This is a genomic window from Vibrio sp. 10N.222.52.B12, from assembly GCF_002875385.1.
GTDB lineage: Bacteria > Pseudomonadota > Gammaproteobacteria > Enterobacterales > Vibrionaceae > Vibrio > Vibrio jasicida.
Map to the genome: position 1 here is coordinate 1 of NZ_MDAW01000133.1, position 57,671 is coordinate 57,671.

The 57,671-nt window shown below is 44.9% G+C and carries 44 protein-coding genes (1 of these 44 running past the window's edge); 16 read left to right on the forward strand and 28 right to left on the reverse strand.

The window, feature by feature from the left end:
* The coding region (locus BCT11_RS17940) for an Ig-like domain-containing protein (protein WP_241909032.1) at positions 1-8,061 on the reverse strand (8,061 nt) is incomplete at its 3' end.
* A 291-nt stretch (positions 8,062-8,352) separates the two neighbouring features.
* Here BCT11_RS17940 and BCT11_RS17945 point away from each other — a divergent pair.
* The 3 genes from BCT11_RS17945 (at position 8,353) to cqsA (ending at position 12,184) form a co-directional block, all read left to right on the forward strand.
* Positions 8,353-9,318 (forward strand): peptidoglycan DD-metalloendopeptidase family protein, encoded by a 966-nt coding sequence (locus tag BCT11_RS17945; protein WP_102388888.1) that lies wholly within the window; start codon positions 8,353-8,355, stop codon positions 9,316-9,318.
* A 320-nt stretch (positions 9,319-9,638) separates the two neighbouring features.
* Positions 9,639-10,583, forward strand: a complete 945-nt coding sequence (gene ylqF / locus BCT11_RS17950) for a ribosome biogenesis GTPase YlqF (RefSeq protein ID WP_038867858.1) — start codon at positions 9,639-9,641, stop codon at positions 10,581-10,583.
* Between the two features lie 299 nt (positions 10,584-10,882).
* Entirely contained in the window at positions 10,883-12,184 is a 1,302-nt protein-coding gene (cqsA, locus tag BCT11_RS17955) for an alpha-hydroxyketone-type quorum-sensing autoinducer synthase (RefSeq protein WP_102388889.1), read from the forward strand.
* Between the two features lie 99 nt (positions 12,185-12,283).
* Here cqsA and BCT11_RS17960 read toward each other — a convergent pair whose 3' ends face one another.
* On the reverse strand, positions 12,284-14,329 hold the full coding sequence (locus BCT11_RS17960) for a hybrid sensor histidine kinase/response regulator (RefSeq protein WP_102388890.1): 2,046 nt from the start codon (positions 14,327-14,329) through the stop codon (positions 12,284-12,286).
* 309 nt (positions 14,330-14,638) lie between these two features.
* Between BCT11_RS17960 and BCT11_RS17965 the strand changes: the two genes are divergently transcribed.
* Positions 14,639-15,256: an HAD family phosphatase gene (locus BCT11_RS17965; RefSeq protein ID WP_042606496.1), complete on the forward strand. Its 618-nt coding sequence runs from the start codon at positions 14,639-14,641 to the stop codon at positions 15,254-15,256.
* Positions 15,257-15,331: 75 nt separating this feature from the next.
* Here BCT11_RS17965 and BCT11_RS17970 read toward each other — a convergent pair whose 3' ends face one another.
* A complete protein-coding gene (locus tag BCT11_RS17970; protein ID WP_038867865.1) occupies positions 15,332-15,880 on the reverse strand; it encodes a GNAT family N-acetyltransferase in 549 nt (182 codons plus the stop codon).
* A 297-nt stretch (positions 15,881-16,177) separates the two neighbouring features.
* Between BCT11_RS17970 and BCT11_RS17975 the strand changes: the two genes are divergently transcribed.
* The 4 genes from BCT11_RS17975 (at position 16,178) to BCT11_RS17990 (ending at position 21,730) form a co-directional block, all read left to right on the forward strand.
* Complete coding sequence (locus BCT11_RS17975; protein ID WP_038878823.1) at positions 16,178-17,302, forward strand: fatty acid desaturase; 1,125 nt, start codon at positions 16,178-16,180, stop codon at positions 17,300-17,302.
* A gap of 375 nt (positions 17,303-17,677) precedes the next feature.
* A complete protein-coding gene (dcuC, locus tag BCT11_RS17980) occupies positions 17,678-19,045 on the forward strand; it encodes an anaerobic C4-dicarboxylate transporter DcuC (RefSeq protein ID WP_042602435.1) in 1,368 nt (455 codons plus the stop codon).
* A 226-nt stretch (positions 19,046-19,271) separates the two neighbouring features.
* On the forward strand, positions 19,272-19,862 hold the full coding sequence (locus tag BCT11_RS17985) for a LemA family protein (protein WP_198593965.1): 591 nt from the start codon (positions 19,272-19,274) through the stop codon (positions 19,860-19,862).
* Positions 19,862-21,730 carry a M48 family metallopeptidase gene (locus tag BCT11_RS17990; RefSeq protein ID WP_102388891.1) on the forward strand — a complete coding sequence of 623 codons (1,869 nt, stop codon included), beginning with the start codon at positions 19,862-19,864 and terminating at the stop codon, positions 21,728-21,730. Before BCT11_RS17985 ends, BCT11_RS17990 begins: the two co-directional genes overlap by 1 nt.
* Before the next feature lie 56 nt (positions 21,731-21,786).
* Here the strand turns inward: BCT11_RS17990 and BCT11_RS17995 are convergent, their stop codons facing one another.
* The gene (locus BCT11_RS17995) at positions 21,787-22,149 is read right to left on the reverse strand and encodes an NADH:ubiquinone oxidoreductase (protein ID WP_102388892.1); all 363 of its coding nucleotides are present in this window, start codon (positions 22,147-22,149) and stop codon (positions 21,787-21,789) included.
* 565 nt (positions 22,150-22,714) lie between these two features.
* Here BCT11_RS17995 and BCT11_RS18000 point away from each other — a divergent pair.
* Both BCT11_RS18000 and BCT11_RS18005 read left to right on the forward strand, forming a co-directional pair.
* Positions 22,715-23,947, forward strand: a complete 1,233-nt coding sequence (locus BCT11_RS18000; RefSeq protein ID WP_042602439.1) for an OFA family MFS transporter — start codon at positions 22,715-22,717, stop codon at positions 23,945-23,947.
* A 106-nt stretch (positions 23,948-24,053) separates the two neighbouring features.
* Positions 24,054-25,700: a VRR-NUC domain-containing protein gene (locus BCT11_RS18005; RefSeq protein ID WP_102388893.1), complete on the forward strand. Its 1,647-nt coding sequence runs from the start codon at positions 24,054-24,056 to the stop codon at positions 25,698-25,700.
* Positions 25,701-25,953: 253 nt separating this feature from the next.
* Here the strand turns inward: BCT11_RS18005 and BCT11_RS18010 are convergent, their stop codons facing one another.
* Positions 25,954-27,027: a HEAT repeat domain-containing protein gene (locus BCT11_RS18010; RefSeq protein ID WP_102388894.1), complete on the reverse strand. Its 1,074-nt coding sequence runs from the start codon at positions 27,025-27,027 to the stop codon at positions 25,954-25,956.
* Between the two features lie 10 nt (positions 27,028-27,037).
* Positions 27,038-28,360 carry an anaerobic sulfatase maturase gene (locus tag BCT11_RS18015; protein WP_102388895.1) on the reverse strand — a complete coding sequence of 441 codons (1,323 nt, stop codon included), beginning with the start codon at positions 28,358-28,360 and terminating at the stop codon, positions 27,038-27,040.
* Positions 28,361-28,536: 176 nt separating this feature from the next.
* On the opposite strand from BCT11_RS18015, the gene BCT11_RS18020 reads away from it, so the two are divergent.
* From BCT11_RS18020 to BCT11_RS18035, 4 genes are all read left to right on the forward strand, one after another.
* Entirely contained in the window at positions 28,537-29,325 is a 789-nt protein-coding gene (locus BCT11_RS18020) for an SUMF1/EgtB/PvdO family nonheme iron enzyme (RefSeq protein ID WP_102388896.1), read from the forward strand.
* A gap of 205 nt (positions 29,326-29,530) precedes the next feature.
* Positions 29,531-30,514: an HAD family hydrolase gene (locus tag BCT11_RS18025; protein WP_038878833.1), complete on the forward strand. Its 984-nt coding sequence runs from the start codon at positions 29,531-29,533 to the stop codon at positions 30,512-30,514.
* A gap of 136 nt (positions 30,515-30,650) precedes the next feature.
* Positions 30,651-31,298 (forward strand): AcfA family outer membrane beta-barrel protein, encoded by a 648-nt coding sequence (locus BCT11_RS18030; RefSeq protein ID WP_038867892.1) that lies wholly within the window; start codon positions 30,651-30,653, stop codon positions 31,296-31,298.
* A 17-nt stretch (positions 31,299-31,315) separates the two neighbouring features.
* The gene (locus tag BCT11_RS18035; RefSeq protein WP_102388897.1) at positions 31,316-31,651 is read left to right on the forward strand and encodes a NirD/YgiW/YdeI family stress tolerance protein; all 336 of its coding nucleotides are present in this window, start codon (positions 31,316-31,318) and stop codon (positions 31,649-31,651) included.
* Positions 31,652-31,717: 66 nt separating this feature from the next.
* Here BCT11_RS18035 and yegS read toward each other — a convergent pair whose 3' ends face one another.
* The 20 genes from yegS to BCT11_RS18135 all read right to left on the reverse strand — a co-directional run bounded on the left by yegS (position 31,718) and on the right by BCT11_RS18135 (position 51,403).
* Complete coding sequence (gene yegS / locus BCT11_RS18040; RefSeq protein ID WP_042606045.1) at positions 31,718-32,623, reverse strand: lipid kinase YegS; 906 nt, start codon at positions 32,621-32,623, stop codon at positions 31,718-31,720.
* A 12-nt stretch (positions 32,624-32,635) separates the two neighbouring features.
* The gene (locus tag BCT11_RS18045) at positions 32,636-33,538 is read right to left on the reverse strand and encodes a LysR family transcriptional regulator (protein ID WP_038867898.1); all 903 of its coding nucleotides are present in this window, start codon (positions 33,536-33,538) and stop codon (positions 32,636-32,638) included.
* 140 nt (positions 33,539-33,678) lie between these two features.
* Positions 33,679-34,104: a bifunctional diaminohydroxyphosphoribosylaminopyrimidine deaminase/5-amino-6-(5-phosphoribosylamino)uracil reductase RibD gene (locus tag BCT11_RS18050; RefSeq protein WP_038868111.1), complete on the reverse strand. Its 426-nt coding sequence runs from the start codon at positions 34,102-34,104 to the stop codon at positions 33,679-33,681.
* 249 nt (positions 34,105-34,353) lie between these two features.
* Positions 34,354-34,791: a F0F1 ATP synthase subunit epsilon gene (locus BCT11_RS18055; protein WP_038878839.1), complete on the reverse strand. Its 438-nt coding sequence runs from the start codon at positions 34,789-34,791 to the stop codon at positions 34,354-34,356.
* A gap of 15 nt (positions 34,792-34,806) precedes the next feature.
* The gene (gene atpD, locus BCT11_RS18060) at positions 34,807-36,192 is read right to left on the reverse strand and encodes a F0F1 ATP synthase subunit beta (RefSeq protein ID WP_042602448.1); all 1,386 of its coding nucleotides are present in this window, start codon (positions 36,190-36,192) and stop codon (positions 34,807-34,809) included.
* A 23-nt stretch (positions 36,193-36,215) separates the two neighbouring features.
* Complete coding sequence (gene atpG, locus BCT11_RS18065; RefSeq protein ID WP_102388898.1) at positions 36,216-37,076, reverse strand: F0F1 ATP synthase subunit gamma; 861 nt, start codon at positions 37,074-37,076, stop codon at positions 36,216-36,218.
* A gap of 21 nt (positions 37,077-37,097) precedes the next feature.
* Positions 37,098-38,636: a F0F1 ATP synthase subunit alpha gene (gene atpA, locus BCT11_RS18070; protein ID WP_102388899.1), complete on the reverse strand. Its 1,539-nt coding sequence runs from the start codon at positions 38,634-38,636 to the stop codon at positions 37,098-37,100.
* Positions 38,637-38,648: 12 nt separating this feature from the next.
* Entirely contained in the window at positions 38,649-39,191 is a 543-nt protein-coding gene (locus BCT11_RS18075) for a F0F1 ATP synthase subunit delta (protein ID WP_039976908.1), read from the reverse strand.
* An 8-nt stretch (positions 39,192-39,199) separates the two neighbouring features.
* A complete protein-coding gene (locus BCT11_RS18080) occupies positions 39,200-39,670 on the reverse strand; it encodes a F0F1 ATP synthase subunit B (protein ID WP_102388900.1) in 471 nt (156 codons plus the stop codon).
* Between the two features lie 43 nt (positions 39,671-39,713).
* Positions 39,714-39,950, reverse strand: coding sequence for a F0F1 ATP synthase subunit C (gene atpE / locus BCT11_RS18085; protein WP_004730405.1), 237 nt, complete (start codon positions 39,948-39,950; stop codon positions 39,714-39,716).
* A 48-nt stretch (positions 39,951-39,998) separates the two neighbouring features.
* Positions 39,999-40,766 carry a F0F1 ATP synthase subunit A gene (gene atpB, locus BCT11_RS18090; RefSeq protein ID WP_102388901.1) on the reverse strand — a complete coding sequence of 256 codons (768 nt, stop codon included), beginning with the start codon at positions 40,764-40,766 and terminating at the stop codon, positions 39,999-40,001.
* Positions 40,767-41,165, reverse strand: coding sequence for an ATP synthase subunit I (locus BCT11_RS18095; RefSeq protein WP_005431832.1), 399 nt, complete (start codon positions 41,163-41,165; stop codon positions 40,767-40,769).
* A 606-nt stretch (positions 41,166-41,771) separates the two neighbouring features.
* On the reverse strand, positions 41,772-43,079 hold the full coding sequence (locus tag BCT11_RS18100; RefSeq protein ID WP_102388902.1) for a BatD family protein: 1,308 nt from the start codon (positions 43,077-43,079) through the stop codon (positions 41,772-41,774).
* A complete protein-coding gene (locus BCT11_RS18105) occupies positions 43,076-44,821 on the reverse strand; it encodes a VWA domain-containing protein (protein ID WP_102388903.1) in 1,746 nt (581 codons plus the stop codon). Before BCT11_RS18105 ends, BCT11_RS18100 begins: the two co-directional genes overlap by 4 nt.
* The gene (locus BCT11_RS18110; protein ID WP_102388904.1) at positions 44,814-45,905 is read right to left on the reverse strand and encodes a VWA domain-containing protein; all 1,092 of its coding nucleotides are present in this window, start codon (positions 45,903-45,905) and stop codon (positions 44,814-44,816) included. Before BCT11_RS18110 ends, BCT11_RS18105 begins: the two co-directional genes overlap by 8 nt.
* The gene (locus BCT11_RS18115) at positions 45,898-46,449 is read right to left on the reverse strand and encodes a DUF4381 domain-containing protein (RefSeq protein ID WP_039976351.1); all 552 of its coding nucleotides are present in this window, start codon (positions 46,447-46,449) and stop codon (positions 45,898-45,900) included. The genes BCT11_RS18110 and BCT11_RS18115 overlap by 8 nt, the downstream gene beginning before the upstream one ends.
* Positions 46,450-47,412: a DUF58 domain-containing protein gene (locus BCT11_RS18120; protein WP_102388905.1), complete on the reverse strand. Its 963-nt coding sequence runs from the start codon at positions 47,410-47,412 to the stop codon at positions 46,450-46,452.
* Positions 47,413-47,424: 12 nt separating this feature from the next.
* Positions 47,425-48,408: a MoxR family ATPase gene (locus BCT11_RS18125; protein ID WP_102388906.1), complete on the reverse strand. Its 984-nt coding sequence runs from the start codon at positions 48,406-48,408 to the stop codon at positions 47,425-47,427.
* Positions 48,409-48,473: 65 nt separating this feature from the next.
* Positions 48,474-49,790 carry an anaerobic sulfatase maturase gene (locus BCT11_RS18130; RefSeq protein WP_102388907.1) on the reverse strand — a complete coding sequence of 439 codons (1,317 nt, stop codon included), beginning with the start codon at positions 49,788-49,790 and terminating at the stop codon, positions 48,474-48,476.
* Between the two features lie 95 nt (positions 49,791-49,885).
* Positions 49,886-51,403: an arylsulfatase gene (locus BCT11_RS18135; protein ID WP_102388908.1), complete on the reverse strand. Its 1,518-nt coding sequence runs from the start codon at positions 51,401-51,403 to the stop codon at positions 49,886-49,888.
* 126 nt (positions 51,404-51,529) lie between these two features.
* Here BCT11_RS18135 and BCT11_RS18140 point away from each other — a divergent pair, with 126 nt between their 5' ends.
* The gene (locus BCT11_RS18140; RefSeq protein WP_102388909.1) at positions 51,530-52,399 is read left to right on the forward strand and encodes a LysR family transcriptional regulator; all 870 of its coding nucleotides are present in this window, start codon (positions 51,530-51,532) and stop codon (positions 52,397-52,399) included.
* Here BCT11_RS18140 and BCT11_RS18145 read toward each other — a convergent pair.
* The gene (locus tag BCT11_RS18145; RefSeq protein WP_102388910.1) at positions 52,386-54,737 is read right to left on the reverse strand and encodes a multiheme c-type cytochrome; all 2,352 of its coding nucleotides are present in this window, start codon (positions 54,735-54,737) and stop codon (positions 52,386-52,388) included. The two genes, BCT11_RS18140 and BCT11_RS18145, sit on opposite strands and share 14 nt — an antisense overlap.
* Before the next feature lie 153 nt (positions 54,738-54,890).
* Positions 54,891-56,438, reverse strand: a complete 1,548-nt coding sequence (locus tag BCT11_RS18150) for an arylsulfatase (RefSeq protein ID WP_042603309.1) — start codon at positions 56,436-56,438, stop codon at positions 54,891-54,893.
* Positions 56,439-56,783: 345 nt separating this feature from the next.
* On the opposite strand from BCT11_RS18150, the gene BCT11_RS18155 reads away from it, so the two are divergent.
* Positions 56,784-57,671: the 5' portion of an arylsulfatase gene (locus BCT11_RS18155; protein WP_005437756.1), read on the forward strand. Its footprint extends 678 nt past the window's final position; 888 of the gene's 1,566 nt are visible here — the first part of the coding sequence; it begins with the start codon at positions 56,784-56,786; its stop codon lies beyond the right edge, outside the window.

Here is a 57,671-nt window from a genome sequence, read left to right on the forward strand (position 1 = left end):
TGCGCCCAAGTCGTTAGTACCATTAACCGTCACCGTAATGGTGCCGTCTTTAAGACCAGAGACATCAAGCGTCGCGTTCCATTTACCCAATGCAGCCGCTGTCGTGGTTTTCGTGACTTCTTTATTGTCCGTATCGACCGCTTTGATGGTCAGTTCGTCAGAAGTTTCAAAGCGTGTGCTATCGCCACTGACGACAACGCTTGCAGCGCCCGTTTCGTTAACATCACTGATATTTTCAACGGTTAAGGTTGGCGTGATTGGCAATTCATACGACGTATTGTCCTCACCCACATTACCTACTAGGTCTTTATATTGACTCACCACTAGGCCAACACCGAGTTCTGGTACGTCTGGGACATTAACGGTACCGGTCCAAACTTTCTTATCAGCAGGATCAGACGTTAGCGAAGTAACATTGTTCGCACCTAATGTTGCCGTTGCTTCTTGTAACTCTTTGTCAAACTCAAGCTTAACGTCTACTGCCTTTCCGATTTCTTGATGCAGAGGATCAAACGTTACTTTAGTCAGTGTTGGCAATACACCTTCTACCCCCAGAATCAAACTATCCCCTTTTCCGGGGATATTGTTGATGCTCTTATAGCTCCCATCATCCACCCGTATGGTTATGTCTTTATTTTCTCTTTCTGGTGTTATGTATCTGACTGTCCAAGTTATGTTGTCAGTGGTACTCCAAGATAAAGGTTTTAACTCACCGCCATTATTCTCATCTAACTTTACGTCTGAAATATCAAATTCTGTGACTTCTTCTGTAAACGTAAACGTAAGCGAGACTTCGACGCCACCAGCCAAAGGTGTGCTTGCAGTCGTCGATATTGTTAGCTCTGGAACTGTTGCTGCTTCTACTTTGTATGTTGTCGTTTTTTCCGTTTGATTGCTGACAGCATCAGACGCGATTACTTTTATCGTGTAATCTCCTGGTGATAACAAGTAGTGGAACACATAAGGTTCGCCATCGTTGGTAGGATCCGTGATTGACTGTGGCCCTACTGGTAGACCTGAACCATTGTCAGCTGTTGATGTTACTGAACTTAAGTTTTTGTCTGTTACTTGAGCAGTTATATCCAACTGATATTTGCCATCATCTGTCGCTTTGTCATCCTGCGTCGTATCGACAATCGACACTTCAGGGGCCTCATAATCAACAACTGATGCGATACCTTCGGCATCATAAGTGTTATTAAAAAGCGTAAAGTCTTTAATAGCACGTCCCATTGAGTCAGTTACTGTCACTTTGTATATGTATTCAGCTTGGTCATCAATTGCAAAATCCATGGTACCAGTCGCGCTTGACGACACAATATTGCCGTTGAAGTTAAGCGGGTCTCCGGTAGTTGGAACCATATCAATGGAATAATGAGTTGCCTTGACATGCTCCCCCTCTGTAGTCGTAATCGTGAACGATTGACTTTCTTTAGTGAATGCTAGCTTGCCTCCCAGCAAGCTAGTCATGTCATTAAATGAGAGAGTAATAGTCGGCACTGTCAGATCGATAACCTTGTCTTCACTACTTTGGTTATCCACCGCATCAGTCGCGATTACCTCAACCGTTATCTGATCACGACCTAAGAGCTGATCTTTGGATAGCTCGAAATAAGTCATGTTTTCCGTTTTTTCTTCTTCAAAACCAAGCGCTCGCACAGTGTACTTAACCCTCGCTAAACCACTGACGTCATCTTTCATCTCGACAAAAGTGAACCTAACTTTGTCATCTGGTTGCTCAGTAACCGTGATCGCATCTCCAATGACAGGAGCAGTATTATCAAATCGAATATCTTCAACTAAATCTAACCCACGGTTTTCCCAAACGTCAGTGACCAGAACCTCGATTGATAACGCTCTATTTTCTAGACCCGCATCCAACTCGTCACTATGAAATGTTGAACAGCGAGACGTGTCATCATCACTACAGGTGGTGAAGTTTCTGAAGTTATCAGCGTTATTTTTTAAGTCGTATGACTGGCCACCGAAAGTAACACTGACGTTTTCTATGTCCGAGTATTCGGCAAGCTTAACTCTAAAGTCTACATCGAGGATTTTACCATTTAATACATCACTACCTTCAGGGCTTGTAATTTCAACTACCGGCTCTTCAGTTGGTAATAAGAATTCAAACTCATGTTCTGCTGCTAAGTTGCCTGCATTATCAGTAATGTTGGAAATTTTATAGGCATGAGTAACCGTCGTCTTTTGAATGATATCGGCATACTTTTCTTTGTAACGGCAAACAGCTTCACCATTGGCATTCAAAACACAACTCTCAGCGCTAAACGGAATACCTCCAGCCATTCTAATTAACTTAGGGAAATCCGCGTTGTCGGTAATATTTACTCCTGACAACTCATCTTTGAATATCAGGTCGAACGCTAGATACTTTGTATTGGTTGGGTCATCTTTTAAATAGGTCACCTCATAACCCTGAAATACGTATTGATCTGTTTCTGGTGAAACTGTCTTTGGAGACTCTGCATCCATCATTTTAAAGTCAAACTTCTGAACTGCTACCGCTCCATTCGTGCCCGTAGTTTGGACAATCAAAACAGCAGGTGAATACGAAATATTTTCCGAGTCAACGCTGCAACTAGGCTCTTGCCCCGAAGAAATATTCTTCACGCCAGAAGTAGGCTTTTCTCCACTAGTAGGGGTATCGTTGCCATTGTGTTCCTTACGAACCCAACACTCTATGCTTTTTGCTTTAACTTCACTTAGTGTTTTGAATGTGACGTCCAGCACGCCGTCAGAAACATAGTTCTGAAAATCATGAGTAGGCTCTGCAATTTCAAGTGCGACACCATTACGCTGGACGCTTAACGTGCGGTTAATGTCGGTAACTAGTGGAGCACCGTTATGTTGGACATTATTTTCAACACTAATACTCAGTTCATAGTTCCCATCTGTACTTAGTTGAGACTGGGTTAATGTAGCTTCCCAAGTGTCCTCTGAACCGTCGACTTTATAAAACTGAAAGTCTGTCGCTTTACTTTCACCCGAGTATTTATAAGTAGATTTAATTTCTTTAACACCACTCACATCGGTTACTTTTAAAGTTAGCTTTATGTTACCTTCTTCATATATAACTCGTTCAATTAAGTCGCCACTATCTGCATAAGCAATCGTAAGATCTAATTGGGGACGCTTACTGCTCACGTTAACCAAAAAGTCTTTTGTTGATGAGTTACCACGAGTATCTGAACCTTTAACTCTAATCGTATGCTCACCATCACTTTGCCCACCTAAAGGGATTTTAAGAGCGTCAGCATTAACTATTTTTGTTCCCGGAGTACCCGGTGCTGGTTCAACATCCTCAAATATCCAGTACTCTAAGTTTTCTCGGTCTACCCCCTCAGTAGAAACGTTACCATTCGGGCCTAAATCTGTAGCTCTCAGCTCAAAGACATAATCACTATTGTAGTAACTATTAACATCGTGCCCCATCAAGCTAAATTCTGGGCCTTTGTTGTCAAAAATTACGCTATTTGTATTCGATTGACTTTCAAAACCATGAACATCTTTTGCTTTAACATAGAGACTGATGCGATTTCCTTCCCTCAGGTCAATTTTGTCAGTGTCAGCATCTACAAGAGGCATTTCGAATTTTTGACTTGGGTCGGCAGGCTTAAACGTTTTTAACACTGTAGGGTTATCTACCTGGAACAAGGATATTTCTTCAATACCAGAATCATCTGTCACTGATTCAAAAAGCACATTGAACTTACGTCCTACTACGGTGTTTTCTTTATTCAAAGCGTCTTCAATCCAAGGGGTAGAAAGTAGAACTACTGGTCCCTTATTATCAACTTGAAAGCTGAACGTCCCCTTCCTACTCTCGTTTGCTGGATAGGCTTTATCCGTTGCCGTTACATAAAATTCATTTTTGGAATCATAATTAAAGGCTTCAGCAACCAATTGAACTTTAACATCCGGCTGCTCGCCAATGAGGTATGGTTGATCACAAACGCTTGTTTCAGGATCGCAAGCTTCTAACGTTTGGGACTGACCTGAGCCTTTCCTTAGTTCGACTTTTACATTGCTACCTTGACTAAGATCACCCCAATCGATCACCGGAGTCCAAACATCGTTGCCACCCAATCGCTCTGTAATTTCCGCATCATTAACAACCGGTGGCTCAGAGTCGATATAAATACGAAACCTTGGCGCTCCATTGTCGGCATCTGACACCGCATTCCCCAAGTTATCTTCGGCGCTAACTACCGTTAACCAGTCACCATCACCTGGGTTAATTGTTGTTCCTTGAGTCGAGCAATCTTCCTGACTGCATAGGCGTACGACAAACCGATCGCTTTGGTTGGTATAAAACTGATCATATGAAACTGGGTATCTTTCGCCAGATGTCTTATAGAAAAGTAAGCTACGTTTCTCGAGTTTGTCATCAACCACATCTTTCAACTCAAAAGTTAGATCGTGGATGTTATTTTTAATACTCAGATAAACATCTTCCCCTACAGGGTTTTTATCTGGACCTATAGGAGGGATGTAACTCGCCTCGGGATAGTCATTGTCCACATACAAACGCTCCACAAGAGGCTCGGCCTCAGTATATCCATTACCTTTGGTATCGAATGCCGTTGTCTCCAGCGCAAACTCGATGATATCGGTGAGATCTGCTGACTCTGTATTTAGGGTAAAGAAGTACTCTTTTCTAAATTTATTACTATCGCCAGATTCTTGTGGTTTAAGTTCCAATGGAATTTCAGTATTAGGGTCTCCCACTGCATACCACATGCTTTGGAATTTCGGGGCTTGGTCGCCTTCCTCTACAACCCCAGATGGATCTTCTAACATTACTCTAGATACCACTTCACCCGCGACATATAGCTTGTCGCCAACCATTGTTGTGCGGCCAGTCTCTATTGTTAACGTTTGTTTCGGCGGATAAATATCAATACTGCCGCCCCCACTATCAAAGATATTATCTTCGCCAAGTTTAGGATTAGCCGTAGAAATATCATCGGCATAAAGCTGAGCAATATTATCTGCGATGCCGTATTTTTCAGTCATGATATCGTAGTAGGACTGAGCAAGATCTTTACGGTAGGTATCCGGTTTAAATACATAACCATCTAGTTGGATTTGGTTCCCACCAGCGCCAATCCCGTTTGCTTTACCATCGTAGCTAAGATCGTCATAAATAGCGGAGGCGAAATCAGAAGAGTTATTACGAGGTGTGTCCTGAGATAAGTCATCAATTGCTTCAACAAGGAAACGGTGCAGGTAGTCGTTAGAGAGAGCGCTAGGAATTGTCTCCTCAAGCATCTCATTTGTAGCGTACGCCGTAATGGTTGGATCGAATCCGAAGAATGAATCATTACCGCCAGCTAGCGCGTATTTCACATCCGTAAGAATTTGTGAGGCGCGTTCTGACGTTTTGTCACCGGCTTCTACCTGATTCCAACGATAATCAAACAAACCTGTCTGGTAAGTGGCAAGCTCGGTCACGTAATACGTATTCGAACCGTCAAGTTCAAAATATGCGCCGATATTGGCATTGTTTAGATTAACGCTCGCTTTGGCGCCTGCATCATCTTTCCATTGGTAGTAGTGAGGGTCTGTCCCTTCTACACCAATTAAACGTACTCGCATAAATTCATAATTGACAACGTCCGTCGTGGCTTCACAGGAAGCAACATCAAGCGCGGTAGTTTGATCACTTTCTGGTTGCTGAATGGTGGTACAACTTGCTAGAGAGGTAAATTCACCATTTGGGTTCAAACCTTCTAATTGCACACGTGCACCAATGAAAGGGGTCACAACCGTCATGGTCGGTAGGTCAAAACTGCTTCGGAAGTAAACTTCTTGCGTCGCACTTTCGTTGTCGGACTCGTCGATGGTTTGAATCACTAGTTTCTGGCTGGCGTTTTCTGAAACGTTTTTAAAACCATCACCAAGTACCTCTTTTACGAAAGGGACGTAGTAAATAACTTCATCGACTCTGCCTTCGCTATCTAAAATAGTTTCGTGAGGAATGCTCGCAGTGATAGTGTCCGTCGAGGCCAAGGTTTGTGTTGTGTTTTGAAATGCGTAGTTGTTGTCGTTGTTTTGGCTTACGTAGTACTTCACGACTAGTTTAAGTTTGTCAGCACTTGAGCCTAAAACCGTATCGGAGTTCACATCAGAAACTCGAACTCGCACGTAAGGGATCTTATTCTCTTTCAATACGTTGACGTGAAAATCGGCGAAATCAACGCCATCAATTGATTTCAAGCCAGAAGCAGCATAGACATAATCGATCTTCAAGTAGTCTCGGCTCGACTGCACGTTGTCTGAAGTATAGGTATCTTGCGTGTAAACCCCTTCGTACGTAGACCGTTCTCCATCTAGACTGACATTGACGTAATTCATCGATGTCCCTTCAGGGTAAGTAATGATCTGAGCAGGCGCTTGATCGTCACGGCTTACTGCATGCTGGTACTCACCGACGTTTTCTTTGGTATCGGTCGCCTTGATATCGAACGTAGTCGTAGATAAGAAATCGTCTGTCGAATACGGTTCGTTAAACTCACAAGCGCTGCCCGACTCTGCGGTCACAGGAGAACAAGACACATCTTTCGGTAGCCCACTTTTAAAAGATACGCTGACCGACTTAATGTCTTGAGACGCTTCTTTTACTATGCCTTTTAATACGTACTCTTTAAGTTCGTTGTTGATAGCGCTTGCCGAAGTAACAGAAATGACAGGTGCATCATTATCCCACTCAAAATTAACGTAATGACCTGAATTGCTACCAGGAACAAGTTCATTGCCTAAAACGTCTGCCGTGTAAAACACCAAACGAGCAGCAGTCACGTTAGAAAGGCCTGTGTCTGAGTCAACCTCAACGGCATCAATGGCTTTTGTATCGACACTTACTTTGATGTTTGTTTCTCGAACACCGACTTCAAATCCGCTTGCATCAACCGAACAAAACTCACTGCCAGAAGTTTGTTGATCGTTACATTTGAATTCGCCTGACCAAGCACCATGTAATTGATATTCCACATAAGCAGAAACAGATTGAACACCGATATCGTCATTAAGTCTGATATCTACGCTATCTGTTCTTGCTAATACATCACTATCGGTGCGAGTTATGGTTGGTGGTGTTGTATCGATTTCGGTTTCATCGCGTGGTGGAATAACACCATCGGTCGTACCATGACTTCCCAAGTCATTAATTTTTTGACTAAAAGCAACGTAATCATCAGCATCCGTCCCTGAGATATTAAGCTCTGGGTCGTTCACTACAATCAAAACGTGTTGAGAAAGATCTTGAGTGTAAACGTCGCTGGTAATTCTCTGTTGACCAAACGTAAGCGGCGTCACTGCACCTGTCGAGTCACTGATTTCTAAGCCGTCTAGAAGACCATCAGCGATGACATCACGAAATTGAATATCAGCAAAATGCATTGAGGTATAGACGTTATCTTCTGACTGATCGTATTTTTTAATAAGGTCATAAGAAAATGAAGAGTATGCTGTTAGCAAAGCCCCGTATTGGTGACCAGGAGTGGCAAAGCTACTTTGACCACCTTTCGTTATGTCAATCGGAGTGGTTTCATTGACATTGAACCCGTACATCCCATTGATACTATCTAAGGCTTCAGAGACCGCATCTGAGCCAGATTCGCCGCCAGAAATCTTATACTTAGCTAAACCAGAAACGATATTAGTCAGTGGTGTGAGCATTAATTTCTGATCACTACCTTCACTAAAATTCACTACCCCTTCTAAGCGCAAAGTCTTGCCCGCGCTCGATGACACAATTTCTTTTGTGAGAGGATCGGTGTAGCTACCTTGCTGCGCGACGACATACAAAGGCATCGAAGAGGATTCGAATTCAAGCTTGTAATCACCAAAGGCATCAGAAGTCGTACCCGCAAGCAATCTGCCGACTTTTCCATCCTTGTATTCAAACACCTCGATCTTGGCACCGTTGACTGGAGCGTCAAAAACGTTACCTGAGATGCTTCCTGTATTCCTAGCTGGCGGTGTGTTGTCACCACCATCCCCACCGCCACATGCACTCAATAAAAGTGAAGCAGCCATGAGACCTAACGTTGGTTTTAGCGTATTTTTAGTGAACATAGTAATTTGGCAGAGTATATTTTGCCGCGATTATATTATTGTCTAGGATTTTCTCAACGTGACAAAATAACCATAAAATCAAACATAAACGCTAAGAAAATAGGTAGTTTTAAACCTCTTTAGCAGCGCTACTTCACATCTATCGTTATTTAATTAGTAAAAACACAGGAATTGGCTATAACGGCGTGTAAGATTTTATTTTAAATATTATACTCCCCTCAATTTTTCGGCTCTAAGCACAGTTTTATTTTAATGACAAGTTTAATATTAAGACAACATGCGCAAAACTTTGCTCTACCCCTTGTTATCATTGCGCTCGCGATCGTTACGGGAGTGTCAGTTACCCATCAATTACTCTCCCCCAGGAATGAGATTCAAGCCATTGTTCCTAAAGTAGTAATTCACAGCAACATTCGCCAAATATACAAAACTAACTTTCGTCGCACGACCATTAAAACGGGCCGCATTGATTACTCGTTTGTAACATCTCTGATAAACGCTGGATTATCTAAAAAAGAAATAAAATCACTACTGAAATTAATTGAAAACGAATTTGACATTATTGGCTCCGTTCGAAAAGGCGATAAATTCTCAATAAAAACCCGAACTAATAGGTATAACGAAAAATACATTAGTTCTTTTTACTATTCCGGTAGTAAAAGAAACTTTTTCGTTATTAGTGATGGCAACAACAACGCATACGATGAATATGGCAATAAGCTAATTCGCAAGCCATATTACTCATTTCCACTAGCAAAAAAGCACAAAGTTAGCTCTGGTTTCAATTTAAAACGAAAACACCCAGTCACTGGATTGATTGCCCCACACTTGGGCACCGATTACGCAGTCCCAATTGGTACACCGATACAGAGTATTGCGGACGGTGTTGTTGTTAAATCACGGTATAACCGCTTTGCGGGCAACTACATTAATATTCGTCACACCAACGGCTCAATGTCTCGTTATCTACATCTATCTAGTAGCGACGTTCGTGTGGGTGACAATGTCACTAAAGGACAAACCATTGGCCGAACAGGTAATACGGGAAGAACAACCGGTCCACACCTCCATTTAGAGCTGATCGTTGATGGTGTTCCTGTTGATTATGCTCGTCGAATCAGAACCAACCCTGCTCCCCCCGTAAACATGCAAATGATGTTGGCGGCAAGAAAAGAGCGTGTAGAGCTCATTAAAGAGTTACATAAATACGCCTCTTAATATCGTTTTGGTTTCTTTTTTCAGTTCATCGCAACACAGAACTTGGCTAGTGAATACCTAAAATCTCGTCACTGTCTGTGAGCTTCGATTCGAAAGTGACCAAATCGGAGCGCCAGCAGTGCTTAAGTCGTTAAATATCTTCCTGTCACTCTTGCTCTAACATTTCCGCTCCCCCAATAAAGTGTTAAGATCATCACATGCTCGCTGTAGTGGTAACGAGTGGTGATAATTAGCCCCACTTCCTTAACATCTTCATACGTGATGTAAATAAGACGAATAACCCACCAGCATAACCATGAAACAATAAGGCGATTTTTCAGATGGTTAACAACTCTATCCAGTGGTTTCCGGGCCACATGCATAAAGCCCAAAAAGAGATTGCAGAAGCAATCCCTCAAATAGATGTCATTATTGAAGTGCTTGATGCTCGTATCCCTTTTAGTAGTGAAAACCCTATGATCGCGGAGCTCAAGGGAGATAAGCCAGTAGTAAAAGTACTGAACAAACGTGATCTCGCGGATCCAGAGTTAACCCAAGTTTGGATTGACCATTTCGAGAAAGAACACAACGTAAAAGCGATTGCCATTACTACCTCTCAACAGCCCGAAGTCCAAAAAATTATGGAGTTAGTACGTAAGCTTGCTCCACATCGCGAAGAAATCGGCAAAAACATCCGCACCATGATCATGGGTATCCCCAACGTTGGGAAGTCGACCATTATCAATGCTTTGGCGGGTCGAACTATCGCAGTAACAGGCAACCAACCGGCGGTTACACGTCGTCAGCAACGTATTAACCTTCAAAATGGTATCGTTCTTTCTGACACTCCGGGGATCCTGTGGCCAAAAGTAGAAAACCCACACAGTGGTTTCCGTTTGGCAGCAACTGGCGCAGTAAAAGACACGGCAATGGAATATGATGAAGTCGCCTTCTATACCGTTGAATACTTAGCCGCTCATTACCCTGAACGACTAAAAGAGCGCTACCAAATTGAAGAGCTTCCTGAATCTGATATCGAAATAATGGAAGAGATCGGGCGTCGTCGCGGTGCTTTACGTGCGGGTGGACGTGTAGACCTTCACAAAGTATCTGAAATCCTTCTTCACGAGCTGCGTCAAGGCACTCTAGGTCAAATCACTCTAGAGCTTCCAGAAATGATCACTCAAGAGCTAATCGAAGTAGAAATCGAAACCGCGCGTAAAGAAGAAGAAAAAGCCAAGCGTAAAGAAGAGCGTCGCAAGCGTTACCTTCGTAACAAACGCTAACCAACACTTGTTCAATACTCATCGTTTTGAAGGCGCGTATTTATCGCGCCTTTTTTGCATCAAAAATATATTCTTCTTTTCGTAAAAGTCAGACATTCGTTCTCACATTTTGTGGAACTAAGACCTCTAAAAGCCCCCCCCCCTTTCTCTCTTTGTAATTTGCTTTCGTCGTTAAGTTTTGTAGGAAATATCAAACAAAATCATTAATTTTTATTACGTAAATTAACGGTTATTTTTCAAGCACGATCTTAGTTAGACCCCCGAATGGTAAGGAGTTACAAACCTCACCCAACCCTTAAATGCCGAGTTTGCAAGGACACGCAAAGTTATGCAACTTGACTAATGACAGTTCATTCATATTCGTCAAACTATATAGCTGTCAGCGCTGGCGTTTTTCTGTATTACGAAGAGAACTTATTATGAGTGATAAATCGAAAATGAAACCACTTCCTTCTTTTGTTGAGGAACGCCTGGATTTTTACCTTCAAGATTTGATTGAACAAAACGAGAACCAAAAGCACTTGGTTCTTGGTAAACGTCCAAAAAGCAACGCGGTAATCATGAAAAGTAATGACTACCTAGCGTTGTCTCATAACGAACAAATCCAGAAAGCACATCGGGATGCGATCGTTGAACACGACGATAACGTGGTGATGTCAGCAATCTTCTTACAAGACGAGTCCTCCAAGCCTGCTTTCGAAGCATTGTTAGCCAACTATGTTGGTATGGGCAGTTGTTTACTTTCCCAATCGGGGTGGGCTGCTAACATTGGTTTGCTGCAGACCATTTGTCCGCCTGAAACACCGGTCTATATCGACTTCTTTGCGCATATGTCATTGTGGGAAGGTATTCGGGCAGCAGGAGCGCAAGCGCATCCATTCATGCACAACAACATGAACCACTTGCGTAAGCAGATCCAGCGTCATGGCTCAGGCGTCATCGTGGTAGATTCGGTCTATAGCACGATTGGTACGATCGCCCCACTCCACGACATCTACGAAATGGCGCGTGAGTTTGATTGTGCTTTAGTGGTGGATGAATCCCACTCATTAGGAACACACGGGCCTAACGGCTCTGGCTTGGTAAAAGCGCTGGAACTCACTGATAAAGTCGATTTCATTACTGTCAGTCTGGCAAAAACCTTTGCTTATCGAGCAGGAGCGATTCTCGGCCCAGAAAAACTCGCGAAAACACTTCCTTTTGTTGCTTATCCAGCGATTTTTAGCTCGACGGTATTGCCTCAAGAAGTGATTCGCTTGGAGAAAACGTTGGACGTCATTAAAGGGTCCGATCATAAACGTAAAGACCTTTTTCAGCGCGCCAAAGAGCTCAGAACTGGATTAAAACAGATTGGGTTTAATATTCGAAGCGAATCTCAAATTGTTGCCTTAGAGTGCGGTAGCGAACGAAATACTGAACGTGTGCGTGACTTTCTCGAAGACCGTGATGTTTTTGGCGCAGTATTCTGTCGCCCTGCAACAGGAAAGAACAAAAACATCATACGTTTCTCGATCAACGCCGATATGACACCACGAGACATCGACCACGTGCTTACGGTATGCCAGGAGGCGTTTAACCATCCAGAATTAGAGTTCGTATAATAAGAAAAGACAACGGCCCTTTTGAATGGAAGCTTGTATATTGCCGCTAAAATAAAAGAGCTCAGCGTGTTGCTGAGCTCTACTCGTTATTGATTTCAGTTAGATCCAGTTTGCAATCTTATCGAAGAGTCGGTTCTTATCTGCGGGCTTAACAATAAAATCAGACATCCCAGAAGAACCAATCTTATCTAATGTTACCGGAGAACTATCACCAGTATGTGCAATAATAGGTACAGCCGAATACGCTTTATTTGCCCCACGAATACGTCGTGACGCCTCTACGCCATCCATTACTGGCATCTCAATGTCCATCAAGATAAGGTCGATGCTATCGGTATCCAACGCATCTAAAGCCTGTTGTCCATCTTCTTTTTGAATAACATCAAAACCTTGCTTTTCTAACAACATTGCGGTGAATTTTCGTAAAGATTCATTGTCATCAACTACCATTATCGTGCGCTTATTTGTCGCGTCTAAAGGGCGCACTGGCAGTGCTGTGACAACATAGCTCGCATCATAGAGCAAACGGTCAATAGTGGCTTTGGTGTTCAAGAGCCACGCTTGAGTTTCGACCCAAATCGCGTCAAAACTCACATTACGAACTCGTTCTATTGGATGGTGCTCAAACAAATAGACGATACGAGCTTCTGTGAACGATAGCAAAGACTCAATTTTATCGAGGTGACTTCCTCTAGAATCCAAGCTTTCCATATCAACAAAAATAAGGTCAAATTCGAACTCATATTCTTTCTTCTTGAGGGCTGGCGCAATATCCAAAACGGTCAATTCAAACCCCATAAAGCGCGCAATATCAGTAACTTTTGCAACCAATATATTTTGTTCCGTAACCATTAAAACGGTCTTCAGCTTGGTCAGCTCATTTTTAATTTCTTTAACCGAGTTTGAGGTAATCAGTGGAAACGTCATGGTGAACTGAGACCATTCACCAACTTCTGATTGGCACTTGATGTCGCCGCCGAATGAACGCATCACCTTCTTACAAAATGGCAATCCTAATCCATAATTACCTGATTTACCGGTCGTGTAAAAATCTCTGAAGATGCTGCGAATCACCTCGCTCGGAATACCTGAACCGTTATCCGTAACAACAATTTGGTTCACGACCTCATCACTGTACATGGTGACGTGAATATGAAAATCTTCGGAACTGCGATGATGAAAGGCATTCTTGAATAGGTTGTACATCACATACTTCAACAACGTATCACTACCTAAGAAATCAAATTCACTTCTTACATCCAAAGAGATAGCAAAACGGTCTGTCGAACGTTTATAGCTGAAGCTCTCGATAGCACTCTCCACGACAGTTTGTGCTGAGTGTTTCTTGAATGTTGAGCGAGAGACACGATTTTCATCAATCGAGGTAAGCAACAAATCAATCGTCTCGTTTCCAGAGTGAATGATGTTCATTGCGTCATCGCTCACTTCCCGTAACAGTGTCACATCTTCATCACTTAAAACATATTGTTCTTTCCTCCCCTGTTTAGGGTTGGGCAGCACGGATTGAATAACATCAATCGACGTTAGTAAGCCGCTAAGAGGGTTGCGCATTTCATGGGCGATACCAGCCCCAAAAGACTTAGCCAAAGAAACCTTTGCTTCGTGCTCGACCTGATTACGGAAGTAAAACAAGTTGCCAAACAGGTAAATAAACAAAAAGATTGGCACGTGAGTCCAATCCATCGTGAGTTCTAAATGGAAACCTTGAGCAACCCAAGCAAAAAACGTCGCTAGCCCAATCCCGGCAAATGTTTGAGCAAACATTACTCGCGTAATATGTACCAACAAAATATGCAGAAATATCGCCGACATAAAGGACATGACCCACACGTTGGACCAATTATTCATCAACAACATGTAGAAAAAGAAGCAAGGTAAACAAAGTGTGACCGCAACTTGGTAGTAAGCAGGTAAATATCGGCGCCATTGAAAAGGCATACGATTACGAGCAATGATGCCGAAGAACAAAACGGAACACAGTAAACGTAGCGGTAGATTTTCATAGGGTTGCGGGAACATAAACTCCCACACCACGTAATAGATTGGGAATCCAACAAAGCCCATCCATCCTACTAGCGTTAGGTTTGGTTCTGCGTACTGATAAACTTTGCGAATCGCGTCCATATTGAATACTTTATTAACTAAGCCTTAACGTTGTTGACTAATTTTATGGTTTGCTTTGTTTTCATTCTATTTGCCCTTCAATTATATATTACTTAAGGAGCATAAGCAGTGAGACTTCAATCAAATATTTCGCGACGCTCTACTTTAAATTCAGCTCGTTATATTCACAAAATTAATAATTAAGCAAATTCGAATATTAAATAAACAAAAACGCGAACTCGCGCAATGTCTCATGCAGGAAAGCCGTGCAACATCAATTTCTAGAAAGAACACGCTCTCACCGGCTCAACTTATCAAACAAGGAAGCCTATGCAACCAATAGCAATCAAAAATGTCGTATTCGATGTTGGAAATGTACTCGTTAGATGGTCGCCAATCGAAATTGTTAGACTCACTTTTGGCAATGATGCCGATGTGGAATGGCTCGTCAAAGATCTGTTCACAAGCTCAATTTGGATGGACTTAAATAAAGGCCTGATTAGCGAGTCGCAAGCCAAACAGCGTTATCAACAAGAGAAGCAACTTTCAGCAGCAGATTGTGAACGACTCTTTTATTATGTAAAACAAACACAATTGCTGATTTATGGCAGTGTCGATTTACTGAAACGTTTAAAGGCTGCGGGTTATGGCGTCTATGCATTAACCGACAACGTGGTTGAAATTGTTGAGTATCTCAAATCAACGTATCAATTCTGGCCGCTGTTCGATGGCACGACGGTTTCTGCCGAATTGGGGTTATTGAAACCTCAACCAGAAATCTATCAGAACCTTCTTGAGGCTCACCAACTTGTTGCTTCAGAAACGGTGTTTCTTGATGATATGCCTTATAACGTAGAGGGGGCAAAAGCGGTTGGTATGGCTGCAATTCAGTTTGAAAATGCTCAACAATGCGAAACTGCCTTGAAACAGCTTGGATTAATATTCTAATCTTCTGCTTTCCTGTGAGCCATAAAAAAGAGCAGCGAATTCGCTGCTCGTTCATGTTTGATACGTGAGTAATGTCTAAGAATAAATTACGTTTTCTTCAATCCCGCTCACTAAGGATTGAGCACTGGACCAACGGAATACTTTTTCCATGACCTCATTTCCACTAGGCGCTTTCCAACTGCGCTCTTGACACTCTTGCCCACCGATATGCTGATAAAATTCTACCGCGGGTTCATTTTGTGAAACTACCTCAAGATATAAACCACTATCTTTGAAATATTGTTGGTGCCACTCCGCAACCGCAAGTAAAAGCTGTTTGCCGATCCCACGCCCTTGATAACCACCATCAACATGTAGCGCTTCAATGAAGCTGCCACGTTCAAAGTCATGATTACCGAACACACAAACAAAACCAAGAAGAAGACCACCCTCTTCTGCTAATACGATGTGTTGGTTAAATGGAGGGTTTGTCAGACGCGTTTGCCAAATCAGTAATTTGTCGTCACTCGCTTCGCTATCCAAATAGCCGTCACTCAGAATGCCACGGTAATGTCGCTTCCAACTGTCCACGTGTAACTGCGCGATGCGTTCATAATCCTTATATTCCGCTAATCGTAATTCCATTACGTATTCCTATTTTCTTACATTTCTTTGCTTCTCTATCGAGCTTTGGCATTTTCCACCTCATTCCGGTCTTATTATTGGCAGATTTTACAAATCTAACGCCATAGCTCATTGATTAATACTACTCATTATTCGTTTAAAAGCAAAATATCCCACCAATAAGCGCGATAAATCATAAACATTGTGCAGCGATAGAGCAGTCACAACTCGATACAAAGTCGTCTAACTTTAGTTTGACTTACACGTGTACGCTGATATTCTAGCGAACAGTTGTTAGCTCAAAGTTAGGGACACATCGTGACGCATAATAAACCGCCCATTATCTGGTTGAATCTATTGATATTTTCTGCCAGTTTTATTCTGACTTTTGTTGTATTGCCTTGGTATGCATACCACTACGGATTAGGTTGGGAGCATCTGATCTGGGGTATCATCGCCTTTAGTTTTACCAATCTCTCCATTACCGCGGGTTATCACCGTCTGTGGAGCCACAAAACCTATGAAGCTCACCCAGTTTTACGATTCATCTTTGCCATCGGTGGTGCTTTCTCTCTTCAAAACAGTGCAATGCATTGGTCTTCTGATCATCGTGTTCACCACAAACATGTAGATGACAATGACAAAGACCCATATTCAGCGAAACGCGGATTTTGGTATTCGCATATTGGTTGGATGTTACGCGACTATAATAAATCGAAAGAAAACGAGTACACCAACTGTCGTGATTTGAAACGCGATAAGGTCGTCGTGTGGCAGCATAAATATTATGTTCCACTCGCAATTCTGACCAATATTGGCTTTCCTCTCGCATTGGGTTTGATATACGGCGATGTATTGGGAATGTTTTTAATCGTTGGAGCAGCTCGCCTCTTCCTAAGCCATCACACTACCTTCTTTATTAACTCATTGGCGCACGTTTGGGGTAAGCAAACCTTCACAGACAAAAACACGGCTCGTGATAACGGTATTTTGGCTTTCTTTACCTTTGGTGAGGGATACCATAATTTCCACCATATCTTTGAGAACGATTACCGAAATGGTGTGTACTGGTGGCATTACGACCCAACGAAATGGTTGATAAAATCATGCTCTTGGCTGGGGTTAACAACCAAACTTCGTACGACATCGACTTTCCGTATCGAAAAAGCGCGCGCAACTCAGTTGCTGAAAAAGGCAAAAGAAAAGTTAGAAACGAAACCGAATAGCCAATCGATTCGAGACCAACTTCAGCAGGAATTCGATGCACTTGTACACCACATGCAAGAATATTATGAAGCGCGAAAAGAAGTGCTTGGTGAGAAAACAGCAACGGTAGTGAAAAAGTACGAACGTTCCGTATCAAAGCTGAAATACGAACAAATTAAGGAAGAATTTGAACGTCAACAACGCAGTTGGAACCTCTTAGTGCGACGCTACGCATAACGTGTAACTCGCGCTTCAATATAAAGACGTCAAAACAAAAGCTCCGTTCATTCGGAGCTTTTTTGTTCAATCAAGCCCCTTTAACGTGATCTAGCTCGAACTATCGCTTTTCCTATTTTTTAATCATTTCGTACGATTTTTATTCGACAAATCGTTCATATTTTCCGTTCTTTAAAATCAATAAAACCAGTGCATAACACCTACAAAACGTAATTTAAACAATATAATCCAGCGCAATTATTTATTAATCTATTATTTGTTTTAGATCATGCTAGCTCTAATTTAGTCTCGTGCCACAAGAAAGAATTCTGTAAATTCCTTGTCATAAACTGAAACAGTTTCTTTCTTTTTTTCATAATATCTGGAGACAACCCTATGTTAGAGCTCTTAATTGGCTTGGCAGTGACCATTGCTGTGGGTTATTTCATTGTCAAAGGCTACAAAGCCGCTGGCGTGTTATTAACCGCAGGTATCAGTTTGCTTCTTATGACAGGTCTGCTTGGCCATGACGTTCTGCCATCAAAAATAACCTCAACGGGTAATATGGTGACGGACTCACTAGAGTACGTAAAATACATGCTTCAATACCGTGGTGGCGGCCTAGGTATGCAAATCATGCTACTTTGTGGCTTTGCGTCTTACATGACCCACATCGGCGCAAACAATGTAGTAGTAAAACAGTTCTCTAAACCGCTTTCTGTTATCAAGTCTCCATACGTCCTTTTGGTAGCGGCTTACATCGTGGCATGTTTGATGTCTCTTGCAGTGAGTTCAGCAACTGGCCTAGGCGTTTTGTTGATGGCAACCCTGTTCCCGATGATGACGGCTATGGGTATCTCTCGCCCAGCAGCGGTTGCAGTATGTGCTTCACCTGCGGCAATCATTCTTTCACCAACATCTGGGGACGTGGTCATCGCTGCGGAAAAATCAGGCCTAGCGCTTGACGTGTTCGCGGTTCAAACCGTACTGCCTGTGTCTATTTGTGCAATCATCGTAATGGCTGCAGCAGCTTTCTTCTGGAATAAATACCTAGATAAGAAAGACAACACACCAATGGAAAAAATTGACGTATCAGAAATCAAAGCTGATGCACCAGCGTTCTACGCAGTTCTTCCTTTCCTTCCAATCATCGGTGTATTCCTATTCAACGGTCGTACGATTCCTGGACTGACTCTAGACATCTACACTATCGTGGTAGGTTCTATCTTCTTGGGTGCTGTGATTCACTATGTGGTGAACAAGTTCGACGGTAAGAAGTCACTTGAAGATCTCGATTCATGCTATGCCGGTATGGCAGACGCGTTCAAAGGTGTAGTCATGCTGTTGGTTGCGGCGGGCGTATTCGCACAAGGTCTAATGTCTATTGGCGCTATCGATAACCTACTACACCTTGCAGACAACGCGGGTGCGGGCGGCATTGCGCTCATGCTTATCCTAACGGGTCTAACTGTTGCCGCTGCGATTGCGACGGGTTCTGGTAACGCTCCATTCTACGCGTTCGTAGAGCTTGCTCCTTCACTGGCTGCGAAGATGGGTCTTAACCCTGCGTTCCTAATCATCCCAATGCTACAAGCATCTAACTTAGGTCGTACTATCTCGCCAGTATCTGGTGTAATCGTTGCGACTTCTGGTATGGCAAACATCAGCCCATTCGAAGTGGTGAAACGTACATCAGTACCAGTTCTAGCTGGTCTGCTTACGGTTATCATCGGTACGATGGTTCTTGTACCAATGACGGCATAAGCACCGACCGTATAATAGCGATTTACAAAGGCTCGGCTTCTATGTCGAGCCTTTTTGCATCGATTCAACACACCTCGTCAACACTTTTCCTCCCTCTGATACTCCCTATTGAATACGCAATGTGTCTCTTATTTACAAAACACAGCACATTATAAGCCAGACTAATTTGCTTAATATCTCAGCTACTTATATAACGTTCCAATACATTCAAAAAATGGAACTTACTATGACTTCACTTATTGTTTTTATCGTCATCCTTTTGCTTATCGCGGTGTTTGCGGTCAGCATTTACAACAAGCTAGTGACGCTACGTAACCGCTTTAAAAACAGCTTTGCTCAAATTGAGGTTCAGTTAAAACGTCGCTACGACCTGATCCCAAACCTTGTTAGTACAGCAAAGGGCTACATGGAGCATGAGAAAGAAACGTTTGAGCGAGTGATTCAAGCTCGAAACCAAGCAATATCCGGTTTGAAAGCAGCCAGTAACGCACCAGACAGCGACGCAGCCATTAGCCAATTAGCACAAGCAGAAGGCATGTTACAAAATGCACTAGGCAAGTTAAATGTGGTTGTAGAAGCGTACCCAGAACTGAAAGCCAACGAAACCATGAGCCAACTGCAAGAAGAGCTGACCAGCACAGAGAATAAAGTCGCTTTTGCTCGCCAAGCTTTTAACGATGCAGTGACCAGCTACAACACCTACAAGCAAACTTTTCCACCCGTTCTGTTTGCCAATATGTTTGGCTTCCAAGACGGTAAGCTGCTTGAGTTTGCAGACAGCGAAGCAATCCAAGAAGCGCCAAAGGTTGAGTTCTAATGGATTTCTTTGACCATCAAGATACCGCACGTCAACGTACCGGGCTTTTGGTGTTTCTGTTTTCCTTAGCAGTATTAATCATCACTGGTTTGGTCAGCGTACTGTCGATTGCCATTTATTACGGGGTCACTGGTGAGCCGTTTGATCAACGAACCGCTATCACCTACACCTTGCTGTGCTTTGGGGGCGTAGCCTTAATTGTCGCAATCAGTTCGATGTTCCGCTTATCTGAGCTTTCTTCTAATGGCGGACGCGGCGTTGCCGAAAGTATTGGGGGTAAGCTCATGTCCTCGAATACAACTGACACAAAACACCGTCAATTACTTAATGTGGTTGAGGAGATGGCAATTGCATCTGGTATTCCCGTCCCTCCTGTTTATGTAATGCAGGAAGAGCGAGGTATCAACGCATTTGCCGCAGGCATGAGTATTGATGATGCCGTCATTGGTGTTACACAAGGCGCGCTTGACAGCTTTTCCCGAGATGAGCTGCAAGGCGTTATTGCTCACGAATTCAGCCATGTGTTAAATGGCGATATGCGATTGAATACACGCTTGATAGGCGTCTTGTTCGGCATTACTTGTATTGCGCATTTGGGTCACTTGGTTCTCGACAACACACACTACACTAGCCGCTCATCAAGAAGCTCCTCCGATTCTGATAAAGGCTTTGCTGTCATCATGTTGGTCGCGATTGTATGTTTAGTGCTTGGTTGGGTTGGTACTTTATTTGGCTCAATGATCAAAGCAGCTATCTCACGACAACGTGAGTTCTTAGCCGATGCGAGTGCGGTTCAGTTTACTCGTAATGACCAAGGCATTTCAGGTGCTCTAAAGAAGATTGGCGGTCACGCATCTGGATCTAGCTTAAATGCACAAGCGAGCAGCCAAATGAGCCACATGATGTTTGGGCAAAGCAGTTTGTCTGGCTTCACCGGCTTCTTCGCTACTCACCCACCTCTGGAAGAGCGAATCCGTCGCATCGAACCTAACTGGGACGGCAGCTTTTTACACAGAAGTCAGAACCACGCTTCAGCGTTTGGAAATGAACAAGTCAGTGGGTTTTCGTCCGATGCCGATTTTGGTTCTACGCACCTTGAAACTCAAGTTGAAACACAAACTTCTTCAGAGCTAAGTGAAACGGGTAAACTGCTTATCAGCCAATTGCCCCAAGACTTGGTAGACATTGCGCGTGAACCCTACAGTTCGCGCTTTATTGCATTGCTTCTGATCTTTGATGGTAGTGATGTGCAACGTGAGATGATTAAAGGTCATATTCCAATGGTCTCGCACGCAAAGCTGTTACCGTGGCTGGATTACGATTTGCCCCTACATTTGAGGCTTCCTCTACTAGAGCTCGCTCTCCCTGCGCTTAAATCGATAAGTGAAGGTCAGAAAAGTAGACTTTGCCAAGTGTTGCGTGAATTGTCTCAAACCGATAATCATTACTCACTAGGTGAATGGTGCGTCATTAACTTGTTAGAAAAGCAGCTTATTGCACCATTTGGTTCTACTCGCCAGAACAAAACCTTTAAGCAGCTCAAAGAAAGCGTTCACTGGTTACTACGTGAATTGGCATGGGTCACCCATTCAGAGCACGAAGGCGCGCAGCGAGCATTCAACGCTTCACTCAAATCGCTAGGGTTTGCAGAAACCACGCTAGTAGAACCAAATAACGACTGGCGCTTAAGTCGCGCAGCACTTGAGTTGTTGCTGCAACTTAAGCCACTTCAACGACGCCAGTTTGTTAAGGCGTGTCGTTTGGCTATTGAGTCTGACGGCAAGATTACCGTCGCAGAAGGCGAATTGTATCGAGTGATAGCATGCTTCTTAGAACTGCCAGAACCGCCACTGACTGTGACGCTTTAACTGCACAAAGTAAAACGCCAGCAATGAATGCTGGCGTTTTATATTCGTAAACGGTTTTACGCTGTCGCGGCTCTAAAGCGCTCTGGAATCTTAGTAATGCTTTGGCGGTAGCTGAACCACAAGTAGGTTACCGCTAACGAGAAGAACAAGTAAGACAAAGCAAACACGATTGGAGAAGTAATCAACTCAGCTGACATCCCCCACATTACACCAACTACGGTAATCGTCAGCTTAGACAACATGCCACAGATCAATAAGAACAAAGCAAGCTGTGGGAAGCGGGAGCTACGGAATGCGAAGAAGTAGCAACTGCCAACGGCAAGTGTTGCAATAGACAAACCTAGCATGAATGAATGGATGTGATCTGCTGATGCAACACCTGCAGAAACAGAAGCCATAAGTAATAGGAACAATTTCATAAGTCACCTCACTACAAGTAGAGAAAAGCATCCTTTCATTAATGAAAACTCATTTTGCGCCCTATTTTGCTTATCTATTTAGCAATTACAAGCACAATTTATGTTCACTCCATCCTTCCGAATTAAGTTATTACAAGCAGTTAACATTCTCTAATTTATAAACCCTTTAGTTCCTGCACTTACAGAAAACAATCTCTATTTTGCCCACTTTTGTTACAGAACATTAACACTAAAATATTTTGAAACTTTTTGCTTAAACTGTGAGCCAAACACTCAGCTTCACGCTATCCACCTTGTTTCACTTAAGATCTCACTACCAAACCAGCAATTCTTTACGTTAGATCAACATTTTCTTCATATATAAAACCATCCCATTACAAACATTTTTAATGCTTCAAATTATTTTTAGTAACTGGGGTAAAAAGAGATTCCAATCACACATTTATTGGTTATAATCCGCGCTCATTACGTTATGTGTTGAAAAACGCAAACTTATTTTGAGCAAACCTTATCTTTAAACCGACCCCTCTTTGGTAATTGCCTAGGGGTATTACTGAGAACAAAAATGAGCAAGATTGATAAAGCTATGCGCATCCTGTTAGCAGGATTCTGTATCAACCTTTGTCTTGGCATCCTGTATGCTTGGAGTGTATTCAACAAAGCACTAGTGACAGAGTCAGGCTGGAGCGCAGCAGAAGCATCTGCACCTTACGCGACTGCAACTATTACTTTCTCTATCTGTCTTCTTGTTGCAGGTATTCTTCAAGACCGTATGGGCCCACGTTTGATCCTTATCCTAGGTACTGTTCTTACAGGTCTAGGCATGATTGCGTCTGGTTTTGTTAACTCGCCTCTAATGCTGAACATCACTTTCGGTGTGATCACTGGTGCAGGTATCGGTTTTGGTTACGCGTGTCTTTCTCCTTCAGCAATGAAGTGGTTCCACGCATCTAAGAAAGGTATGGTTAACGGCATCATCGCAGCAGGTTTCGGTCTAGCAGCTATCTACCTAGCTCCTGTGACTTCTGCGCTGATCGACAGCATGGGCATTCAAACAAGCTTCCTAGTTCTTGGTGTTGGTATCCTTGCTATCGCTGTTCCTCTAGCAGCAACAATCAACAACCCACCAGCGGATTACACGCCAGCAGAGCCTAAAGTAAAAGAAGGTCAAGCACCGAAGGTTGTTAAGAAGTCTGACGACCTAACGTGGAAAGCAATGCTTAAAACGCCACAGTTCTACTCTCTATGGATCATGTACGCGTTCGCAGCTTCTGTTGGTCTAATGATCATCGGTAACATCACGACTATCGCAAGTGTTCAAGCGAACCTACCAAACGCAGTTTACCTAGCGTCTATCCTTGCGGTATTTAACTCAGGCGGTCGTGTAGCAGCAGGTATGCTTGCAGACAAGATCGGCGGCGTACGCACTCTTCTTCTAGCGTTCGTTCTACAGGGCATCAACATGGTTCTGTTCGCAACGTTCAAGACTGAGTTCACGCTGATCATCGGTACAGCAATCGCGGCAGTAGGTTACGGTACGCTTCTCGCAGTATTCCCTACTCTAACGGCTGAATTCTATGGTCTGAAGAACTACGGCACTAACTACGGCGTGCTATACACAGCATGGGGTATCGGTGGTGCAATCGGTGCTGCTGTTGTTGGCTTCTCGATGACAAATGGCGAAGGCTACACACTGGCTTACACAGTATCAGCAGCAATGATGGCGGTATGTATCGTACTAGCGTTCATCACTAAGCCACTGACTGAAGCAAAAGTAGCGCAGCTGAAAAACGCATAATCATTAGGTCTACAGGCCCTGAGATCTATTTATCTAATAGATCTGCAGAAATTGATTCGAAAAAGGCTTAACCTATGGGTTAAGCCTTTTTTATTGTTAGTTGGTTATGGAAAACACGGTCGAACTCGCCCCAGATTACTATCTCAATAACTTCTTTAAACTCACGCAGCACGCCACCGAGTGGTACTGTGATTTGCTCACTTCAGAAGAGCATCTGTGGTTATCAGTTTTTGAAAGCTTATCCAAACCCGCTCAATGTCTTCTCGTACGCTTGTACAGTCGCAACGGCTGTTGGTTTCGTAGCGACAAACTCAACTATCAAGAAATCGAGAATCTCGAGTCGGCTTTGGGTGAATTGGCTGGTCATGATTTTGTCTCGCTATCCCCTGACCTAACGACGCAAGAATTAGCGGCGAATCTACTGACCAAGCCAGAGATCGTCACGCTCTATCCTGAGTATCCTAAATCCCTCAAGAAAGAGGCATTAGTGGCATGCCTGAGTGAAGAACGTTTCGAGCTATTTGAGGCTCTGGATTTCACGGTGATTAAGCTTAACTCCGCACAGATGATTGATGTTTTGCTGACGCTGTTTTTTGCTAATACCCATCAAGACCTCAGCCAGTTCGTGCTCGACGATTTAGGTTTACACCAATTCGAACAATACCAGTTAAGTAAAGCGCGTCGATTCTTTGAGAGCAGAAAGCAAATCGATCGGCTTATCGAGCTCAGTGAGCTCTCCAACCTTTATTGGCAATGCGACAGAAAACAAAAAGCGAATCTCGATATTCTTATTGAAGCGATGCCAGAACGGGTTGAACATCGCTACGTCGACCGTAAACGTGAACACATGATTAACGACATTGCCCGTGATTACGAACGCATAAACGAACTTGAGATTGCAATTGCGTTGTTTGAAACAACGACACTCGCGCCAAGCCGAGAGCGTTGTGCTCGCATATACAACAAGCTAGAACAAAACGATTTATTTGGTGACATTGTCACGGAAATGCTCACTCAGCCTATTGATGTCTCTGAGTTTGAGGTAGCACAGAAGCTCGAACAACGCGTTAAACGTAAACAAGGCTTGAAAGTCCCGAGAGCCACCAAGCCAAAATGCAGCGAATACCACATCGAATTGGATCTATCTCAGCAACGGGTGGAGCTGGCAACCAAAGCGCATTTCGAAAGTTTAGGTTGGACCGTTTTCTATTCCGAGAATACTCTACTTAACAGCCTGTTGGGCTTAACCTTGTGGGATGCGATTTTTGCACCGATAGAAGGCGCATTCATTAACGCTTATCAACATCGACCATTGGATTTGTATCACGCCGATTTTGCCGATAAAAGAAAGCAGCTTATCGACAATGCGCTTGAGCAAGTTCAACAAGGGAATACACAGGCTTTGTTTGATACATACCGAGATAAAATTGGGATCAGTAATCCCTTCGTTATTTGGGCATATGTGAACGAAGAGTTGTTATCCCTTGCTCTTGAACACATCCCTAATGCCCTGTTGGTTGAACTGTTTAACGTGCAGTTAAGCGACCTAAAACTCTATCGAAACGGTATGCCGGATTTGATTGCATTTAAAGATGGGAAGTTTGAATGGATAGAAGTGAAAGGTCCGGGCGATAAACTCCAAGATAACCAATGGCGTTGGATCAAGGAGTTCAATCGCCTCAATGTGCCGTTCTCAGTCTGTTATGTATACCCAAGTGACTTCAAGATGCAGGATTCAGAGCGTTGTCATTGATTCGAGGTCAAGGAAAACGACGCCGCGTAATAGCCAGCTCTTTCCAAGTTGTTTGACGCAGAGATCGGGGCAATGACACGCTCCCGAAGGGCGAGCTGTCTTGGCTTGTATACTTTGTTGTCGATTCTTGATTTAGAGTGACTAGATCTTTAAATCGCCGCCGCGTCTACAAACCAAGTCATTCTCGCTGAACCTAGCATCTCGAGGTTACTTGGGTATAACAGCACAAGCTTAGAAAAGAGCCAGAATGGTCTTAGCTACTTACTTTGGCGTTCTTCTGCCCTTTCTTCTCTTTCAATTGATCAATCACGTAGCTTGGTGCGACTTTCTCTAGTTCGCCCAAGCACTCATCTGTTTTCGGGTTGTCGTAACGAACATAAATGTCGCAAACCGCATAAAGCTGTTCCGGCGCACCAGAGATCAAATACGCTTGCTCAAAAGACTTCACCGATTTGTCTAGGTTGTAGTCTTCTTGCAGTACGCCATTGAGATACCAGTAGTAGCTGTTATCTTTCGCCATGTTGGCCGCTTTTTCGATTTCTGTCGCTGCATTCTTCTTCTCATCCAAACGCACCAGCGTCAGCGCTTTCGAGTAATGCAAAGACGCATTATCAGGATGAAGTTTGATCGCAGAATCCAACGTCTTGACCGCATCGGCATCGCGTTGCTGCGCACGGAAGTTATCGGCCAGACTCAACCAGATTTGTGGATTCTCCGGTTGATTGGTCACTAAAGCTTGATAGATTTTATCTGCTTTATCCCATTCATGATGCCAACGATAGACATCCGCTAACAGCAGTTTCGAGCCGTCATCTTTCTTGTGCTCTAAGTAGCTGATCAGTTCAGCAACCGGAGCTTCAAGCGTTTGCTGTTGCTCGCTGCTCACGTTAGAAAAGTCACGCACTAAGTTGGTCGCAGCAGTAATACGGACCATAGCCTCTGGGTCACTCAACAGTGGCTCAATCATGCGCCAGCGATGTTCAATCGTGTAAGGTTCTGCTCCGACAATCGCGGCTTCACGAACCGCGGGGTCTTGGTCTTGAAGGCTGCGTGCAACTGCCACCAGCGCGTTTTGACTTGGGTATTTCGCCAACTCATGCAACGCTTCAATGCGCTTTTCTACTGGTTGTTTCACGTCTTGAGCTTGATAAGACCACTTCGCAACCACTTGCTGTGGCGACATCTGTGCTGAATGGGTTTCCTCAGCACTTGTTACGCTCGCAGAAGAAACTTGGTCCGGTGCTAGCAAGGTTTCATCCTGCGCTGCAACAGATTGGCTTACGGTGACGCCTAGAGCGATGGCTAATAACGTTTTTGAGAATGTCATATCAATCCCCTTAAAATTTGGTTTCGAATACAGGACGCTTCGCCGCTTGTTGGCGTAAAACGGCATCACTGTATTTGCCATGTGCCACAGGGTTACCCGTTGCACGAAGAATGTATGCCATTGCCTTATCAGCATGAGAGAAGAACTTTTTCCAACCTGCACACAGGTAGTTCAACCCAGGTTCACCGTCTTTGGTGCGAATGAAACGGTTTTTCGGACACTCGCCGTAGCAAGCGAATTGGTAATCACACTGTTGGCACTGCTTGGTTAGCGAGCGAGTCTTGGCAAAGCCAAACTTTTGCTGCTCAGGACCATACGCCAACGTGTCTAATTTTTCGTGGTGGATGTTGCCAATCTTGTATTCTGGGTAAACGTAATGGTCACAAGCAAAAACATCGCCGTTTGGTTCCATTGCCAAGCCTTTACCGCAGATTTCACCGAGTGTACAAAGCGGGTTTCTGCGACCCATCCACGCCTCGACACTCGCTTCAAAGTATTGAACGAAGACTTTACCAATGTCGTTTTGTACCCACTCATCGAAAATAGCGATAAGGAAGTTACCCCAAGCCTCGTCCGCGACACACCAAGATTCAACGACCGAGTCTTTGTGACCAGGAATAAGACGCTTGTCGCCTTGTCTCAACTGCTCTTGCGGCTCCCATGTTTGAGGTGCGGTAGTACGGAACGTTTTTTGTTCCACGATAGGAATAAACTGCATTTGAGGAGAGCGAACTTCATCACGTAGGAATCGGTACACTTCAAGTGGGTTACGGCTCGTTAGGTTATTCACACAAGTCAGTGTCGCGAACTTTACTTCATGAGCGTGCAAGAGCTCCACTGCGTTCATCACTTGCTTGAACGTGCCTCGCCCTGCTCGGTTGGTACGGTAAGCATTGTGTAACATCTCTGGTCCGTCGATACTCAAGCCGACCAAGAAATTATTCGCTTTTAGAAATGCACACCAGTCATCGTTCAGCAACGTACCGTTGGTTTGCAAATCGTTGGAAATTATCACACCTTCAGGCTTGTACTTCGCTTGAAACTCAACAATTTTCTTGAAGTAATCCAAACCCAACATCGTTGGTTCACCACCCTGCCAAGAGAAGATGATTTCTGGTGTGTTTTGCCCTTCAATGTATTGGCGAATGTAAGTTTCAAGTGTTGCTTCATCCATTACTGGCGTGCAGCCTTTTTTATACTCAAGTAAGTCCTGCTTGCTGAGATAGTAACAGTACGTACAGTCTATGTTACATGCCGCACCAATTGGCTTTGCCATCACATGTAAACGCTTAGACGCTTTACCATTGAACTGAGGACCTTGAGTAATATGCATGAGTCACCTTTAGCGTAATGAAAGTTAAGATGATAAGAGCATAACAACGCCATTTTCACCTTGATGACCTAATCATAAATCTCATTAATACAAGAGGCTTGTTATACCGTTTATAACCTTTTTTCATAGCGTTTATTGCTAATCTTCATCATGACTTTTTTGGCGAGAAACTATTGATGAAATCATTTAAAAGCAAATCGTTAACCGCATTTTCTATTCTATCATTCAGCGTATTAATGAGTGGCTGTGCGACTCAATCACCGCACCCTATCACGCTCAACATTGATCAAGATATGGTGTTGGTTGAAGGCGGTTCATTTGTCATGGGATCGGACAGCGACTCCGCCAAGAAGGCAGAAACCCCTGCACGCGAAGTGAGCGTAGATGGCTTCTATATTTCCAAATTCGAGGTCACTCAAGAGTTGTTTGAATCTGTCATGGGTTCTTCAATGAGTTACTTCCAAGGTGCAGACATCCCAGTTAACAACTTGAGCTGGCAACAGGCGAATTACTTCATCGAGAAGTTGAACGAGCTGACTGGCGAAAGCTACCGCTTACCGACAGAAGCGGAATGGGAGTTTGCTGCAAAAGGCGGTAACAAGAGCCAAGGTTTCACTTACGCAGGTTCAAACAACATTGCTGATGTGGCGTGGTATGCCGGCAACTCCAAAAACCAAGCTCATCCCGTTGGTCAAAAACAACCTAATGAACTTGGTCTGTATGACATGACAGGTAACGTTGGTGAGTTCGTGATCGACGCGTATGACGGTACTTTCTACCGCTATGGCCCAACCGAGAATCCAAATAACGCGAAAGACGAAAAAGCAGGCCTAGCCCACAAATCTGTTCGAGGCGGCAGCTTTGCCTATGATGCTGATGAGTCAGAGAATTTCCGTCGTGATTTCGCTAGCCAGTCTATAATTATGTCGGACATGGGACTTCGCCTTGCTAAAGATGCTGACTAACGCGTTTTTCACGAACGATGCACAAGCCCCTTTGCGAGTTCTTAACAAGTAATTACGTCTATGGTTAGGGAAAGAGGCTAAACCCGCGTTGTTCTTCTCTATACCCAAGTAACCTCGAGATGCGAAGTTCAGCGAAAGTGACTTGGGTAGATATTTCACCTCGAATGTACTCGAACAATACATACAAACTTAGGTAAATAATAATATGAACAAGAAACACATCTGCGCCCTAGCTGTCTTATCTGGCTTATCTTTTTCTGCGATGGCACTAGACTGCGATCCAAACTTATTACCATCATGGAAAGATGGCGACAGCAAAACGGCTATTGTGAACTATGTTGACCAATCGATGGATACAACCAAGTCGACGTTCATTCCTGAACAAGACCGTATCGCGGTATTCGACAATGACGGTACCTTATGGTCGGAAAAACCATTCTACTTCCAACTGGCTTATGCGCTAGACGAAGTGAAACTCATGGCAAAAGACCACCCAGAATGGAAGACAAAAGAGCCGTTCAAATCCGTATTGAATGATGACATCGAAAGCGTCTTTAAGGGTGGTGAAAAAGCGCTACTTGAGATCGTAAAAGTCACCCACAGTGGCATGACAGTAGAAGAATACCAACAGAAAGTTTCTGAGTGGTTGAAAGCCGCAAAAGATCCGCGTTTCGGCAAAGCTTACACAGAGCTGACTTATAAGCCGATGCGTGAAATGGTGACCTACCTGCAAGAACACGGCTTTAAAACTTACATTGTCTCCGGCGGTGGCGTGGACTTTATGCGTGTTTGGGCACCAGAGGTTTACGGCATTCCAGAACAACAAATCATTGGTAGTGCACTGAAATACAAGTACGACTACAACGACGGTAAGCCTACCGTCACTAAGCTAGATGAGATCCTGACCATTGATGACAAAGCGGGCAAAGTTGAAAATATTCAACAAATCATTGGTAAGAAACCAGTACTCGCTATTGGTAACTCAGATGGTGACCACGCAATGATGCAATGGGCAACAAGCCAACCAAACTCTATGGCAATGATCGTTCATCACACTGATGAAGATCGCGAGTGGAAGTACGACCGTAAATCGAGTGTGGGGCACTTAGACAAAGCGATGGATGAGGCCAACCAACGTGATAACTGGCACCTGATCGACATGAAAAATGAGTGGTGTACGGTTTACTAAATACGCCTTTGTAGATGAGAGACTCCCCTTCATGGGGAGTTTTTTATTTATTTTCAAACGTTAGGCTTTTCTTCACGATCACTTCACGACTCTTCACACACAATGCCTCTCATCAAAACGAAGAGGTAAAACAAAAATGACAAGAACACTCCTGACAATCCTAGCGGCAAGCTCTTTCTCTGTTGCAGCAGCGCCCTATGTAGGTTTGGAATATGGATTCGGCACGACTGACCACGATTTTGAGACATCTTTTGACGCTGACGGTGTGAATCTAAACCCTGAATTGGAAGACGGTATTTTTGGTGGCTTTGTTGGCTACTCTATCAACGACTCTTGGGCAGTAGAACTGGGTTACAACCAATTTGAACTAGAAGATAGCCGCTCAAAGAACCTAGGCATCCAGAATATTGATGGGAAAGACTACCACCGCGAAATGGAATGGGATTCATCCATCAAGGCAAAACAAATCACGCTTGCACCTGTGTTTAGTTATGCATTAAACGATAAATGGACCACCAAAGTAAAAGCGGGTCTGAGCTACACACAATACGAATCGAAAGCCGGTAAGTACGAAGAGCACGAACTGGTTTCAAATGACGATGTGGAAATGAGCAAAACCCTTTTCCATAGCACAGAAAAGAATAACGAGTTGGGTGCCGTCTTCTCTGTTGGTGCGGAATACAAAATCTTCCCTCAATTGACCATCGGCGCAAACGCGAAGTACCAACTTGATAGCTACGCAAACACAGCATCGATTAACGTAGGTTCAACCTACTACTTTTAATATAGGAAGCCTCTAGCATGAAGAAACTGATCTTAGCTACCACACTCGCTCTTTTATCAGGCTCTGCGTTGTCCGCTTTTACTGGCCCAACGACATCAGCCATTAATACCGTCAAAGAAGCGCAGAATGCCGCTGACGATAGTTTTGTTCTGTTAACGGGGAACATTGTCCAAGCCTTAGGTGACGAGACTTACTTGTTTAAGGATGAGACGGGCGAAATCCAAGTTGAAATCGACAACGAAGATTGGATGGGCCAAGACGTATCACCACAAGATAAGGTCGCGATTCGTGGTGAAGTTGATTCAGAGTGGACAACAATGCAAATCGACGTTGATACTATCCAAAAAATCTAAGCTCTCCGCGCTAAAAACGACAAAGCCACCTCACTTAGGTGGCTTTTGTGTATAAGTTTAAATTTATTATGAATCGACACATAAGCAAGGGCAATTCGGTGGAAGTACCAAGTTGATGCTTCTAGCTTGAACATCAAAACGAATTTTACTCGAGCGGTAAGGCTCACCATCTAAGTTGAGCGGCAACAACTTAGGAAAATCGATTTCCAACCAACTTGCCTGAGTGTGTTTAACGAATTGCCCTAGCTCGGTTGGATTTTGAATTTCCTGAATGACTTGCGGCAATTCATGAGGCAGAAATGGGTGAACGAGAGTGATGTCCATAACACCGTCGTCAATGAATGCATTTGGGGCGAGCTCTTGCCCTCCGCCAGCCAAACGACTGTTACAGAATGCACCAACTAGGATTTCCCCATTATAGCTCCCTTGTTTTATCGTGACCGTACCATCGTAGGGTTTAAAACCGAGCGCTTTTACCAAGCCCGTCAATGTGTACGCACCGCCCCCAAGAAAGTTCTTCAGCTCTACGGGCGTCTCTGCGGTAATTTCTGCACCAAACCCTGCAGCCGCAACATTCATAAAATAACGATCATTGGCTTTTACGCTATCGACTGCCACAGCATCACCGTTTATCGCCAGCGCTAATGATTCGCGAATCGTCGTGGGAATTTGCGTCGCCGTCGCAAAATCATTCGCGGTTCCCATCGGGATAATCGCCAGCTCAGGCCGGCGATCTACTTCGATTTGGTTTAATGCCGTTACCGCTTCATTAACAGTGCCATCGCCACCAGCCACAACAATACGCTTAACGCCTTCATTGACCGCTTCTCGGACCAAACGCGCCATATCTTGAGATTCCCATGTCACGCGAACTTGAACATCTACACCCTGCTCCCGCATGCGGAAGATCTCGTTACGCAACTCAGGAGTACCCGCTTTTTTACCATTTAAAATGGCACGTATTGCCTTCATACTTACTCCTCGTTATCGAATCGCTTTACCCGCTTGTTTGATTTGCGTTCTTAACCATTGGTGGGCGCTTTCATTGCTACGACTCGAATGCCAAATTGCACAAAGATCATGCTCACTGTCACTAAATGGCAGCGGGACCGCTTTGATATTATAGGTTTTAGAAAAATGGTTGATGGTCGAAAACGGTAACATTCCGATGTACTCACTCCCATCGATCACTGGCAACATTTCCATTGCCCCTGCGGCGCGATAAACAATATTGCGACTCGCCAAGTCTTCAATGTCTTCTCCCGTCAACAAACTGTTTCTAGCATGCCAACGAGACACCACAACGTGCTCTTCTGCCAAAAATTGCTTCACCGTACATGTATCTTGAATTCTGGGGTGCTCAGCATTGCATACCACCATCAAACGCTCGGAAAAAATCGGTTCCATTTTCAGTACGGTGCGCCCGCGAGGCGGAAGATCAATGATCAAGTCATAGCGCTGTAGGCGCAGGTCACTCTCATAATCTTCAGTAAAAAGTGGGTGAACTTCGAGCGTAATTTTTGGGGCATGCTCTCGAATCTGGCGCATTAATTGTGGCATCAACTCATAACTGGCTACCGAAACACAAGCGATCGAGAAAATACGATTAGAAACTTTAGGATCGAAACTACTTGAGGCCGAGAGTGTAGAAGTGAAGTTTTTTAGCGCCGCTACCATGGCTGGATAAATATCCATCGCGAAACTGGTCGGCTCAACGCCAGAATTACTGCGGTGGAACAACGGCTCATCATAGATATCACGCAAGCGTGCAAGGGCCTTGCTCACAGCGGGTTGGCTTATATCTAATCGAGCAGCAGCCTTAGATAGGTTCTGCTCTTCATAGATTGCCACAAAAATGGGGATGAGATTTAAATCAGTACTTTTCATTTCGCCAACATAAAACGGGGAGTTAGTTTTATTTTAGCTAACAGTCTGATCTGAAACGAGTCAAAGCACTGGATTTGAGCGTTTATGCATGTTTTCGACAGTTTTGACCCTCCACTGACGAAGACAATTCTGAAAACCGCTCAAGATTTTCCTAGATACGGCGTGAGAAACTCGCTGGCCGCTTCGCCACACAAACCGACCTCGACGTCGACACCACCAGCTTTGAGCATATCGATACCGCGACCTGCATTGCGAGGGTCAGGGTCTAACATGGCAACCACAACTTTCTGGATACCACAATTAACGAGTGTCGCAGCACAAGCTGGCGTTCGCCCAACAAAAGAACAAGGCTCTAATGTCACATATGCCGTTACTTCGCTCAAGTCACCTTGATAAGCCTTTAACGCTTCAACTTCAGCATGGTTACCACCAATCGCTTGAGTGTACCCCTCTGACACAATCTGACCGTCTTTCACGAGTACACAGCCGACAGGTGGGTTTGGTTGACAAGCAGGCAACGCGTTGCGAGACACTTCCAACGCGCGAAGCATAAATTGTTGGCTCATTTGATGTTGATTCTTAATATTCAAAATTTGGGTGATGGATTCTAACGCCAGCATGCTTTCCTCGCTATATAAAAGTGTTTGCAATATTGATACGTTTTGTCTCATCAAACAATTCACTCTCCTCCCTTTTTCCATAAAAAACGGGGCGAACCGAAGTTGCCCCGCTTTAATTAGACCCAATGAAGTCAACCTACTGAACGACGAGTTGACTTGGGTACTCACTCTTCAGACCGCATTCCGAAGTGTTGGCTAACGAATTCTCATCGTCAGTTCAACTGCACGAAGTTGTGCCAATGCCTTGTTCAACTCCATGTGTGCCTGTGCAAAGCTAATGTCGTCCATGTGCGCACGAATATTTTCTTCCGCCGCTCTGCGGGCTTCTTCCGCCCTAGCTTTATCAATATCCTTACCGTGTAACGCGGTGTCAGCAAGCAGCGTAACGACATCCGGTTGAACTTCAACTAGCCCACCAGAAACGTATAAGATCTCTTCTGGTTTCGATAAATCCCCCACAATGCGAGCAACGCCTGGCTTGATTTTACTGATCAATGGAGAATGGCCCGGACGAATACCGAGTTCACCATCCGCACCAGCGACAGCAAGTGCATGGGCCGGACCAGAGTAGAGAGTACCTTCTGCACTCACCACATTCAGTTGAAACGTACTTTGGGTAACCGCAATGGCCATAGTGCCTCCCGCGCTTTACAGTTTGTTCGCTTTTTCAAGCACTTCATCAATGCTGCCGCAATACATAAACGCTTGCTCAGGTATATCGTCGTATTCACCCGCTAACAACCCCTTAAAGCCGCGAATTGTATCGGCAAGAGAAACGTAAACACCTGGGTCGCCAGTAAATACCTCTGCTACGTGGTATGGCTGAGTAAGGAAACGTTCAATCTTACGAGCACGTGATACCACTTGTTTGTCGTCTTCAGACAATTCATCCATGCCTAAAATGGCGATGATGTCTTTCAATTCTTTGTAGCGTTGTAATGTCTGCTGCACACCACGAGCGATGTCGTAATGCTCTTGACCTACTACTAATGGGTCCAATTGACGAGACGTCGAATCTAACGGGTCAATCGCTGGGTATAAGCCCATTGCCGCGATGTTTCGGTTAAGTACCACCGTCGCATCCAAGTGCGCAAATGTGGTTGCAGGAGACGGGTCAGTCAAGTCATCCGCAGGCACATAAACCGCTTGGATAGACGTGATAGACCCATTCTTGGTTGAGGTAATGCGCTCTTGAAGCACACCCATTTCTTCTGCGAGTGTCGGTTGATAACCTACCGCAGATGGCATACGACCAAGCAATGCAGAAACTTCTGTACCAGCCAACGTATAACGGTAAATATTATCCACGAACAACAGTACGTCACGGCCTTCATCACGAAAACGCTCTGCGATGGTCAAGCCTGTTAGCGCAACGCGTAGACGGTTACCCGGTGGCTCGTTCATCTGACCGTAAACCATGGCTACTTTGTCCAGAACACCCGCTTCCTTCATTTCATAGTAGAAGTCATTACCCTCACGAGTTCGCTCACCAACCCCAGTAAAAACCGACAAACCTGAGTGAGCTTTTGCAATGTTATTGATAAGCTCCATCATGTTTACAGTCTTACCAACACCTGCACCACCAAACAGACCGATTTTACCGCCTTTCGCGAACGGGCAAATCAAATCGATAACTTTAACACCCGTTTCGAGCAACTCAGTGCTACTTGATTGTTCTTCATAGCTCGGTGCTTCACGGTGAATCTCGTAAGACACTTGCTCGCCAATAGGACCACACTCATCGATTGGATGACCCAACACGTTCATGATACGACCTAGGGTTTCTTCACCAACGGGAACCGTGATCGGATGGCCTGTTGATTCGACTTCCAGCCCACGTTTAAGGCCGTCAGAAGACCCCATTGCGATACAGCGAACCACACCGCCGCCCAACTGTTGCTGAACTTCCAGCATCAGTGAGCCATCGCTGCCATCGTTTACTTTCAGTGCATCGTAGACTTTCGGGCCTTCACCTTGTTCGAACTCGACATCTACCACCGCACCGATGACTTTGACGATTTTGCCAATACTCATAATCTAAACCTCAAATTCTCTCTCTAAACCGCTTGCGCGCCGGATACAATTTCACTCAACTCTTGAGTAATCGCCGCTTGGCGCGCTTTGTTGTAAACCAGTTGTAGGTCTTCAATAAGTTGCGCTGCGTTATCAGTCGCGGCTGACATTGCCATCATCCGCGCGGCTTGCTCACAAGCGATGCTCTCAACCACACCCTGATAAACCAGCGATTCGACATAACGTTGAATCAAGTGGTCGAGAATGTCTTGAGGAGACTGCTCGTAGAGGTAATCCCAACGAGCTTCTTTATCACGTGAAATGTCTTCTTTCGGGAACGGCAGCATTTGCAGTACCGTTGGCTTTTGCACCATGGTGTTTACAAACTGGTTGTAAACGAGGAACAAGCGGTCGATTTTGCCTTCGGAGTAGTGCTCCATCATAGCGTTAACCGCGCCCAACATGTCTTCTAGTTTTGGTGCATCACCAAGGCCAGAAGTTTGCGCCATTACTTTCCCGAGGGACTGGAAAAAGCTGATTGCTTTCGAACCGATGAGCGTCGTATCTACCTCAACGCCCTTCTCTTGCCAGCCTTGCATATCTGCCAATACTTTTTTGAACAAGTTACTGTTCAGGCCACCACACAAACCCCGATCGGATGAGATGATGATGTAAGCTACCCGTTTCACTTCGCGTTCTTGAAGGAAAGGATGGCTGTACTCCAGCGTACCGGACGAGACGTGACCGATAACCTTACGCATGTTCTCCGCGTAAGGACGGGACGCCTGCATGTTCTCCTGCACTTTGCGCATCTTGCTGGCGGCGACCATTTGCATTGCACTCGTAATTTTTTGCGTGCTACTCACGCTAGCAATTTTGGTGCGAATCTCTTTGGTATTTGCCATAACGGACTCCTGTTAGTGGTCCTACGATTGCAGCGCAGTGAACTCTGTCAGCAAGCTGTTCAATTCACTCTCAATCTCATCGTTGTAATCACCAGTTTGGTTGATTTTATCGAGTAGTGGTTGTGCGTTAGTTCGACCAAATGCCATCAGCTCTTCTTCATAACGAGACACTTGATTTAGTGCCACATCATTGAGGAAACCTTTCTCTGCAGCAAAAATCGCCAACGCTTGCTCTGCGACCGTCATTGGTGCGTATTGTTTTTGCTTCATGAGTTCAGTGACTTTCTCACCGTGGTCAAGCTGACGACGTGTCGCTTCATCTAGGTCAGAAGAGAACTGAGCAAATGCGGCCAATTCACGGTATTGCGCCAACGCGGTACGAATACCACCCGACAGCTTCTTGATCACTTTGGTTTGCGCTGCACCACCTACACGAGATACCGAAATACCTGGATCAACCGCTGGACGTAAGCCTGAGTTGAATAGCTGAGTCTGTAGGAAGATTTGACCATCAGTAATCGAGATTACGTTGGTTGGTACGAACGCCGATACGTCACCCGCTTGGGTTTCGATGATTGGCAGTGCGGTTAGAGATCCTGTTTTGCCTTTCACTTCACCGTTAGTGAACCGCTCTACGTATTCTTCGTTAACACGTGCTGCACGTTCTAGAAGACGTGAGTGGAGGTAGAAAACATCACCCGGGAAGGCTTCACGACCTGGTGGACGTTTTAGAAGTAGTGAGATTTGACGGTAAGCCACCGCCTGTTTTGATAGGTCATCGTAGACAATCAGCGCATCTTGACCACGGTCGCGGAAGTATTCGCCCATGGTACAACCTGCGTATGGCGCTAGGTATTGCAGCGCTGCGGCTTCTGATGCTGACGCAACCACAACAATGGTGTTTTCTAGTGCGCCGTGCTCTTCTAGCTTACGAACCACGTTGGCAATGGTCGATGCTTTTTGACCAATTGCGACGTAAATACATTTAACGCCCAGTTCTTTTTGGTTGATGATGGCATCAATCGCCATCGCGGTTTTACCTGTCTGACGGTCACCGATGATCAACTCACGTTGACCACGACCGATTGGCACCATGGAGTCTACCGCTTTGTAACCAGTTTGGATTGGCTGGTCGACAGACTTACGGTCGATTACGCCTGGGGCAATGACTTCCACAGGGTCCATACGTTCAAACGATACAGTACCTTTGCCATCAATGGGCTGACCAAGTGTGTTCACCACGCGACCGAGAAGTCCGTTACCCACTGGCACTTCCAAAATACGGCCAGTGCCTCTTACTTTCATCCCTTCAGATAGGTCCGCATAAGGCCCCATCACGACCGCGCCGACGGAATGACGTTCTAAGTTGAGTGCCAACGCAAAACGATTGTCTGGCAACTCTAACATCTCACCTTGCATAACATCCGCAAGGCCGTGAATTGTGATGATACCGTCACTGACAGAGACGATAGTACCTTCATTTCTCGCTTCACTTTCGAGGTTGAAGTTATCAATTCGCTCTCTGATTAATTCACTAATTTCATTTGAATTTAATTGCATTTCTATACCCCGTTACACATGTAGGTTGGTCGCCAATCGACTGAGATTGGTAAGAACACTGCCGTCATACACGGTCTGTCCTGCTGTGATTACCACACCACCTACAAGGGATGGATCCAGTTGTGTTTCTAACGTAATGGCTTTACCGTATTTTTCGGTTAATGCTTGTTTAAGCCTTGCCATTTGTTCCTCATCCAGAGGTTCTGAAGCACGCACTGTTACTGTCATGGTTCGCTCGTATTCGGCTTTCATTTCAAAGAACTGAATCGCCACTTCTCCCAGCGCTTTTAAACGCTTGCTCTCTTCCATAATGCGAAGAAAGTTCTCGAAACTTTGATTTAACCATTCGCCACCAGCGTGAAGAATCAAATCCAGTAATGGCTGTTCCGAGCCTTCTTCACTGAGATCATCCAGAATCAGAAGTGTGTTTGGTTGTTCCATGATGACTTGAGTAATGGCAAACATCTGTTGCCAGTCATCCAAGCACTCTGCGTCACGAGCGTAATCAAACGCCGCTTTCGCGTAGGGTTGAGCCACTATTGTCAAATCGGACATGTGCCCTCCTACATTTCGTTGATGAAGCGGTTCACCAAGTCGCGGTTAGCCGAGCTATCCAGATTGCGATTTATCAGCTTACTGGCACTTTCAATCACCAGATCCGCCATTTCATCTTTCAACTCTTGGCGAACTTTGCTGCGCTCGCTTTCCACTTCTGCTTTGCCTTCTGCGACAATGTGCGCTTTCTCTTGCTTTGCCAGTTCAACGGCGTCTGCAACCATTTGATCTTGACGTTGCTTACCTTGGTTGATGATGGCCTGAGCTTTAGAGCGAGCTTCTGTCAGTAGCGCTTCACCATTCGCTTTTGCCAGTTCCAACTCTTTTGCTGCTTTTTCAGTTTGTTCAAGACCTTGAGCAATTTCAGCACGACGCTCATCAATCAGTTTTACAAGTGGTGGCCAGACATATTTCATGCAAAGCCAAACGAAAATCACGAAGGAGATCGCCTGACCAAACATTGAGGCATTTAAGTTCATAGCACCCTCTCTTCTATAACGTTATGAAATTGATTAATTCGAATTACGCTACAGCGAAGATGATGTACAAACCGATACCCACACCAATCATTGGCACCGCGTCCACAAGACCCATCATGATGAAGAACTGAGTACGAAGCATTGGGGTTAAATCAGGTTGACGAGCGACCCCTTCAAGGTATTTACCTGCAAGGTTACCGATACCCGATGCGGCACCCGCTGCACCAAGACCAATCAGCAATGCACCCGCCACGTAAAGAACTGCGCTAACGATATCCATAACAACTCCTAGAATTGAATTTTTTAATTAAGAAATAAATTTTTTGATTTAGTGCTCTTCAACAGCCATTCCGAGGTAAACCACGGTCAGAACCATAAAAATAAATGCTTGAAGCACAACAATTAATATGTGGAATAGTGCCCAAGGAACACTAAGTGCCCATTGCATCCACCATGGCATTAACGCAATTAGTATGAATATCATTTCACCTGCGTACATATTGCCAAATAATCGAAGACCTAAAGATATTGGTTTAGAAATTAATGTTACCAATTCAAGAACTAAGTTCACTGGGTATAACAGAGGATGAGAAAATGGTTGAGTAGTTAACTCTTTAATAAACCCTTTCACACCTTTGTTTTTAAACGTATAACCTAAAACCAAAATAAATACGCCTAATGCCATCGACATCGTAATATTGACGTCGGCTGAAGGTAAGTCACGGAAGTGCTCGACACCTACTGAACGAGTCAGCGCTGGAATCAAATCAACCGGCAACAAATCAACGGCATTCATTAATAATACCCAAACAAATATTGTCAGAGCTAAAGGGCCTACAATCTTGTCTTTAGCTAGAAATATTTCTTTTACGATATTATCGACGAACTCAAATACCATCTCGATCAAACACTGGAATCGTCCCGGAACTCCTTTCGTTCCTTTCGTCACCGCAAAGCGGAATGAAAGGATGAAAACAAGTCCCGTCAACCAAACCATGATCATGGAATCAAGGTTAATTCCAAACCATCCGTTTCCGGTGGTGAGAAAGGTCAGGTGGTGCTCAATATACTCATGAGCGGACTGGACAGTATCCATTTATGCCTTCCTTTCGAAGCGGTCTCTGAACAGCGGCGTTAAGAAGTGACCAAACATCGTCACACAAAAGCCTATCAGGACCACGATGTTGCGAAGAGCCATAAATCGAAACGTCAAAACAAACATTACAATGGTGTAGATGACTTTGATATTTCGACTCAGATGCATGAGGTCACGCAAACTCTCTTCTGGTTTCACCCTAGATTTAATGGACGCGAATACCATGCCGAACAGAGATGGTAGAATCGCGATGAGCACCCCAGTAATCGCTGACTCAGCACTTAGAGATCCACTTCGCATGTATTCATACGCGATGAATACCAGACCCAAAGTTGCTTGAGCAATAAGAATCCTTTTACCAGCTACCAATATTGGATCGTCGTGAATATTAGCTTCCATAAATCACCCTTTAAAATAATTTCGAATTAAACTTCTGATAATTAAACTTCACAAAATACATCAGCCAAGTGACGACAAATTATATTCTGATAAAACCTACTCACAGAATTAATTTAACCTGATAATTATTGTTCACATATTAATAAATCAAAACGGAACCACTCCGTATTTCCGTTTCCCAAGAAATATACACCGATAATTTTAATAATCTGAATCGAAAAACTTGCAAATTATCATTCCATTTTTGAAGTGTTATTTTATTTGAACATTCCAAAAATGAAATATACATTGATTAAGCCGTCTTTATCAGGGTTAAGACGAAAAGCTTGTCACATGGAAGTGACACTCCATCACGAAAGGAGTTAAAGTGATTTATAGGTTATATAATTTTAAAATATACCGACATTAATATATAGCCTACTAATAAACCTGTTTAATATTGCAATGAAATAGCTTTTAAATAGAAACTTAAAAGATAAGAATTAAATATCTGTGAAATATATTATTTCTTTGCGTCATTTGTAGCACGTTAAAATAGACATTTCATGTACTTATTGCGATTAAAAAGAACAAAAAAAGGACGCTGATTCAGCGTCCTTTTTCGTTTTATTTCTTATTACTTGCCTGCTTATCGAGTTGAGGCAAGGCTTTGGGTATTGCCCACTTCTGGCGTTTTGGCTTCAGTGCTTGTATCCCTTTCCAAAGCGCATTCATCAAGCTTGCGTCCTCTTGCCCCTCATGTAGGCGCTGTGAACGCTTCTGCCAAACGTCAGAGTCATTGGCTTTACTCATTTCAAGACCACCCGTGTTGCTTCTCAGCTGCTTATACAAGCTTGCTCGAGCAGCGCCCCATCGATTCGCTTTCACCATTCGTCTGAACACTAACCATGGCGGCGTAGGACGAGAACGATAATAACGGTGAATGCTCAAGGCGGCGATAACGAGAACAAATAGCGTCACTGCGCAGCCAATCAACCAGCCAGAATAAGCTCTAACAAAGGATTTAAATGTATGCTTGGCTTTGAAGGTCTTACCCTCAATCACCACCGTTTCCAGCTGTTTACTCTTGCTATTCCACCATTGGAACTTGTGTTCAGGCAAGATGAACTCACCGCCTTGTTGAATCACATACACGCTTTCTTCGATACGACTCGATTGGTAATCGCCACGCGTTTGCTTATCGTCTAAGCGGTTTGGTTGAGGGTATGCTTGATAACTGGCAGTAGAATCATTGGATAACAAGTCTGGAAGCAATACTGACAAACTGTCTTGTGCATTGATCGTTATGGTGCGAGTGATTGCATCACCGACTTTCAGCTCATCGTTAGACGTTGCCCATTTCTGATCCACACTCACCTTAGTCGCGGTAAACCATGCAGATTCATCACTGAGCAACCCAGAAGGCATAGACGCTTCGAACTTAATTGGCTGCGTATAAAGCGTACCAGCCACTTTCGAGCCATCAGGCGCAGAGACTTGCACACCAACGGCGACAGGTGGAATCACAAACTGCCCAGAGGCTTGCGGATACAAGGTTATTTCCCAACGCTGACGAGACCACGTTTGTCCCCCTTTACGCTCGGTATAGTTGGTTGCTAATTGGTTACGCTGCTTTGCAATCACGTTAGGGATTTCTACGCTGCCAATGCGTGTACCACCAGTGAACCAACGAGGCGTTGCAACTTCGATATACAAGATCACCTGCTCATTCACACTGAACTTAGGCGCTTCTTTCGTATCTGCTCCTGCCCCCTGCTTGCCAACCCACGCTAATAACTCGACATCATTGCTGCGCTGCAAGTCTTGGATATCTTGTGCGTTCGCCAAGCCAGTAAAAAACAAGGTAAACATCATCAAGATAGTGCTTAGACGCCCAACCACGGAATCAGCACCAAGTTTGAATTCATTCATCATTGTGCTTGCTCCTCTTCTTGTTGCGGTTCTGGCTTCGGCTCCGTTTTCAAGGGTTCACGCAGTTGAATTTGGAATTTAGCGCGCAAGAAGTACTTAGGATCGGCCTCTACGCGTTTTAACCACTTATCCGCCAGTTCTTGGCTGCCAAGGATTTCGTTCGCATTGAGTTTCTCTTTCAGCATTAATTCAGCCGCGGTTTTTTCGTCTGCCCCATCTGCCGTTTGCGGGTTGTCACCCAGTTCAAACGACTCTTCAGGTCCGTCTGTTGTCCCCGCTTGGCTTTCACTGGTACGGTTAATCTCTTCGACAATGCCACCAATGACTTTTAGGTTGTGCTCGACGTCTGGTCGTAATTGCTCACTCAAGGTGTCTTTGTCTGCCAGTGTTTGCAACAAATTACGCGCGGCCAAATACTCACGTTGACGCGCCAACGCACTCGCAGCGTTGTATAAGCCATAGTCTTTTACCGCATCTGATGGGTCGTTTTGCATCTCCAAGAAAGCGGTATGAGCCAGTTTGTATTCGCCTGCGTAGTAATAAGCTGTCCCTTTACGCAACGGATCCGTAAAGTGCTTTGCTGCCTCAAGGTATTCGTTTTTGTTGAACAAACACTGTCCTTGTTGATTTGGCGTGAGCCATAAATCCCACCACCATTGAGACGCTTTATCCCAAACGGTTACCTCTTGCACCACTTCAGGTTTGTCCGCTTTGAGCGAGACCGTTTCCGCCATGGCTTTTGGCGTCATAAACAAAGACGTTGATACCATCGCCACCACACACCATTGCACTAACCAGCCTTTGCGGAACCAAAGCATCATAATGAGAGCAATAGGGAACAGCAGTTGATAACCCATATCTTTCCAAGGCATGGATGATTCGCCATTGAGTTGCATGTTTCGCTCAACAAAACGGTTCAGCTTGTCTATATCGCTGTTGTCTACCGTCACTTCAACAAGGCGTCCACCAGTCGCGCCGGCAAGATTATTTAACGAGTCCAAGTCGACCGGGTTGTTAGAAACAATGTCCGAGTTACCCGCTGCCAAGATAAGCAATTGATAAGGCTTGTCGGCAAAGTAGTTTTTGTAAGCGGTAATGGTTGCCGGGTTGACACCATCCGTAACCAACAGAACCGTAGAACCCGGTTGGCCTTGTAATTGTTGGTCAATCAAAGGCAACGCCGTCTCAGCAAGTTTACCTTCAACTGGCATGATTTCTGGTGTTATCGCCGCTAGAAACGGTTCGAATACTTTGCTGTCTTGCGTCACAGGCATCGCGACATGAGCAGAACCCGCATACACAACCAACCCAGTGCTGCCACCTTTTCTTGCTGCCAATAGGTCACGGATCTTTTGCTTTGAGCGTTCCAAACGGCTTGGCGGAAGGTCTTTTTGCAACATTGAATCGTTGTTGTCTAATACCACCAGCATCGAAGCTTTGTCTTCGCCAAACGGTGAAGCTTGGCGCTCCCAAGAAGGTCCAGCACAGATGATGATGGCAATCGCTACTATCACCATAAGCAGCTTAAGTGGCAGTTGTTTTCGCCAACCATAGTCGCCAATCGTTAAGGCTTTACGTAAATGCTCAGGAAGAATGTCTTTCCAGCTTGGTTTGGCTTCTTCTCGCCATCTTAACCAAAGCAAAAGAAACATTGGGATGAACGCCATTAGCCACATTGGACGAATGAAATGGAACTGTGTGACAAACTGTTCTAGCCCCATGCTAGAGAAAGGAGAATCAAACATGGCGCTCTCCTACTACGTTGTCTGCTTGTGCAGAACCTTCACTGCTCACTGATAGTCGACGACGCTTAAATGTCGCCAACGAGAACGCGGTTAAATACATCGCAACCACCAAAGCCATTAAGTAATGATGCAAGCTTTGCTTGGGACGGTAAGTGGTACTTTCATAAAGCTGGGGCTCTAACTTACCAATCTCATCATAGGCTTTAGCAAGTTCGTCACGGTTGAGCGCTTCAAACGCCTCACCACCGGATTCTTTGGCAATACGTTTGATCGTATTCATATCTAGTGCAGTTTCACCCACGGTTTGTGGATCACCCATTGCAATCACGTGGATACGTACATCTTTGGCTTTCGCGACTTTCGCCGCATCAATCGGCTCAACGAAGCTTCCGGTATCATTACCATCTGTCAGAACAATGGCGACTTTCTCTTTGTTCTCTTCTACGTCGGTACGCGACTTTTCACTTTGCTCAAACACCTTAATCGCCAAGCCAATTGCATCACCTAAGTGAGTACTTTGCCCAGCCATCGCCACATCCGTTTGGTTAAGCAACTCTAACCACACTTTTTGATCGGGCGTGAAAGGGGTTTGAACAAATGCCGCATCGCCAAACAAGATTAACCCTAAGCGGTCGCCTTTGCGCGTTTTGGCAAAGTCACTCAATACTTCTTTGGCTGCATCGAGACGAGAGATCTTTTCACCGGTTTTGGATGTGAAGTCTTGCTCTGCCATTGAGCCAGACAAATCGACGACGACCATAACATCGCGGCCTAAGCTTTCACGCACCTGTGGCTCGCCAAGTACTGTCGGCTTTGCCATTGCGGTCACGACCAAAAGCCAAGAGATGATGAGCGTTGCGCGCTGCCACCAGCTCGGAGTGAGTTGGCTTACGCCTTCTGACGGCGTTTCACCAATCGCATCCACAAGCTGACTAAAGAACGGCACTTTGATGGCCATTTGTTTGGTGCGGTAAGCTGGGACGAGGAAATACACTACCAAAGGCAGCGGCAAGATGATGAACCAAAGCGGATGCTCAAACTCAAAACTGCTCATGCCAAGCCATGAAGCAAGAAGATCACCCATGGCGACCTCCTTTTAATGCACGCGCTTTGTAGGCAAGCGTGCGCTTTTCAATGTTGTGAGCGTTCTCATCGTGCTCTTTCACCCACTCAGTTGCACGTTCAAAAAGTTGTAAACGCTCTGTTTTTTCCAGTTCAACACTTGGGTCAACGATACTTTGCAGCCATCGCTTAGATACTTCATCATCAAACAATTTGTGCTTGGGGTTAAGCTCATCTAACTTGCGCAGGAACGCGGTATCAAACAAGCGAGCATGAGAGCTATCAAGATGGATTAAGACGATTTTCAGAATCGAGAACAGCGCTTTCGGCATGCTGGCGTCATCTGGTGTTAAACGAGAAATCGCTTCAATAGCTTCTTTACGGTAACGGTTATCCCACCAGTGGTGTGCCAGTCGGTAGCCGACATACATGAGTACAATCGCACCGACAATTGCAAGGATCTTCCAACCAATGGTTTGTGGCACCCAGCTGACGCTTTCTGGCACCGCGACGTCATGCAGCTCACGCAGAATATACGTGCTTGGAGGCGTGTGTAAGTCTGTCATTTATCGGCCTCCAACGAGTTTTTGGAATTGAGTAATGTGGTCACCTGTTGTATCGATTTCGATATGAGGCAGCTTTTTGATTGCCATGAGTTGCGCCAGTGATTGACGTTTTAACTGCGCTTTCTCAACCAAACTGGCACTGGCGGCATCGACTTTGGCTTTGCTGTCTAAGTTGAGCTGGTAACGACCATCACCAATCACCCATTTCACTTTCGCCAAATTTTGAGGAAGCGACTGCTCTAGAGGATCGCTTACCATCACCGCTAACACGTCATTATGCTGTTGAAGCTGCTTAAGGTGATCAAGGTGGTGCTCTTCGCAATCGCGCCAATCACTGATGAAAATCAGCGTGGATTGTTTTAGCTTCATCCGTTTAATGAGCTCAATCCATTTACTGAACGTCACTTTGTCTGAATCCAACGAGTCCACATTTAAGCGCTGGTTGGCCTGAGAGAGTCGCTTCAGTTGAGCGAGCAAATCGTTTTGCGAACGCTGGGCTTTGCTGTGGTATAGAGCAGAGTCAGAGGCGATAACAAATCCGACTCGGTCACCGTCTTTCAATACTCGCCAACCACACATAGCCGCGACTTCAGCAGCGACTACAGATTTCATGACCTCGGTAGAGGCAAAAAACATCGCACTGCGCTGATCAACACAAACAATCACATTGCGGTCTTTTTCTTCGGTGTAACTGCGCACATGAGGCTTGCCCGTGCGCATAGTGACTTTCCAATCTAGGTTTCGGATGTCGTCCCCTAGCTGGTAGTGACGCAGTTCTTCAAAGTTCAAACCACGTCCGCGGAATAAGGAATTATGACGACCAGAAAGCACACTGCCCGCTTTCAAGTGAGGCAGCAGGCTGAAGGATTCGGCTTGCGCTTGTAAACGTACTAAGCGTGAGTAATCGCAATACAAGCGAGGATCGAGCCCTTGGGATTGAGGAACAAGCGTTGGCTTTGCCATAGTCCCTCCTGCTTATCCGATTTCTACACAATCAAGCAACTCTTGCACCACTCGCTGGTGATCGACACCATCGGCAAGTGCATCGTAAGAAAGTGAGAAGCGATGTCCCAGTACCGAAGGCACCATTGCACGTACATCATCAGGCGTTACATTGTCACGCCCTTGTAGCCACGCATAAGCGCGCGCACATTTGTCTAAGGCAATTGAGGCGCGAGGACTTGAGCCGATTTCGATCCATTTTTGTAGCTGGGAATCGGCGTAACGCTCTGGTTTACGTGTCGCCATTACCAACGCTACGATGTAGCTTTCGACTAATTCAGACACGGCTATAGAAGGAAGTTGGCGACGCGCTTCAATCACTAATTCAGGCTCGATGTGTTTTGGCGTCACTAGCTCATTACTGGTTTCTGAACCCAACTCTTCACTGCGTACCAGACGAATGATATCGCGCTCGGCTTCATCTTCTGGGTAATCAACAGTCACTTTCATGATAAAACGGTCCATCTGCGCTTCTGGCAATGGATACGTCCCCTCTTGCTCCACAGGGTTTTGCGTTGCAAGCACCATGAACAACTCAGGCAAGACGTGTGTCTTATCACCCACTGTAATCGTACCTTCTGCCATTGCTTCTAGCAGTGCGGCTTGTACTTTTGCTGGCGCACGGTTCACCTCATCCGCTAACACAATGCTGTTGAAAATTGGTCCCGGTTGGAAGTGGAGTTGAGGCTTACCATCCAACTCTTGGTACACTTCGGTACCTGTTACGTCTGAAGGTAATAAGTCGGGTGTAAACTGAATACGACCAAAGCTGGTGTTAAGTAGGTTCGCAAGCGACTTCACCGAGCGCGTTTTTGCCGTTCCCGGTAAGCCCTCTAAAAGTACGTGACCATTGGTCAATAACCCTATCACCAAAGCCTGAACCACATGGCTTTGTCCAATGACGCTTTTTTCAGTTTGTTCGATTAATTCATTAATGGCTTGTTGTGCGTGGTTCATAGTCTACCTATTGAGTTTACGGGAGCCTGAGCGTTAGAAGTTGAGTATAAGACTGAAAGTAATAACTAAAGGTTATATTCGCTATATTCACCTGAGTTGTAAGACTTTATTAACCTTGATATGCCAACCAGAATTGGCAGCGAATGGTCAAAGAACATTTTTATTCCCGGACACAAGTAGTTTAGACCAGCCTCACCATTCGGCGCGGTAAGTAACCGATTTTTTGGGCATTCTCCCCAGCAATACTTCAAATACGGGCAATCAAGGCAGTATTGCGGCAAAGAAGACTTTTTCGCCATGCCAAAGCTGTATTGACGAGTTGAGATTGCAATTTCATTCAGAGATCGGTCATGAATGTTAGCCAGTTGGTATTCCGGATAAACGTAGTGATCACAGCTAAACACATCCCCATTGTGTTCAATCGCTAGGCCTTTGCCGCAGAACTCTGCGCTAACACACAACTGCGAAGGCATCCCCATGACTTGCGCGACAGCGGTTTCGAAAAGGTTGACCAAGACTCTGCCAAGATCGTTGTTCACCCATTCTTCAAATACAGCAATCAGAAACTCGCCCCACTCTTCTGCATCGACCGACCAGTCCGTAACCACTGACATCAAATGTCCCGGCTTTGCTAATTCGCTGCCAAGTTTTGGAGACATGTTTTCTTTCCAGAAATGGGGAGCGGTTTGAGTGAAAGACCGAGGTTCAACACAAGGTGTGAATTGGATATAAGTGACGCCGAGTTCTTGAGTGAGGAAGCGATACACTTCGAGCGGATATTTGGCGTTAAAGCGGTTTACTGTCACCAACGCATTGAATGACACATTATAACGCTTCATCAGATCAACGGCTTGCATGACGCGTTGAAAGGTCGGTTTTCCACTTCGGGTTTTGCGGTATTTATCGTGGATAAATTCAGGACCATCTATCGATAAACCAACTAGAAACCCGTGGTCATGCAGAAACTGACACCAAGCCTCGTTTAACAATAGGCCATTGGTTTGAAGGTCGTTTTCGATGCGAACACCTTGTTTAGCGTATTTGTTTTGCAGTTCGACAACCTTCTTGAAGTAATCCAACCCCAACAGTGTTGGTTCACCACCCTGCCAAGAAAACACAACCTCCTCACCATCTTGGCTTTCAATATAGCTCTTTATGAATGCCTCAAGTGTTGCATCGTCCATTTTTGGTTGAGTGCCTTGATTGAGTAATTCATCTTTGTGCAGATAAAAACAGTACTGACAATCGATATTGCATTTTGCCCCGCCCGGTTTCGCCATCACGTGAAAACGTCGTTCGACTTTATCACTATTAGATACAAACGCCGTTTTTAGGGGAGTTAATGCCATTTGAGTAGTATGAATGTGAGTTTGTTTTTTCATAAAGAACGATCTCGAAAGCAGAAGAAAGTCAGCGCCCAAGTTGGGCGCTGTATTTAAGGACAATAACTAGGGTCTATAGACCTATGGACAAAACGTTATTTCGGAACAAACGAGCCCGGAGCCATACGCGGCGGGTATTCGTTGAAGGTTTCCATGACCTCTTTTACTTTTTCAACTGCAGGCATCATCAAGAATGAACGTTCGTACATCCAACGGTCGTAACCCATACCAGTATCGCCACGCTCAAATGGGTCGATACTCAAATCATAGATTTGTGGTACACGGAGTTTAGTAAATGGTTTCTTCCAGATATCCAAACCGGTTTCGTTTTCTTGAATCAAGAAGTGATATTTGTATTTGCCGTAACGTAAAGCCAATAAATCGCCGTCATCACTCCAGTAAACAAATTCGTTACGAGCAGACTTGTCCGTTTTACCCGTTAGGTAAGGCAGTTGGTTGTAGCCGTCTAAGTGAACGTTGTAGTTCATATCGCCCACTTTCTTACCTTTCAACAGCTCTTCTTTGACGTTGCTGTTGCCCGCCGCAGCGACCAATGTTGGTAAGAAGTCTTCCAGAGACACAATGCCGTTAAACGTCGTGCCCGCTTGGATATGGCCCGGCCACTTAATCACTGCAGGAACACGGAAGCCACCTTCCCAACCGGTGTTTTTCTCACTACGGAATGGCGTCATACCCGCGTCTGGCCACAAGTTGATCATTGGGCCATTATCTGTGGTGTAAACAATGATGGTGTTGTCATCAACGCCAAGCTCTTTAATCTTATTGAGCAAGTGACCAATTTGATCATCGTGTTGCTTCACACCATCGGCGTAAAAACCTGCGCCTGTTTTACCTTTGTAGTCGTCTGGAACGTGCGTGAAGTTATGCATGCGCGTGGTGTTAAACCACGTAAAGAATGGCTTGTCGGCTTTGACTTGTTTCTCGATAAACTTCTCAGCTTCATCTAGGAACTCGTCATCAACCGTTTCCATGCGTTTGCGCGTCAATGGACCCGTGTCTTCAATCTTGCCATCCGCATAAGAGTGGATCACACCACGAGGTCCAAACTTCTTCTTGAATTCAGGATCTTGTGGGTAGTCTACGTTCTCCGGTTCTTCTTCCGCATTTAAGTGGTAAAGGTTACCAAAGAACTCGTCGAAACCGTGGTTGGTCGGCAAGTGTTCATCGCGGTCACCAAGGTGGTTTTTACCAAATTGACCCGTTGCGTAACCAAGGTCACGTAGCAGTGTCGCAATAGTTGGATCTTTCTCAGAAATCCCTTCTTTCGCTCCTGGCAAACCAACCTTAGACAAGCCGGTACGTTTTGGCATTTGTCCCGTGATGAACGCAGAGCGACCTGCCGTTGAGCTTTGCTGAGCGTAGAAGTTGGTAAACTTAGCACCGTCTCTTGCAATGCTATCAATATTTGGTGTGCTGTAAGCCAGCATGCCACCGTTGTAAGCACTCAAGTTCCAGTAACCGACATCGTCACCAAAGATAACGAGAATGTTAGGCTGTTCTGCCGAGTAAGCGGTCGCTGATGCCGCTCCGATCGCAAGCGTACAAGCGTTTAATACCAGCTTCTTGACGCGTTTTTTATCGTGGTTTGCCATAAAAGGGCTCCATAAATCCGTTGCTGCGAATCTTGGTAGAAATCAGATACCAAGATTTGATTAAGATAAAACTTGTTATTTGACGGATAAATAGAGTTCAGATACGTTGATATATAAATTTAGTTTATGGGTAACAAGATGGACTTAAACTTGATTCAAACTTTTTTGGTGGTCGCTGAGTATCAGTCCTACACCAAAGCGGCCGACCATTTAGGCCTTACGCAACCTGCGGTGAGCGCTTCGATTAAGCGGCTTGAACAAGTGGTAGGAAAACAGCTTTTCGTCAAACAAGGACGAGGGATCGCACCCACTTCAACCGCGTATCAACTCATGCCGCAGTTTCGTCAGGCAGTGAGCATCGTAGACAACGCCATTTCAGAAAGAACCACTTTTCAAGCCTGCTGCTCAGAAACCTTACTCCACAGTTTAAATCCGATTGAAAACGTTGTTTTCCACGAGTCTCCACCGGAAAAGTACTTGTTGTTTGAACAAATTCGACAGCAAAAAATGGATTTAGTGATTGATACCATTATCACCAAAGACTCCTCTTTCGTGATAGAAAACGCCTACGATGAACCCGCAATGATCATCTGTCGTCAAAGTCATCCAAGAATCCAAGGGACACTGAGCCGAGAAGATTTTTATCGTGAAACTCACTGTATATTTTCAGGCAAGTGGAACAACACTTCTGGCTTCGAACAACTGGCAAAAGAGCCGATTCAGGAGCGAAATGTAGAGATCGTAACGTCATCTTTGGCGGGGATGGCAATGTATGTTGCACAACGAGATTGTCTAGGCGTTGTTTCTCGATCGTTTGCGATGAAATGGAGTAAGGCACTCAAGTTACAGATCCTTGAATGCCCGATTGAAATCGACCGTATCCCCTATAAATTCGTCTATCATAAGCGTGATGAGCACAATCCCGCTCATCAGCGCTTAAGGGAACAGGTCAAGCAACAACTTGAGTTTGCCCATGCCGCTCCTATTGATTTATAGAGGCTCTTAAACGCTGAATCACATCAGCTGGCGCAAACTCTCCTAGTTGCTTCAAACACTGCTCAAAAGCAAATTCAACAGAGCCATCTTTGTAGTTTCTAGCCAGCACCTCACATTCCGCAAACAAGTGCTGTGGGTTGCCTCCCACTTTGTAAGCGGTGTTCAACGCTTTACTGGCCGCAAGCACGTCTGAGTTCTCCAGAGCGAGCCCATAAACATACCAATACTGGGGGTTTCGCTCTGCGGTTTCCGCCGCTTGTTTTAAGTATTGGTTTGCTTTCACACTGTCACCCACTCGCAACCATGCTAAACCCGCGCTGTAAGGCAAAGCACTCGATTTCGGCTGAGCTTCAATCCCGGCCATCAAGGTTTCTAATGCTTTTTTGTCATTGCCCTGTGCACGATACAAATCGGCTAAGTTTGCATAGCTGTTCTCGAAGTAAGGTTCTATTTCAATCGCCTTTTGGTAAGACGCAATGGCTTTGTCTGTTTCGCCAAGGTCTCGATAGACATTCGCTAGGTTCGTTCGTCCAAAGCCTCGGTCAGCATTAAAGCGTTGGATGGATATGTAGTCTTCCAATGGCTGTTTGATCTTGTCACGCTGCAGAGGATTCATTTCCGGATAATGGCGAACCAGTGCACCTGCGGCTTCTGCACGTACTGATAAGACTGGATCGCTCAGTAATGGTTCGAGGATTTGCCACCGGTCACTGAACTCATAACCAGAAGACCCAGCAACAGCCCCAAGACGAATCATGTCGCTTTCATGCTTCACCGCTCTTGCCAATGACACTAAGGTGTTTTGCCCACTATTGCCGCCCATTCTCTCCAAAGTTGATGCACGAATAATGTCACTCAACGATGAGTCTTGAGCAGAATACGCTAACGCATCAGGCGCACCACGATGACCAATAGAATCGGCGTAGAATGCCACGGCAAAGTGTTGTTGATTGCGGTATTTCGAATTCGGGAACCACTCACCTATTTTCTGATCCGCCCACTGATTGGTTTCGTTTTCATGGCATGATGTACAGACGTTTGGCGTATTGATGTGCTGGCTCAGATCTGGACGTGGCACATGCCAACTGTGGTCACGACGCGGGTCGACTTGCATGTAAGTCGTTTCAGACATGTGGCAAGTGGTGCATTTGGATGCTTCGGTATTTGCCTCATGGAAGGTGTGATTCTCCGGCATGTAGTCAGACGCAATATGGCATTGTGCGCAAACGGCTTCTTCAGGAATTTTTAACTCGGCAGTATGAGGATCATGGCAGTTGGTACAAGTTACCCCTTTCTCTGCCATGGCAGACTGCAAAAATGAGCCATAAACGTAATCTTCATCGTAAATCTGACCATCGTGATAATAGAGCTCCGGTGTAATTAGGCTTAGACGATATTTATCCAAGAAGGAGCCTTTAACATGGTCCGCACTTTCATTTAACTGTGTACGACGGCTATGGCACTGCGCACAGGTTTGAACTTGATGAGTCATCGCGATTTCTTTTGGTTGGAGCGTGCTGTGCCCTTCTTCGTAGACCCACTCTTTTACTGCCATACCTAAATCTCGATCAAAGCCATAATGGTTCGCTGAGGTGATGGTATTCCCAGATTTTTCCGCTTGTTTGGCAAGTTCTACGTGTTCACTGGCTGGGCCATGACATGCTTCGCAACCGACATTGATTTCTGACCATGTTGTTGAATACGTATTGGCAGTTGCATCGTAGTTTTTTTCTAGATTGGTTGAATGGCAATCAGCACACATGAAGTTCCAATTCTGACCCGTGTTCGTCCAGTAAAACTCATCTTTGGGGGTGGTGTCGGGATAAAGATGGAACCAGCGCTGTCCGCCTTCTTGCTTGGCTCTCGAATCCCAAGCGAAAGGAATTAACTGCACACGCCCGTCTTCAAATTCCACCATGTATTGTTGAAGCGGTTCCCACGCAAAGGTGTAGCTGATTTTGTAATCATGCCACTCACCATCAGGCCCTTGGATATTGACCCAATATTCACTCCCTTTTCGATAGAAGCGATTTGGCTTACCTTCAAAAGTGAATGTGTGGTCATCAAAATCACCGAGAACGGATTCCGCATCGGCATGACGCATCGCCATATCGTGATGAGAACCTTGCCACGCTTCGGTTTCTTTCTTGTGGCAATCAATACACGCTTCGCTGCCTACGTAAGTTTGCGTTGAAGAATTGATTGATTGTGGTGCGACCGACACGGTTTCTTGTGCAGAAGCTGACCGTTTAGATACTGTTTCCTGTGCAAACAGAGAAAAACTGACGAGCGCTGCTAGGCCGATCAAAGCCTGCTTCCAACTTGCCCACTGAGTCATAACTGTCCTTGTGTGTGATTCTTTTTATTCTCTAATCAAAGATAGAAGTGTTTTTCCTTTTTAGACAAGCAATTACATGCGTTTTAAGAAAAAATTAAACACAGTGCAAAAAAAAAGAGGCTCCGAAGAGCCCCACATTTGGTTGCAATCAATTTATTTGTTGTGACTTTCCTGCAACTTCTCCATCACTTGATCAAGTGAGAAGCTTGCTGCTTTTTGTCGCGGTGGAAATTCTTCGAACGTTGCCAAGAATTTACCTACATAAGCCTGTGCTGGAACCAGCATGTATGCGTGGTCAATCAGCCAGTCGTAATAAGTGTTAGACGTAATGTCCGCCACTTCGTATGGGTCCATGCGTAGGTTGAAGATCTTAGGCACACGTAATGGCGTAAACGGTTCAGCCCAGATACGTAGTGTGCCTTTTGCGCGCTGCTCTAGGAATACGATCTTCCAGTTGCGGAAGCGAAGTGAACTCAAATCACCATCATCAGTGAAGTAGAAGATCTCTTCACGTGGGCCTTTCTCTTCTTTACCAGTTAGGTAAGGCAAGAAGTTGTAACCATCGAGATGATTCTTAAATGTCTTATCACCCGCCGTGTAGCCTTTCAGCAGCTTCTCTTTGATTTGGTCATCACCAGCCGCCGCCACCAAGGTTGGCATCCAGTCCATGTGGTGCATAATTTCGTTAGAAACGCTGCCCGCTTCAATCTTACCCGGCCAACGTACCATTGCAGGAACACGGAACGCACCTTCCCAGTTGGTGTTCTTCTCACCACGGAATGGGGTTGTACCCGCATCTGGCCAAGAGTTCATGTGCGGGCCGTTATCGGTTGAGTAAAATACGATGGTGTTGTCTTTGATGCCCAAGTCATCCACTTTTTTCAGCAGCTCGCCTACTTGGTTATCGTGTTCTACCATACCGTCGGCATAAAAACTGATGCCAGTTTTGCCCAAGTTTTCTTCTTTCACGTGTGTGCGGAAGTGCATGCGTGTTGCGTTCCACCAGACAAAGAAAGGCTTGTCAGCCTTCACTGCTCGATCCATAAAATCAAGCGCCGCATCTAACGTTTCTCCATCCACCGTTTCCATACGCTTACGCGTTAGAGGGCCGGTATCTTCGATTTTGCCGTCAGCAAAGGACTTAATAACCCCACGAGGACCGAATTTCTTACGGAATTCTGGATCTTTCGGGTAGTCCACATTCTCAGGTTCTTCCTCGGCGTTCAAATGGTAAAGGTTGCCAAAAAATTCGTCGAAGCCGTGATTGGTTGGAAGGTGTTCGTCTTTATCGCCAAGGTGGTTTTTACCAAACTGACCTGTCATATAGCCCAGTGGTTTAAGCATTTCTGCAATCGTTGCATCTTCTGCCTGAAGACCCAAATCTGCCCCCGGAAGGCCAACCTTACTCAAGCCCGTTCTCAATACCGTTTGTCCGGTAATGAAGGTAGAACGGCCTGCAGTACAAGATTGCTCGCCATAGTAGTCGGTGAACATCATGCCTTCTTTCGCAATGCTATCGATGTTCGGTGTTTTGTATCCCATTAAGCCAAATGTGTAAGCACTGATATTAGATTGACCGATATCATCGCCCCAAATGACCAGAATATTCGGTTTCTCTGCTGCGATACTGCTACTTGTCGCGCCGATAAAAGCAGCGGCAAGAATCGCTAATCGGCGTTTCACGCCATAATTCGCTGTCATATAAACCTCTGTATGTAATAGAAAAGTGCATCCTGCACACAAACGTATAGCTCACAAAACAGACTAATGCGAATCAAATAGCATAATTATACTTTGGTTAAAACTAAGGTCTTATATCCCCATTTAGAAAGCGGATTAACGTGACCTGAGTCTCGCTTCAGTTTTCCCCACAAATCCTAAGGTCGAAGCAATCAATTGATAAAACAACAAGTTATTTCTCTACATAACTTATGGTTATAAACACTATAAAGCGACATTCTTCAATTGCATCATTAACTTAATAGCCAACGAAGCATGGGCGGTACCTAAGCTTCTTTTCCAACTTACAACCAATTTGGAGTTTTTATGGCTAACCAAATGAGCAAGCTGGCTGTCGGTCTCGGCGTACTGGCAACCTCAAGCGCAGCAGTGGCAGCAGACAAACCAAACATCCTAGCGATCTTTGGTGATGATGTTGGTTACTGGAACATCAGTGCATACAACCAAGGTATGATGGGTTACGAAACCCCGAATATCGACCGTATTGCAAACGAGGGTGCACTATTTACTGATCACTACGGTCAGCAATCTTGTACTGCAGGCCGTGCAGCATTTATCACAGGCCAAGAACCGTTCCGTACTGGCTTGCTTACAATCGGTATGCCAGGCTCTACTCACGGTATCCCTGATTGGGCACCGACCATTGCAGACCTACTAAAAGGTCAAGGCTACATGACGGCTCAGTTTGGTAAGAACCACTTAGGTGACCAAGACCAACACTTGCCAACTAACCACGGTTTCGACGAGTTCTTCGGTAACCTTTATCACCTCAATGCTGAAGAAGAACCAGAAACTTACTACTACCCGAAAGATCCTGAGTTCCGTAAAAACTACGGCCCTCGTGGTGTAATCAAGTCTTTTGCTGACGGTAAGATTGAAGATACAGGCCCAATGACGCGTAAGCGTATGGAGCACGCGGATGAAGAATTCCTAGAAACGTCACTGGCATTCATGGAAAAAGCCGTGAAAGCAGACAAGCCATTCTTCATTTGGCACAACACCACTCGTATGCACGTTTGGACTCGTCTACAAGAGAAATACCAAGGTAAATCAGGCGTAAGTATCTACGCTGACGGTATGCTTGAGCACGATGACCAAGTAGGTGTTCTACTAGACAAACTTGATGAGCTAGGTGTTGCTGATAACACCATCGTTATCTACTCAACTGATAACGGTGCAGAAACAGTAACATGG

Bases quoted from the DNA above. Each gene is read 5' to 3' on its own strand.
- BCT11_RS18015 (WP_102388895.1), bottom strand. From the start codon at position 28,360: ATGCATATTACTCAAGGTCCTCAGTTCAATGGTAAAGCGTCTAAGCGT.
- BCT11_RS18100 (WP_102388902.1), bottom strand. From the start codon at position 43,079: ATGATGAATGAATTCAAACTTGGTGCTGATTCCGTGGTTGGGCGTCTA.
- BCT11_RS17985 (WP_198593965.1), top strand. From the start codon at position 19,272: ATGACTTCACTTATTGTTTTTATCGTCATCCTTTTGCTTATCGCGGTG.
- BCT11_RS17990 (WP_102388891.1), top strand. From the start codon at position 19,862: ATGGATTTCTTTGACCATCAAGATACCGCACGTCAACGTACCGGGCTT.
- atpD (WP_042602448.1), bottom strand. From the start codon at position 36,192: ATGAGTATTGGCAAAATCGTCAAAGTCATCGGTGCGGTGGTAGATGTC.
- BCT11_RS18135 (WP_102388908.1), bottom strand. From the start codon at position 51,403: ATGGCAAACCACGATAAAAAACGCGTCAAGAAGCTGGTATTAAACGCT.
- BCT11_RS18035 (WP_102388897.1), top strand. From the start codon at position 31,316: ATGAAGAAACTGATCTTAGCTACCACACTCGCTCTTTTATCAGGCTCT.
- BCT11_RS18005 (WP_102388893.1), top strand. From the start codon at position 24,054: ATGGAAAACACGGTCGAACTCGCCCCAGATTACTATCTCAATAACTTC.
- BCT11_RS18000 (WP_042602439.1), top strand. From the start codon at position 22,715: ATGAGCAAGATTGATAAAGCTATGCGCATCCTGTTAGCAGGATTCTGT.
- ylqF (WP_038867858.1), top strand. From the start codon at position 9,639: ATGGTTAACAACTCTATCCAGTGGTTTCCGGGCCACATGCATAAAGCC.
- BCT11_RS18145 (WP_102388910.1), bottom strand. From the start codon at position 54,737: ATGACTCAGTGGGCAAGTTGGAAGCAGGCTTTGATCGGCCTAGCAGCG.
- BCT11_RS18050 (WP_038868111.1), bottom strand. From the start codon at position 34,104: ATGAGCCAACAATTTATGCTTCGCGCGTTGGAAGTGTCTCGCAACGCG.
- BCT11_RS18140 (WP_102388909.1), top strand. From the start codon at position 51,530: ATGGGTAACAAGATGGACTTAAACTTGATTCAAACTTTTTTGGTGGTC.
- BCT11_RS17965 (WP_042606496.1), top strand. From the start codon at position 14,639: ATGCAACCAATAGCAATCAAAAATGTCGTATTCGATGTTGGAAATGTA.
- cqsA (WP_102388889.1), top strand. From the start codon at position 10,883: ATGCCGAGTTTGCAAGGACACGCAAAGTTATGCAACTTGACTAATGAC.
- dcuC (WP_042602435.1), top strand. From the start codon at position 17,678: ATGTTAGAGCTCTTAATTGGCTTGGCAGTGACCATTGCTGTGGGTTAT.
- BCT11_RS18110 (WP_102388904.1), bottom strand. From the start codon at position 45,905: ATGGGTGATCTTCTTGCTTCATGGCTTGGCATGAGCAGTTTTGAGTTT.
- BCT11_RS18030 (WP_038867892.1), top strand. From the start codon at position 30,651: ATGACAAGAACACTCCTGACAATCCTAGCGGCAAGCTCTTTCTCTGTT.
- yegS (WP_042606045.1), bottom strand. From the start codon at position 32,623: ATGAAGGCAATACGTGCCATTTTAAATGGTAAAAAAGCGGGTACTCCT.
- BCT11_RS18075 (WP_039976908.1), bottom strand. From the start codon at position 39,191: ATGTCCGATTTGACAATAGTGGCTCAACCCTACGCGAAAGCGGCGTTT.
- BCT11_RS18045 (WP_038867898.1), bottom strand. From the start codon at position 33,538: ATGAAAAGTACTGATTTAAATCTCATCCCCATTTTTGTGGCAATCTAT.
- atpB (WP_102388901.1), bottom strand. From the start codon at position 40,766: ATGGATACTGTCCAGTCCGCTCATGAGTATATTGAGCACCACCTGACC.
- BCT11_RS18020 (WP_102388896.1), top strand. From the start codon at position 28,537: ATGAAATCATTTAAAAGCAAATCGTTAACCGCATTTTCTATTCTATCA.
- BCT11_RS18095 (WP_005431832.1), bottom strand. From the start codon at position 41,165: ATGGAAGCTAATATTCACGACGATCCAATATTGGTAGCTGGTAAAAGG.
- BCT11_RS18055 (WP_038878839.1), bottom strand. From the start codon at position 34,791: ATGGCCATTGCGGTTACCCAAAGTACGTTTCAACTGAATGTGGTGAGT.
- BCT11_RS18010 (WP_102388894.1), bottom strand. From the start codon at position 27,027: ATGACATTCTCAAAAACGTTATTAGCCATCGCTCTAGGCGTCACCGTA.
- BCT11_RS17960 (WP_102388890.1), bottom strand. From the start codon at position 14,329: ATGGACGCGATTCGCAAAGTTTATCAGTACGCAGAACCAAACCTAACG.
- BCT11_RS18025 (WP_038878833.1), top strand. From the start codon at position 29,531: ATGAACAAGAAACACATCTGCGCCCTAGCTGTCTTATCTGGCTTATCT.
- BCT11_RS18150 (WP_042603309.1), bottom strand. From the start codon at position 56,438: ATGACAGCGAATTATGGCGTGAAACGCCGATTAGCGATTCTTGCCGCT.
- BCT11_RS18130 (WP_102388907.1), bottom strand. From the start codon at position 49,790: ATGAAAAAACAAACTCACATTCATACTACTCAAATGGCATTAACTCCC.
- BCT11_RS18125 (WP_102388906.1), bottom strand. From the start codon at position 48,408: ATGAACCACGCACAACAAGCCATTAATGAATTAATCGAACAAACTGAA.
- atpE (WP_004730405.1), bottom strand. From the start codon at position 39,950: ATGGATATCGTTAGCGCAGTTCTTTACGTGGCGGGTGCATTGCTGATT.
- BCT11_RS18080 (WP_102388900.1), bottom strand. From the start codon at position 39,670: ATGAACTTAAATGCCTCAATGTTTGGTCAGGCGATCTCCTTCGTGATT.
- BCT11_RS18105 (WP_102388903.1), bottom strand. From the start codon at position 44,821: ATGTTTGATTCTCCTTTCTCTAGCATGGGGCTAGAACAGTTTGTCACA.
- atpG (WP_102388898.1), bottom strand. From the start codon at position 37,076: ATGGCAAATACCAAAGAGATTCGCACCAAAATTGCTAGCGTGAGTAGC.
- atpA (WP_102388899.1), bottom strand. From the start codon at position 38,636: ATGCAATTAAATTCAAATGAAATTAGTGAATTAATCAGAGAGCGAATT.
- BCT11_RS17995 (WP_102388892.1), bottom strand. From the start codon at position 22,149: ATGAAATTGTTCCTATTACTTATGGCTTCTGTTTCTGCAGGTGTTGCA.
- BCT11_RS17970 (WP_038867865.1), bottom strand. From the start codon at position 15,880: ATGGAATTACGATTAGCGGAATATAAGGATTATGAACGCATCGCGCAG.
- BCT11_RS17945 (WP_102388888.1), top strand. From the start codon at position 8,353: ATGACAAGTTTAATATTAAGACAACATGCGCAAAACTTTGCTCTACCC.
- BCT11_RS18120 (WP_102388905.1), bottom strand. From the start codon at position 47,412: ATGGCAAAGCCAACGCTTGTTCCTCAATCCCAAGGGCTCGATCCTCGC.
- BCT11_RS18115 (WP_039976351.1), bottom strand. From the start codon at position 46,449: ATGACAGACTTACACACGCCTCCAAGCACGTATATTCTGCGTGAGCTG.